Consider the following 55658-nt stretch of genomic DNA (forward strand, 5'->3'; position numbering starts at 1 on the left):
CTCTATTTTCAGCGCGGCTTCTTGGCTCTATCCTTTATGCAGCAAGCATTATAGGTACGTTGTCACCCGCTAAGGCTTTGAAGGCGAGTAACGAAAACAACTTAGTTTTGTTTGGTTTAGCCGTCGGCATTACTGCCCTGTTGGTGGGATTGGAGCGCTTTACTCTGTGGGTGTTAGCTCGCCATAGCACATCTTAGTATCGCTGTTGGTGCAAACCTGACCCATGATTTCCAAAATCTAAAGTTCCAAGTTTTAAGGAGGTTACGACGATGAATGACAAGCAGCAATCTGAATCTGACGACAAACATCTCAACGATCCTCAAAAGAATCCCGATAATCATCCGATCGCTACAGGATTGGGCGCAGTCGGCGGCGGTGTTGCCGGTGCCGCCATTGGTGGTTCTGTGGGCGGAAAGTTTGGTGCTGCAATTGGTAGCATCGCAGGGGCGATCGCGGGGGGGATTGCCGGCAATGCGGTGGCTGATGTTGCTTCAGAGGCGATCGCCGAAATTCAGCCTGCGATCGGGTTAGGTTTTGGCGCTAATGCTCAGCCAGTTGAATTGCCCAAACATTACACTTGGGAAGAATTACAAGCACTATCAAAACCGCAAGGGTAGGGTTTGGACAAAAAATAGAACTACCACAGATAAACCAGCGAGAACAAAACAATCCAAATCACATCAACAAAGTGCCAAAACAAAGAAGCTGCACTCACGCCGAAGTGACCGGCATTGTAATTGCCCGGAAGGAAAGAACGGACAAGCATAATTAGCTGCAAGATAATCCCGACAAAAACGTGCAAACCGTGAAACCCCGTCAGCAGATAAAATGTCGCGCCGAACAACCCTGTAGTCAGCCCAAAAGATAGGTGGTTCCACTCGATCGCCTGATTAACTAAAAAATAAGTTCCCATCAAGGATGCCGTCAGCCACAGCAAGCGAAATAAACCCAGTTTCCGGCGATCGAGGGCCCGTTCGGCAAAGTAAATGACAAAACTGCTAGAAACCAGTACCGCCGTGCTAATCGCAGGTTTAAGCACCTCTAATTTCGGGACCCCAGGAGGGAGCCAGTTAGGAGTTGTCTGCCGCAAGATGATGTAAGCGGCGAAAAAACTGAGGAAGACCATACTCTCGGAAAGCAAGAATGCGGTAAAGCCAAACATCCCCTTTTTGTGATCTTGAGAATTTTGGTTGCTTCCTTGGGGCGAAGAGTGGGGCGATCGCCCTGAATGCGTAGGATTTGCCATAAGTAAAGAAAGAATAAGTCATCAGTCATTGGTCATCAGTCATCAGCCAGAAAATACCTCTAGCATTCAATCGATGTCAATTCTTGAAATTATCTGCGTTAATCTGTGTTTATCTGCCTGACATCAGCGGTTGAAATTGCAGCTATTCTTGAGTAGAAGCCTGGGTAATCGGATCGGGAGAATCGACATAGTGGTATGGCGGCAAAGTCACAATCGGAATCTGGGCAAAATTCTCAACAGGCGGCGGCGAAGAAACAGTCCACTCCAACCCCGTAGCGTGCCAAGGATTGTCAGTTGCTTTCGGGCCCTGCAGCGCGGAAACCACCATATTGACGATAAAAGGCAGCGTCGATACCCCCAGCAGAAATCCCCCCAAACTGGCAATGACGTTCAACCCTTGGTATTGCGGATCGTAGGAAGCAACCCGGCGCACCATCCCTTGCAAGCCCAACGGGTGCATCGGAAAGAAAGTCAGATTAGCCCCGATAAAAGTCAGCCAGAAGTGGATTTTGCCCCAGCCCTCGGCGTACATCCGCCCAGTCATCTTGGGAAACCAGTAGTAAATTGCTCCAAAAATCGCAATTGTGATGGTGTTGAAAACAATGTAGTGGAAGTGGCCGACTATAAAATAAGTATTATTTACGTGCAGATTAAAAGGCACGGCCCCCAGCATAACGCCGGTGATGCCGCCGAACAGAAACATGACTACGCCACCCAAGGCAAACAGCATCGGCGTTTCCAGGTGCAGCTTTCCGCCCCAAACGGTAGCAGTCCAAGCGAATACCTTAACGCCAGTCGGCACGGCGACTAACATGGTGGAGAACATGAACAGCATTCGCATCCAGCCGGGAGTGCCGCTGGCGAACATATGGTGTACCCAAACGAAGATGCTGAGTAGAGAAATTGCAAAGGATGCAACCGCTACGGATTTATAGCCAAACAAAGGGTTGCGGGAAAAAGCCGGCAAAATCTCCGAGAAAATACCGAAGGCTGGCAGCGCCATTACGTAAACTGCGGGGTGCGAGTAAAACCAGAATAAGTGCTGGTAGAGAATCGGGCTGCCTTCGTTAAAAGGATCGAAAAAGGTTGTCCCCAGGGCTAAATCGAACAACATCAGCACCGCAGCCGCAGTCAGGGCTGGCAGGCAAAAAAGTTGCAGCAACTGGGCGCTCAAAACCGTCCACACAAAGATTGGCATTCGGAACCAAGTCATGCCGGGTGCTCGCATTCTGACGATCGTCGTTACGAAGTTAATTCCCCCCATAATCGACGAGATGCCTAGCAGCGCCACACTCACCAGCCAGATAAATTGGCCGTTGATTAAATCGCCCGACGGGTTCTGGATGCTAACCGGCGGATAAGACCACCAGCCGGCCTGGGCGGTGCCGCTGGGTAGCAAGAAGCTGGAAATCAGCAGGATGCCTGCGAAGGGAATTATCCAGAAGGAGATGGCATTGAGGAGGGGAAACGCCATGTCCCGCGCCCCGATCATCAGCGGTATCAGGTAGTTGCCTAGACCCACCATGCAGGGGAAAACCCACAGGAAGATCATTATTGTCCCGTGCATGGTGAATAAGCCATTGTACAGCGGGCGATCGACTAGATTTAATGCTGGAGAGATCAGTTCGGCGCGTATAATCATCGAGAATAAACCCGCGATCAGGAAGAAGGTAAAAGCAGTAATTAGGTATTGAATGCCGATAACTTTGTGATCTGTACTAAATCTGAGGTAGCGCCCCCAAGCAATCGGATTTTCAGTGCGATCCCTTTCAGAATTATTACCGTCGGCTATGTTTTCAATCGAGTTATTTGTCATTTTTCAGTTGCTTAGTTATTAATCAAGAGCAAATTCTTTTTTTTGCCGAATGCTTCGATCAGTTGGGATGATTCACCACAGGAGGCGGAGCCGGCTTCACAGTGGGCCAGAAGCTACCTCTGGTTTTCTGCACTTGCTTTGTGTGTTCGGAAACCGCCCGATTGCTTGCAGCAGTTGGCGATTGTGTCGCAGCTTTGGTCAGCCAGCGATCGTAAGCTTCGGGGGATTCAACGTACACATCCGCATCCATCAGGGCAAAGTAAGTGCCGCTGAATTGAGAATCTCTCAACCGATATTTGCCTTCTCGGATCGGCGCAAACACAAAATTAATACTGCGGTTGGGAATGATATCTTGCTTGATGCGGAATTCAGGAACGTAGAAACCGTGAATAACATCCAGTGATTGCAATGTCAGCCGCACGTTTTGATTAACTGGCAGGTGCAATTCTGTACTGGTAACATTCTGGCGCGGATAGCGGAAAGACCAAGACCACTGTTTAGCAATTACCTCAATTTCTTCATCAATAGGTTTGGAATTGTTGTTATTTTCCGTAGGTTTGTTGGCGGCATAAACAGGTTCTTCGAGAGGCAGGTGCAAGTGTGCGATCGGCGTCAAACCTTGGATGTTGATTTGCTGATAAATGATGTAGCTCTGAGTGGCGATCCAAGATACTAACATTACCGGAATAACTACCCAAAGAAGCTCGATTTTCCAATTTCCCCTCGCAGGATGACCGTGGCTGAAGTCTCCTTTCGGTGCCCGGGAAGTGAGGAGAGAATAGAGGATAATGGCAGCAATTCCCACAAAAATAAACGCTCCGATCGATACCAAGAAGCTAAACAGATTGTCAACTTGTTTGGCTTCTGCTGTTCCCTGACTGGGCATCCAAGAATAGGCCTGTTGTCCCACCCAGTGGCTGGCTATCATATCCACTGCGATCGCGATCGCCAATAGCAAGGCCTTAAAAACTTTCATCAGAAAAATGGGTAGAAACCCCGTCCTTTTAGGACGGCTTTACATTTGTCTTTTAGAGCTGTTGGGGTTAAGATGCGTAACTGCCACCGTCTTTTCGGTGAAAAGCCTTACAGTATTTGTGACGAATACCTTATTTATTTACCTATTTACTTGAGCGCAGAACTAGGATTCCCCCCCTGTCGGAGCAAACCCCCAGCGGTATTGTGAATCCCAAACTGAGCTCCCATGTGTGCTCCCAGCGTCCCGTGAACGAATAGTAAACCCAGCATGACAACGCCTGCTAGCAAATAGCTCCACTGTACTTGCCTGGTAGCTTCTTTGCGCCAGCGGTAACGCTGAAATCCCCTCCACACTGTCATGGCAACGATCGCCCCCAACAGCAAAACTCCGCCCAAACCGTGCAAGACCATCGTCGGCGCAGCACCCAATCCCCACGCACTCTTGACATTCGCAGGGGGATCGGCGAGCATAATCTCGAAAAATCCCGCTGCTACAGTAAAAAATGTGACGATCGCACTTGCCACCAAATTGTACCAGCCCACATCATAAAAGCTCGATCGGAGCGCAGGGACAGCCAAAAATTTCAAAATCGGTCTTTCTAAGGGAAAAAGGTTTCCTGCTATATCAAACAAGATGGCAATTATAAACAAACCAAGGGTAAAATGCACCAAATTCGGATGAATTGGCGCTTCGTAGGGCAACCTATTTGCACCTAGCTTGAACCCCAACTGATCGACAAGTTGCTGCACAAGTTGCGAGTTCATTGCAAAATCCCTCTTTTCGTCGCTTCAACGATCGGCTCTACGTGCAACCCGTAAACCCAAACCAGTCGAGTTCCCAGATATGTTTGAAATAAAACCAAGCAGCTCAAAAACGTTGCCGCACCCAGATAAGCAGGCGATACTTTCAAGGGATCGCGCCTGCGAATTACGAAGCGCCAACCCGCAATCGCGGCAAGGATTGCCGCCAGCGACCAGCCAGTAATTGTGTGCAAATTCAGTACCGGCTTAGCCACTTCATAAGGTTGCGCCAAACCAGCTTCAAACTGACCGAAAATGACGGCTAGAAAGATGGAAATTGCAGCGACAAACAAATTCCAAAAACTCACCTCAAACAAGCGGTGATTGCGGGTAAAATAGCCAGTAACGTCGCAGAAAAATGAGAAAAAAACCATCGCAATTACAAAGTGGACAAGAATCGGATGGATCGGATCGGGGTAAGGTAGATTTTCGCTATTGAGAGGTAGAGCCGGCATTGCTTTCTCCTTACGGCATCAAGGCGTTACGGTTACTTTATATAGCAACGGTCAAATTAAGTTGGTGTTGCTAATAACTATTTGCTTAAAATTGCCCAATTTATATCTATCTAAAGATTGATATAGTGGGTCTAAATCATTCATGCAATTGTAGTGGGAGCATTTTGTTCGCTAGCGAGCAAGATGCTCACACTACGATTCACACAACTCATTTAGAGGTGCTATATAAACAAAATTTTATCAGTTTCATGGCTTTTCACTAACTTGCTGAATCAGTTTCGCTACCAGTGCAGTCCATCCCGTCTGGTGCGACGCGCCCAATCCTGCACCGTTGTCGCCGTGAAAGTATTCGTGAAACAAAATCAGATCGTGCCAGTGAGGATCGTTTTGAAACTTTTCCAAACCGCCATAAACAGGTCTTTTACCATCTTTACCTCTGATAAAAATGCTATTTAGCCGCTGCTCTAATTGCAAGGCAACTTCCCATAAATTCAGCATAACTCCAGAGCTAGTAGGAAATTCTACTTTGAAGTCATCACCGAAATAATGGTAATATTTTTGCAACGATTCAATTAATAAGAAATTTAACGGAAACCAAATCGGGCCGCGCCAGTTTGAGTTGCCACCAAATTGCTCAGTCGTAGACTCAGCAGGCTCGTAGTCTACCTGATATTCCGTGCCATCCCACTCAAAAATAAATGGATGTTCTAAGTGATAGCGAGAGAGGGAACGGATGCCGTAGGGCGATAGAAATTCATTTTCATCAAGCAGCCTTTTGAGGACGCGCTGCAATCCTTCGGGGGTGGTAATTGAAAGCAGCCTGCGCTCACCGACTCCTTTAATTTCCATACTAGCAATATTCTTGGCCAGTTCCGGGCGATTCTTCAAAAACCAATCGATTTGCTCTTGGAATCCGGGGACAGTTTCTAATAAGTCAGCTTCCAGAGTATCGACAGCAAATAGCAGTGTCATCCCCACCATTGATCGGACTTTTAGCAAGGAACATTCACCGTTAGGCAGAGACAGAGCATCGTAGTAAAACCCATCTTCATCGTCCCACAAACCGATTTTTTGGGAACCGACATGGTTAACAGCATCAGCTATGTGAACGAAGTGTTCAAAAAATTTGAGCGCCATGTCCGAGTAAACTCGATCTTCGCGGGCAAGTTCTAAGGCAATGGCTAACATATTCAGCGCAAACATTCCCATCCAGGCAGTGCCGTCTGCTTGTTCCAAAGAACCACCAGTTGGCAAGGGTTTGCTGCGGTCAAATACCCCAATATTATCTAAGCCTAAAAAGCCGCCTTGAAACAAATTTGCACCTTGAGGATCTTTACGATTTACCCACCATATAAAATTGAGCAGCATTCTGTGAAACATCCGTTCGAGGAAGTCACGATCGCCTTTACCTACTCGCTTTTGTTCAATTTTATAAACTCGCCAGGCCGCCCAAGCTTGCACGGGTGGGTTGACATCTCCAAACGCCCACTCATAGGCTGGAATTTGACCGTTTGGGTGCATATACCACTCGCGAGTTAGCAGGAGCAATTGGCGCTTGGCAAAGTCAGCATCGATTAAGGCGATCGGTAGGCAGTGAAATGCCAAATCCCAGGCTGCAAACCAAGGATATTCCCATTTATCTGGCATGGAAATGACTTCTTCTGCATAGAAGTTTCGCCAGTCAGCATTGCGACCATTTAAACGCTCATCTGGTGGTATTGGTTCTCCTGGATCGCCTCGCAACCAAGTGTGAACATCGTAGCAATAAAACTGTTTAGTCCACAACAATCCCGCAAAGGCTTGACGCTGTACGTTGCGGACATCTTCATCAAGATTGGGAGTTAGCGATTCGTAAAATTCATCGGCTTCTTTTTGCCTTTGAATGAAGGTGTCTGCAAACTCTTGGCTAAAAGGAGTATCGGTGTAAGAATCAGTAAATCTGAGTTGAATAACTGCGGTTTCTCCTGCCTCAATTTCTAGGTGATAGCGGGCGGCAGCTTTAGTACCAAGTTGAGCGGGATTGACAGCTTCTTGGCGATTGTGAACGATAAATTCGTGGAAAGCATCTTTAACATAAAGCGAGGTATTCTCAACACCGTACAGGCGCTGTAGGTTGGTTTCATTTTCAGTAAATAACAGGGGAGGATTGTCTTGACAAAATAGCCAGCGATCGCCATATTTTTGATGGTGAGCTTTAATAATTCCATCGGCTGTTTGAGAAACCTGGGCTTGTTTTTCGCTACCAGTCCATGACCAAGTATTGCGAAACCATAAAGTCGGCAATAAGTCAAGGGTTGCTGTTTCCGAACCCCGGTTAGTGGCGCTGATGCGAATGCAAATATCTTCTGGGGATGCTTTGGCGTATTCAGCAACGATATCGAAGTAGCGATCGCCCTCAAAAATTCCTGTATCCATCAACTCAAATTCTGGTTGAAATTTGTCGCGCCTAGCATTTTCCTCAACCAACAAAGTATAGGGATATGCTTGCTGCGGATATTTGTACAGCCAGCGCATATAAGAATGAGTTGGCGTATTGTCTAAATAGAAGTAGTATTCTTTGACATCTTCTCCGTGATTTCCTTGACTGTTCGTAAGCCCAAAAAAACGCTCTTTCAAAATCGGATCTTTGCCGTTCCACAGTGCTAGGGCGAAACAAATTTGACCGTGCCGATCGCAAAATCCCCCTAACCCATCTTCACCCCAGCGGTAGGCGCGCGATCGGGCCGCATCGTGAGGGAAATACTCCCAAGCCGTACCGTTGGGCGAATAATCTTCGCGGACAGTTCCCCACTGGCGATCGCTTAAATAAGAGCCCCAGCGGTTCCAGTGGGCTTTCATTTCAGCATTTTCTTGAATTCGTTTCTGTTCAGCATCCATTTAACTGATCCCACAAAATTTCAGATTCCAGAATCTCGATTAGCCACCTGTGGCAAAGCCTGGATACAATGTCATCCCGCCATCCACAAACAACGTCGCACCGTTGACATAATCCGAGTCATCAGAAGCCAGCCAAACAGCAGTTTTAGCGATATCTTCCACTTCCCCAACTCGACCGTAAGGAATCAGTTTTAATAACTTTGCTTCGGCTTCTGATGTATCCCATGCTGATTTATTGATGGGGGTTTTGATTGCCCCTGGCGCAATACTATTAACTCGAATTCTGTGGGGTGCGAGTTCTTGGGCAATACTCCGCATCATCATATTAATACCGCCTTTACTAGCAGCATAATTGACGTGACCCGCCCAAGGAATTACCTCATGTACTGAGCTCATGCAAATAATTTTGCCAGCAGCCGATGAAATATGGGGTTGTACGCCCCGCCGCATAAATTCTTTGGCAGCTTCGCGAGCGCACAAAAACTGTCCGGTTAGGTTGATTCCAATGACCAGGTTCCAGTGGTCGAGTGTCATGTCTACCAAGGGCGAATCTTTTTGTAGACCTGCGTTATTAACCAGGATGTCGATCGTACCAAATTCCTCGATCGCCTGACCGAACATAGCCTTAACTTCGTCTTCTTTGCTGACATCGGCACCAAGAGCGATCGCTTCTGTACCCGCAGCTTTAATGTCAGCCACAATTTTCTGCGCTTCTTCAGCTTCCGAGTGGTAATTGACTGCAACAGATGCACCTGCTGAAGCTAGAGAACGGGCGATCGCTTCGCCGATACCAGAACTTGCGCCCGTTACGAGAGCTTTTTGGCCTTTCAGAAGGTGAGGGGAAAAGCTCATAATTTTTTCTCCGTCATTTTTTTTATTTATTGGACACTTATAGAGATTTTACTTGTCAAATTGATAACAATATTGTGTCAAAGTTGTGACAAGAAAGCTATTAAAGTAGCTTTCTTTAGTTCAAACTCTTACTGAGTATAGCGTCTAGTCATTTTGACGAAAAAGATATTTCTATCTTAAGAAAGAGATTTTTTAAAACATCTCTTTCTTAAGATAGATACTTTTGAATAATCATTACCTCTAACTTGAGGTTAGTTATTGTGGAATTGCATTTTTGTATAATTAAGGGGTAAATAATAATAGTCTTTGGGATAGGAAAGTACAAAGAAAACAAGTTTATTACGTCAATAGTTTTATCAAGCTTAACGAACAGTATTATGAACAACCCAATCTATCAAACTGTGATTGTAGGTGGCGGCTTTGCTGGGCTATTTACAGCTTTGCACTTGAGCCACCAACACTATCCCCGCTCTGTAATTTTGATAGAAAAAGAGGATCGCTTTTGCTTTAAGCCGTTACTTTATGAATATTTTAGCGGCGAGATGGGTGCAGAAGAAGTTTGGCCGCGCTATGATGAATTGCTAAAAGGTAGCGGTGTTATCTTTGTGAAAGATGCCGTTCAATCCATTGATTTGCACGAGCGGGAAGTGAAAGTAACATCGGGAGCTTGTTACAATTACAGCAATTTAGTTTTGGCTTTAGGCAGCGTTACAGGATATTTTGGTATAGAGGGAGCTCAAGAGAATGCTTTTCCTTTCCGTACCGGAGAAGATGCGATCGCCATAGACAAACACCTGCGCGATTGCTTCCAACAAGCTCTTCAGATTGAAGATGCAGAAAAGCGGCGCAAATTCCTGACTGTCACCGTAGTAGGTGCTGGAGCTTCGGGTGTGGAAATGGCAGGTACATTAGGCGATTTACTGCCTAATTGGTATGCTGCTATGGGTGGCAATGCAGAGGAAGTGCGGGTCGTTTTACTCAATCACGGCGAGCAAATTCTTGACAACGATATTAATAGTCACCTGCGCGAAATTGCGAAAAATGCTTTGCAAAAACGCACTGTACCCGTAGAATTTATTATGGAGGCAAAAGCTACTGCTATTCGCCCCAACGAAGTTGAATATCAGCGCCACGAAAAAACTGAAATCTTACCTACATCTACAGTTATTTGGACGACAGGAACTAACATTAACTCGCTGATTAAAGGTTTAGCAATTTCTGAGGAAAGCCGAGACAAACACGGCAACCCTTTAGTACACCCTACACTACAACTGCTGGAGTTTCCAGAAGTTTTTGCCGGGGGAGATTGTGCGACAGTGCAAGGCAATTCTTTACCTGCCACCGCTCAAGTTGCTTATCAGCAGGGAGCTGCAATTGCTCACAATTTGAATGCTCTGGCTTTAGGAAATGAGCTAAAACCTGCGGAAGTTAACCTGCGAGGAACGCTGTTAAAACTTGGGATAGAAGAAAGTGCTGCTAACATTTACGATACTTTTCAAGTTACCGGAGAGGTCGGTCATTTAATCCGCCAAGGTAGTTACTTAGAGTTATTGCCCACTCCTGTTCATAATTTTAAAGTAACGGCCGAATGGTTGAAAGATGAAATTTTTCAGCAACACTTGCACCCGATTAACACTGCGGAGGTGATTAAATGGGTCGGCGGTGCGGTAGTAGGCGTTGTTGTCGCTCGAAAATTGATGCAAATGTTAGGAGACAGAAAAGATGACGCGGATACTTAAAGGCTAAAATAACACAAGATTTTGAAATGGCTTAGTTTGTTAGCTCGCAATACTGTTCAGTTAAGCCATATCCCCCCTAACCCCCCTTAAAAAAGGGGGGGACAAGAGAGTTCTTAAAGTTCCCGCAACGATTCGGGGGATGCGAGGGGGATTTATGGGGTATAAACAGTGTGAACTGAACGGTATTGTGTTAGATCCTGTCGGCCGTCATGACTACAATTAATTAAATAGGTTCGTAGTGAGGACTTTAGTCCTCATAAACATCAAAGGACTAAAGTCCTCACTACAAACGTTATGGGGATGTCAGTAAGATTGCGTGTCCGTCAGGATCTTTGACGAGGCAACTTTGGCGGAAAAAACTGGAATTATCTGCAAATTGCACGAGCTGCGGCGAGATAAACTCAACTTTATTTTGCCGCAAGCTTTCCAATAGTGGATCGAGATCGTTAACAATTAGTTCGACTTGCATATGAGCAATATCGCAACTTTTCCAATCCCTCGGTATGGGGCGGCCTTTTGGAGTAACTAAATAGTCTAATAGCTCAATTCCTAAACCGCCTTGAATCGGCCGCAGTGCGGTGATTTTGACTTTAGCTTCTGGCAAATTATCGAGGCGAACTTGGGTTTCGCCTTGGTTGAGGCTGCCTCCATCAACTTGCATTCCCAGTAAGTCGCGGTAAAAGTGGAGACTTTGCTCGGTGTTGCTAAGAGCGATCGCGCTGTGATCGATTCCTAAAAACAAGCGATCACCCTTTTGATGCCACTTTTCTTGTCCTTTGTCGGGAGGAAACCAAATTAGCTCTAAATTGTGGCCGTCAATGTCTTTAAATTTAAAAGCTCGCACGCCAGCAGCTTCTTTATTTTCGGGCGGTATTGTCTGCGGTTCCGTGGAGATGGGGTCAATGGAAAAAGAGCACAGGTGTGCATAGGCGCGATCGATGTCACTCACCACAATTGCCAGATGTTGAAACCATAAATCATTACTTTGCGAATCTTTTGGGATGGGTTTTCCCTCAACGTTAAGATACTCCATCAGCTCAATCAGTTCATTTCCAAGCTGCAAAGTAACAATGCGGATTTTTGCCCCATCAACGCCTTCGAGATCGCTGTAATTTTGCCCTTCAACCGTAATATCCGAAACAGGTTCAAACGAGAGGGCTTTCGTATAGAAATCCTGGGAGCGATCGGCATCTGTCACAGTCAATCCAATGGCTCGGATTTTTTGCACTTGTATAGGAGGCTTATTCATAAACTTTGTAGTGCTTTATCTAAATTATAGGCAGCCCCGATCGCAGCCAGATGCGAAAAAACTTGGGGAAGATTTCCCAAATGCTCGCCGCTAGGCTGCGTTTGCTCGGCCTCAAGTCTAGATGTGCTGATGAATACAAAAGCACTTATCCTAGCCACGATGGATTCATGGCGGTACTATCAAATTGGTTAGTAGTTTTATACAGTTCGTATTGCCCTTTTGTCGCCGCCTCGCGAGTGCGAGTCAGCATCGCGGCAACTTGTGCTTGATCCATCGGCTTAAACGTGCGGGCTGCCTCAAACGCTTGATCGAGGAGTTGCATGGTATCAATGCCAGTAATCACAACTGAAGTAGGCAGATTCATCGCATAGTGGAGACATTCGATTGGGGTGACAGTGTTGCTTCTAAGAACGTAGGAATCGCCCATAGATTTCATCCCCAACACACCGATTTGGTTCTTCACCAACACGGGCAGAACTTGTTGTTCAAAACTTCTAAAATGGCCATCCATCACATTTAGTGGCATCTGTACGGCGTCGAAACGGAAATTGTTTTGAGCGGCAATTTCCAGCACTCGCAGGTGAACCAAAGGGTCTTTGTGTCCTGTAAACCCGATGTAGCGAATCTTGCCCGCTTTCTGCGCTTCCACCACAGCTTCCATTGCCCCACCGGGGGCAAAGATGCGATCGGGGTCTTCCATCCGAATAATTTCGTGATGCTGCATCAGGTCGATGCGATCGGTCTGCAACGCCTTCAGTGACTCATCAATCTGCATCATGGCAGCGCCCTTGGTGCGGCCGTCAATCTTGGTCATCAGAAACACCTTTTGCCGGTACCCATCCTTGAGCGCTGCACCCATCCAGCGGTGGCTGCGTCCGTTGTGATAGTCCCAGGAATTGTCCATGAAATTGATGCCACGGTCGATCGCACTGCGGATGAGCTTAATACTTTCTTGCTCCTCTCGAATGCGTCCGATATGGTGTCCCCCTAACCCGATCGCAGACACTCGCTCTCCCGTGCGTCCCAGCGTCCTGTAACTCATCTCGCCGCTTTGGGTTTGACCTTGGGCTACTGCACTTTCAGCGTATACTTGGGTCGGTTCATCTTGAGCTAACAAAGGTTTGAAAAACCCTTCGGAAGCAGCCAGCCCTGCTGCAACCAAACCCGAAGCAGAAGTTACTTTTAACAAATCGCGTCTGCTGATACCCATAAATGTCTCCTTTAAGAAATAACTAGGACTTACTCACAGTATTAGAGGAACAGATGCAAAAAACCTCTATCAAAGTAGGTCACAGAAATCATCCTAAATAGTTAGAAGCAATCTTTTCTCTAGCCTGGGTCTGAGGTGCTTGAGCTATGGAACTGTCTAAAGGAATAAGTCACTGCTAAGTCTCCTTGTGTGCGTGAATACAAAAGCTCTAATGCAAAGTGTTTTAAACACATACAAATATAGACTTTTGCAAAATGTCTAGTGTAACTTGTGGTTATATTCCGAGCGAGCAGTTTCTACTCAGCAAAGAAATTGGTGTTTGGAAGATTCGTACTGGCCGAAATGTCGGTTCGGATCATTTGCCGTTAATTACAGATTTGGTGATTTTAAGGGATGATTCGATATTTTCTAACAAATTATTGATTAACTGTATCTGGTATTCCTGAATATTGGTCTGTAGCGGCTCTTTGCTGTCTTGAAAACAGATAACTTTTCCGGCGATTTCCTTGTAGTGTTGCAGCATGGAAAAAGTATCGGTGCAGAAGCGAGCGAGATAGTGTTTAGCAGCCTCGCTGCAAATTTCGGTTACTTGATTTAGATAAGCTTCTGACGATTCAGGCAGCTTTTCATACCCAGTTCTTTTATTCAAAATATAGCTAGCACCGCCGACTACTGCGGCTCCCACAGGCCCGCCCAACAGCCAACCTAAGCCAGTTGCGATCGCCACTGGAGCCACTTCGCTGTCGATCGACTTTTGAGCTGGAGGTGGTGGCGGTTCCGGTAAGCTGACTTGTGGGGCTGGGGGAAACGAGATCAAAAGGGCGATCGGCTGTTCTTTCTCAAAGAATTCGCAAGCTTTATTTACCCATTCTGCGATCGTTTGCTGCTGATGTAAGGCCTCTCGCTGAAATTTTAGCTTCCACGCATCAAAACTCCCTTCCTGAAGCGACAGCGCCATTTCCGATTGATACCGCTGCAAAAGTGTGGGCTGGTAAAGCCAAATCTCGAATTCGGAAACGCTGGCGTGAAAGCCTTTTGATATCAATTTTTCGGCTTTTTGTTTAATTTCAATTCTGTGCTTGTGCTTTTGTTGAGCTGCGGCTATTTCTGTGGCGACATTTTCAGCTTTGGATCGGAGAGATTGGCAAATTTTAGTAGCTATAGCTTCAATTCTGGGCAACTTAACTGCTAGTTGTTCCTGTTGAGCTGCCACAATACTTTGCAAAGCCGATTCAAAAGAGGCAATTCCCGTAGTTTGGGCGGCCGCCACATCTCCTTTCAGCCTCGCCCTCAAAGCCGGCAAAGCATCGACGCGGTAGATATTGCTGATATTGTTCGGCAAGTTCGAGCGAAAACTTTCGGCAACAAACAACAACCGATTGTAAACTTGTTTTTGCTCGTCTGGTTCCAGTAGATTGAGAAAATTGGCAACAAAGACTACAGTGTTAATTTGGCGATCGCTCAACCAATCTCTCAAATTCTCCCGTTCCCCTAAAGTCATCAATTTGCGAGCATCTAAAACCTGCACAACTAAATCAGCCGTTAGCAATTTATCTCTTACTAAATTATCCTGTTCTTCCCGGTCATTTGTTCCCGGCAAATCCAGCAATTCCACACCCGTTTTTAGGAATGGATGGGGACAGTAAACATTAACGGCCGCCACATCATCCCGCATTTGTCTGGCGTCGTCAAGGATGGCGTAGCGTTTCAACACATCAGTCCCCGGTTCGCTAACTTCTGTGCCGTCTTTAAGGGTAATTTTTGCGTGCAATTCGTCGCCGTAGTTGACATAAATGGCGGCACCTGTAGTGGGCACGAGGTCGATCGGCAAAGCACGATTTCCAAGCAAAGCATTGAGCAAAGTTGACTTGCCGTAATTAAACGGGCCAAAGACAGCAATTTGAAAAGTTGGTTTGGCGAGATAGTCGCAGATTGAGGTTGTATCTCGATAAAGTTGGGAGTTTTTGTCGAGTTCGAGAATACCGAGTGCTGATTTGAGATAGTCTGTCAGGTTTTGATAAATTTCGGGTCGTTGCATATTGTTGTTTTATTTCATTTAGCAGATGCTAGGAAAGATTGATATAGCGATTCAATACTCTGCGACTCGGCAGAAACATCAGCCTCCAATTTTTTCAACCGCTGCGATTCAGCCTGACAATTAATCTCGCGAGATTCCTTTTGTTCGAGCAAATTATCTAACTCAGCTTTCCGAGAATTAATATCCGCATTCATGCGATCGCCCACTTCCCGCCCGTAAACATCAAAACACTCTTTCACAGCATCGTGAATCGGCTGCCACTGCTCTTGAGCCACCTGCGGCAGATATTTCACTAGCTCTTTTTTCGCAGCTTTCACCAACTGTTTATGAGCTCCGTCTGCTTGCAAAACCCCAACACCCATCCCCAACAACGCCAAGTACAGCGGCCCCAAAACAATCCCCGTCAAACTAGCAAGAATCGTACTGACGCTCAACACAGTAATTAAATTGAGCAGAATATTTTTCCAGTCAAAACCCGCTCCTGCCATTGCTACGCCCGCCAGATTTCCGGTCGTTAACGAAAACAATCCCATCGCCCATTTTGCCCAAGCTGGCGAGTTATCTTCGTTCGATGTGCTGACCGCTGCTGGTATTTTTTGCCCCGTCAGTTTTTCTGTGATTTTTTCAGTTACTTTCGTGTAAGATGCTCCGTAATTTGCCGCACTTTGTGAGAGTTGCGAAAATGCTGAATTCATCTCTTGTTCAGCAGTTAGAGTCCAAGCTGCTAGTTTGTCGTTGATGTACTGCTCGAATGCTCGTTTGAGCGATGCTTCAAAAGCTTCTCGCTTGCCTTGGCTGAAGAAATCCAGAAATCTTAGCTCTGGTTGATACCTTAAGAAATCTGTTTCAAAGGTGTTTTCTAAGTTAAGAACGTAGGCGCGGAAAGAATCTGCGATCGCCCGCGATTTACTATCTCTAACTCGGCTAATTTCTTGTTGAAATTCATCGCGAATCTGAGTCAGCTTTTTAAACTCTGGCTCAACTGAATTAATCTTTTCCCTCAACTCATTGACATCGCGATCTAGTAATGGTAGTCGGCGCCCAACAGCTTCCCGGACGCGAGCAGAAATTTGACGCGCCAAAGTCCTCGCCGGACGCAATTCTGAAATCGCCCTTTCCTGGGTTAAAAACGTATTCAGTGCCGCCATAAACTCGGGAAAACCAGTGCCTTCCAAATCCGAATCCGGGTTTTTCATCCGCAACCTGAGCGCCTTAAGTGAGGTAATTGGAAACACTCGCTCGTCGTAAATATCATGTCCTTCGGTTAAACAATATTCAGCCAAATTAACTTGGAAAACGCGCCGCAGTTTCCCTTCTGCTTCTGCCATTTCTTCCGGATCGTCCGGGTCAATCAAACTTTCCCGCACCTGATCCCAAGCATTGATCAGAAAGAAAATGCTCAAACCGCGACCTTTAATGTAATTTTCTAAATAACGTCTTTCCCCCATTGTGCAAGGCTGAGTTGCCCTGAGCACAAACAAAATAGCGTGGCAGTTGTTGATGTAACCCAGAGATAATTCATTGCGGGCTTCTGTATCGTTCAGTCCAGGACTGTCTACTATTTCTATGCCTTTTTCCAGCAAAGGTAAGGGATATTCTACTACGGCGCAGTCTATATCTGGAAATGCTGGTTTCTTTTCTTCTTCTAAGCGTTTGGCCTCAGCGGGGTCAATTGTGTAGTTCTGTTTGAAACTTTTAAAATCTAGCTGTTTGGGGCTTTTGCCGTCATTGAAATAAACGGTAACATTTTTTTCTGAACCATAGCGCAAAATCGTCAGCAAAGCTGTACAGGGATTTACATCGCTGGGCAGTAAGTTTTCCCCAATTAACGCATTGAGAAAAGTGCTTTTTCCGCGTTTCATGTCGCCTAGCACTAGCAGCCGAAAGACTCCTTGGCGCAAGTTTTTACTGGCGACATCGATGTCAGCGTTGTCTGTTTCTAAACCGAGTTTTCCCGATGCTTCTCCTCCTGCTAATTCTGATTGCTTGATGGCTGTCGCGATGTTGCTGAGGCGATCGGCAATTTCTCGGCGGACGGCGGCTACTCGCTCTAAATCGTTGAGAAAGTTGCTAGTTTCTACTTTAAGGTTCATGGGTATTTCCTGATAGTTTCCTGCTTGAGATTTTCAACTTCTGTCTTCTTCAATAAACATTTTGTAAGCGATAAAAGCAATGCCTCCGACTATCAGGGCGGCTGCCAGCCAAGATGCTATGCGAACTGCAACGATAACAGCAATGACAATGCCTGTAAATTGAGCGGCTGCTATAATTTTTCGGCGCCACTGTTTAAGTTTGCCGTTAACTTGGCTGTCTGGTTCTTGGTACTTGCTTGTTATATGTTCTGGCACTGAGCGTTCGATGTCTGCTTCTAGTTCGCGAAGCCGAATTTCTTGTTCACGCTTCCGCAGTTCTTGTTCTTTGTGCCGGAGTTCTCTTGCTTTTTTGTCGGGAGAATTCATAAATTTTACCCGGTTTGCTGGTTGCAAAGTGTGTTATTTATTGTCAATTTTGCTGATCGATAATTTTTTTACAACTGTAACTCACATTTTCCCCTGTGTCGATAGATGTTAAGAAATGTAAAAAAGGGCGATTCCCTACGGGATAGCTACGCTTCACGACTAATTAAGCCGATCTCCCTAGGTACTAGACTAGGCGCTGGGAATCATCAATATCCTTCGGGGCCGATGGTAGTGCGATCACACTCCGCTTCCGACAAATCAACCAAGCGCGATCGAAATAAGTTGCAGCCCGCTAATTGAGCTTTGGTTAACTTTGCTTTCTCCAAATTAGCTCGGCTCAAATCCGCATATCTCAAATCGGCATTCGTCAAATCTGCATTGTACAAATCCGCACCTTGCAAATTAACTTTCTGCAAATTGGCACCTTGCAAATTGGCGTGGCGCAAATTTGCTCTTGATAAATTTGCTCTTGATAAATTTGCTTCCGACAAGTTAGCTTGATAAAGTTGAATGTCGCCCAATTCAGCATCTTGCAAATCAGTTTTATAAAGATTGGCTTCAGTCAAATTTCCGTAGGGCAAATAAGCTCGCCTCAGAATGCTACCCGAAAGATTTATTTCCGCCAAATTTGCTTGAAACAAGTTATCTTCACTTAAGTCAACGGCGTTAAAGTTTCGCTTGCCCTCAGCATACTGAGCCAGCAATTCTTCAGCGCTTAGCTTTTGCATTTTCATCCCTTTATGACGACAGCTATTGCAGCTAATCCATAACAGTAATTAATGGGTATTAATCTGTGTATTTATACTTAGGCATTATTTTATGTTAAGCTTGTGTAACAACAATCTCATTTTTTCTAAGATTTTTTTTATATTTGTAAAATTCTGCCTAGCTCGACCAGTAAGCGGTCGGTAATGTCAAGATCGATCAAGAAACCAAAGTCAATCATCTCCACAAATATGCCAGAACTTCCTCCTTCCATTGCTCAGCACTACCACGAACGGACGAAATACGATCCTGAAACCATTGCTGCTAAAAGCAAACAGCTAGATTGGACAGAGCAACCTGTGCCGTTCAAAGAATATAAAATTGGAGCGTATTTTGATCTCAAGCCTTATTTAAAAGACCCCTCGGAAGATTCCGATGCCGATCCCGATGCCGGTTGGTGGCATCGGTTATCCAGTTTGTTGCTGTGCAGTTACGGGTTGACGGCGAAAGTGCAAACGGTAGACGACAGCTACCTGTATTTGCGATCGGCACCGTCGGCGGGCGGGCTCTACCCTGCTGAGGTTTATTTAATCTCCCGTGGCACTCCGCAGTTGCCGGCGGGACTTTACAACTATCAGTGCAGAACTCATTCACTTGTTCATTTTTGGGACAGTCAAGTTTGGCCATCATTGCAAGCAGCTTGTTTCCAGTCGCCAGCGCTAGAAAACACCCAATTGGCGATCGCCATTACCACTGTTTTTTTCCGTTCTTCTTGGCGTTACGAAGACCGAGCTTATCGGCGAATTTTCCTAGACACCGGTCATTTATTGAGCAATATCGAGTTAGCTTGCGCCGTCAACGATTACCGACCTCACCTGATTGGAGGATTCGCCGACGAAGCTGTCAATGAATTACTGTACATCGACTCGGAGCAAGAAGGAGCGATTTGTGTAGTTGCTTTAGCCGACTTGCTAGATATTGACCAAAACTTGCCTAAATTTAAAACCGCTTTGCCCGGAAACACCACCACAGATTACCCGAACATTTCCGAAGGTCAACTGTTAAAATACCTCCACAAAGCTACGCATTTAGACTCAGACCCTACCGGAGCGGATGGCTGGAAACTTGATGAAAGTGAAGGGGAATTAGAGGATAAATACAACTTTCCTTTTTGTACTAAAGTTTCGACGGTCACTCCTTCTATTCCTTGGGGAGTGAACCTGGAAACTTTAGAAAACACTATGCTCAAACGGCGTTCGACTCGTGCTTATACAGGTGCTTCTTTGAGCTTGGGCGAACTGCTAGCTATGCTCGATTTTACTTACCAGCCCCAGCACTATATCGACCAAGGATTAGACGGTTCTCCAGACTATTTCGATCTAAGTTTAATCGAAACTTTTATTGCTGTTTCGGGAGTGAATGGGTTAGAAGAAGGCTGTTACTATTACGCTCCGAAAGCTCAAGAATTGCGGCAAATTAGGTTTAAAAATTTCCGCCGAGAATTGCATTTTTTGTGTTTGGGGCAAGACTTGGGCAGAGATGCGGGGGCGCTGTTGTTTCACACGGCGGATTTGAACAGGGCTGTAGCAAAATATGGCGATCGAGTTTACCGCTATTTGCACATGGACGCGGGTCATTTGGGCCAGCGGTTAAATTTAGCAGCTATTCAACTGCGTTTGGGTGTCAGCGGTATCGCGGGCTTTTTTGACGATCGCGTCAATGACGTTCTCGGTATTCCTGCGGGTGAGGCGGTGCTTTATATTACAACTCTGGGAAGACCTCGATCGTAAGAATGAGTCAATCGATTTTAGATTTTAGATTTTTGATGGAAGAATTGGCCTTGCTGATTTACGGTATGAACGACTCAATCTGCAAAAAATGAAACAAGCGAGTCAGTCAATTTTCTGAAGTTTCAACTTATAGGGTAAGGTGCACATTGCCAACCTGCAATATAGAGGTTTTACGTAACTCCTGCCATTGCTATTTCCCAATGCAAAACCTGCTAAATATTCTGTCGAGCACTGATTCTGTCACTTCTTCGCCCGTAACTTCCCCCAATGCTTGAATTGCACCGCGCAAATCTATTGTCCAGAAATCTAAAGGCAATTTGTTGCTAATAGTATCCGTGCATTGTTCCAGAGAAATTTTTGCTTTGGTTAACGCCGCTGCTTGCCGCTGGTTGATTGCTAAGTCTGAGTTTGCTGCTTGCAAATCTCCCCCGCTGACGGCATCTAAAATTGCTGTTTCTAAGTCTTCTATGCCTCGATCGAGGGCGGCGGCTGCGGCAACTATTTGGTAAATCTCAGAGGAAAAAGGTAGTTCTGGGATTGTTTTTACTAGGTCGATTTTGTTGATAATTATAATTAGCTGGCGGTGCTTTACTTGTTCGTAAATTTCCGAATCTTCCTCCGTCCAACCAGATTCTGCGTCAATTGTCAACAACACTAAATCGGCTTGTTTTGCTGCGGCGCGCGATCGCTCAACGCCAATTTTTTCTACCTTGTCTTCGGTTTCTCGAATGCCCGCAGTATCGAGCACTTGCACCGGAATGCCGCCCACAACTAGCTGCGATTCTACCACATCCCGCGTCGTTCCGGGCAAATCTGTGACGATCGCCCGATCGCTCTTACTCCACGCATTCAACAAACTCGATTTTCCCACATTCGGCCGCCCAACAATCGCTACTTTCAAACCGCTTCTCAACAATTCTCCGCGATCAGCCGTTGCCAAAATTGTTGACAATTCCGCCAAAACCTGGTTTATTTCCAAACAAGTTTTAGCTTCATCTAAAGGCGGCAAATCTTCCTCAAAATCAATTCTCGCCTCAATTTCTGCCAGCACGTCCAAACAAGTTGTTCTAAGTTGACGAATTGGCTGCGCTAATTTTCCCTGCAAACCAGCCAAAGCACTTTGTGCAGCAGCAGGCGATTTTGCTCCCACCAAATCTGAGATACTTTCAGCTTGAGTTAAATCGAGCCTCCCGTTCAAAAAAGCCCGCAGCGAAAACTCTCCCGGTGCGGCCAATCTCGCCCCATTTTCCAAACACAACTGCAAGACTTGCTGCACGGCCATAATACCGCCGTGACATTGAAATTCCACCACATCTTCGCGAGTAAAAGAACGCGGTGCTTTCATGATTAACAATAAAGCTTCATCAACTAATTCTTGAGTTTTGGGGCGACGGATATGACCGTAAAGAATGCGGTGAGACTCCCAGATTTGCCGTCCTGGGGCGCGAAATAGAGTTTCGGCAATTTTTAAGGCTGCGGAACCGGAAACTCGCACAATGCCGACGCTGCCTTGTTGGGGAACTATGGCAGTGGCGATCGCTGCGATCGTTCCTCCTTTTGTTAGTGATTCAGACATTTTTATTGTTTACACATTCCAAAGCGATCTCAATCTCCTTATTTTGACTGTCAGGCAATGGGTTCTCCGTATTCGAGGGTATAAATCTCTGGTTCGTCATTCAAAAATTTAAAATAGCCGCCCTTTTGGGCAAGCTGTACGAGTTCCTGAGTCAAAGGGTAGGGGAGATTTTTTAATATTTTTCCTGCAAGCGCTAATTGCTAGTCGGCTGTGAGAGACAGAATAACTTGAATTCACGATTTAACCAGTTGTACATTCATTTGACTTACCTCCGACCAGATTGTTAAATTATACATATCTCATTGACAGGATAAACAATTTCAGCGATTTTTTTGCCAAGATATTAGAAGAGCGCGGCTGCTGCTGGGACTTGGATCGCCAATCCGATCGCCGGTTCGCCCAGTCACGGCTCTATCCAACTTAAATTACTCAGCCAAACGTTTTTGTTATCCTTATTTCATGCCATAATCGAACATTAACAGGGTAGAGGGCAAAGCATGATTGGTCAACTTCTCGACAGACGTTACCGCATCATTAAAGTCACAGACTCAAGTGAGGTGGGAAAAACTTATCTAGCAGCAGATACTCACCGTCCCGGGTATCCGCAATGCACGGTTAGAGAAATGCGACTCCCCGGCACAAGTTCGCAAACTCCCGAATTAGTCAAAGTTATATTTCAAAGAAACGCAGAAATAATTGAGAAATTGGGAAAACACGACAAAATCCCCGAATTATTGGCGTATTTTGAGGAAAATCAAAGTTTATACTTAATTGAAGAATTTATTGCCGGCTCACCTTTAAGTAAAGAACTAATCCCCGGTGAACCTTGGGATGAAGACAAAGTAATTGCTCTGCTATCAGAAATATTAGAAATTTTGGTGTTCATACACGGGAAAGGTTTCATTCACCGCAGAATTCAACCAGACAGAGCTATCCGGCGCGAGTCTGACGGCAAAGTTGTGTTGGTTGACTTTAGCTTAGACAAAGAAATTAACCCGGAACTGGCTAACTGTCATTTGTTGGCGCAAACCTCCCCTAACTCTGTTAAACGGCATGAGGCAAAAAAACAGGATTTGGCGACCCAGGAGTTATACGTGCCGATCGAGCAATCGATCGGCAGCCCCCATTATAATAGCGACATTTACGCTCTAGGTACGATCGCCCAGCTTGCCGTGACGGGACTCTCACCCAACGAACTGAGTGCCTTAAAAAACAACAAAGGCGAAATTCCGTGGAGAAATCGGGCAACTTGTTCACCTGCCCTAGCAGATATTATCGATCAAATGGTGCGCCCCGACTGCGAGGAACGCTATCAGGAGGCTGCCGAAGTTTTGGCAGACCTCAAACAAATCGCCGTAAAATGGGAGGTTGAGCCGCCGCCAGCCACAATCATCACGGACGCTATGAGTAAACCGCCGAGACAAAGCCAAACCAGACTGCTGCTATTGGCTGCAACAGCGGCAGCTTTAATCTTGACAGCAGTCATAATTTACTTTTGGCAGAGTCAAAGTCCGGCGAGGGCAAAAGAATTGTTAGCCCGCGGGGCTACCAAGGCGCAACAAGGGGACAAAACAGGCGCGATCGCCGATTATACCCAAGCGATTGCCATTAATACCAGCGATGCGGAAACTTACTACAAGCGGGCCAACGCTCGCTACGACATGGGCGCCACCGATCAAGCAATACAGGATTACACGCAAGCAATTAAAGTCAATCCCAGCCACACCAAAGCCATCTACAATCGAGGTCTGGCCCGCCTTGACACCGGGGACAAGCGGGGGGCCGTGGAAGATTTCACCCAAGTAGTGCGACTGAATCCCAACGACGGTGAGGCATACTCTCAGCGGGGCTTAGCCTACTACGATTTGGGCGACTACCGCACGGCAATTGAAGACTACACTCAGGCAATTCGGCTCAGTCCCAACGATGCTACAGCTTACAGCAATCGGGGTTTAGCTCGATCGGCCGCGGGCGACAAAACAGGAGCAATGGCAGATTTTACCCAAGCGATTCAAATTAGCCCCAAACAAGCTAGCGTTTACTACAGTCGCGGTCGCTCGCGGTTTAATCTGGCAGATTATCAAGGAGCGATGGAAGATTATAGTAAGGCGATCGAATTGCAACCAGAGCTAGCTGATGCTTATACCAATCGGTGCAGCGCTTACTTAAATTTGGCAACCTACGACAAAGCGATTGCAGATTGCACCCGAGCAATTAGCCTCGATCCCAAAGATGAAGCAGCTTACAACAACCGCTGCATTGCTTATCTGAATTTAAAACAATTTCAAAAGGCCAGCGAAGATTGCAGTTTGACGATCGGACTCAACAGCAACAATCCCAAAGCATACAGCAATCGAGGATTAGCTCGATCGGCTTCGGGAGACAAGCAGGGGGCTGTAGAAGATTTTACTCAAGCAATTCGGCTCAATCCCAGCGATGCAGTAGCTTACAGCAATCGCGGTACTATTTACTCAGAACTAAAAAATTATCCTTTAGCGGTTGAGGATTTCGCTCACTCGCTGCGGCTCAACCCCAACAATGCTAGCGCTTTTTACAGCCGAGGACTCGTCCGCCGCCAACTCAAAGACCGTGCTGGGGCGATCGACGATTTTCAGAAAGCTGCAACGCTTTTTCTAGAACAAGGAAGAGCCGATGGTTTCCAAAACGCACAAGCACAAATCAACGATCCTAAATAAGCTATTAGTCGTCAATCAGATGTTAAAAAAAGAACAAAAAAGGAAGAAGGAAGAAGGAAGAAGGAAGAAGGAAGACAGCCAAATTACCAATTCCCCGTTACCAACTCCCCGTTACCAACTCCCCGTTACCAACTCCCCATTACCACCTCCCCGTTACCAATTCCCAATTCCCGATATGAACATGGTTGGTCAACTTTTAGACAGGCGTTATCGCGTAGTGCAAATTCTCAGTTCAGGAGCTTTTGGACAAACTTATTTAGCTGTCGATACTCGCCGGCCGGGCCACCCTCAATGTGTAGTCAAACAACTTCGCCCCCCCAGCAACACTTCCGCAGTTCTCAAAACAGCTTACCGCTTATTTAAACAAGAAGCAGAAATATTAGAAAAATTGGGAAAACACGATCAAATCCCCTTTTTACTAGCTTATTTTGAAGAAGGAAATCAATTCTATCTCGTCGAAGAGTTTGTACCCGGACACGCCCTAAATAGGGAAATTGTGGCCGGTCAACCTTGGCGGGAAGAACGAGTGCTGGATCTGTTGGAAGAAGTGTTACAAGTTATCGCTTTCGTACACTCTCAAGGAGTGATTCATCGCGATGTTAATCCCTCCAACTTAATCCGCCGCAAACCAGACGGCAAATTAGTTTTAATTGACTTCGGTTCCGTTAAAGAAGTTGCGAGTCACGTCAGTGACTACGATACAGAATTTCCGCGCACCATTGCTACTGGAACTCCGGCTTATATGCCGATCGAACAATTTCAAGGCAACCCGCAATTTAGCAGTGACCTCTATGCAGTCGGGATGATGGCAGTCCAAGCTATCACTGGTTTACCCGGTACGGATTTGCCAAAATTGCAAGATCCGAGTCCTTCTCATACCGGGGAAATTGTTTGGCGCAACCGATCTCAATGTTCTGTGGGATTAGCCAATATAATTGACAAAATGGTCTGTCACCAATTTGCCAAACGCTATCAATCAGCAGAGGAAGTTTTGGTAGCTCTCAGCAAGTTGAGACACCGCCAAGAGCCTGTGAATACGGCTCACAAGAAAAGTAGTGCTCCCAGCTTAGTGTCTTCTGATCGTTTTTATTCACGTTTGGGAAGTCGATTTTGGTTGCTGATTTTGGCGGGAGTCGGGGCGGCAATAGTTCTGATATTTCTGTTTAGTTATTGGAGCCGCCCGAATCCGATTAAAGCTAAGGAATATTACGAACAGGGAGTAGAAAAGTCTCGCAATCAAGATGCGGAGGGAGCTTTGCAGGCTTTTAATCAGTCAATTCAATTGAATCCTAAAAATGCTGAGAGTTTTTACCAGCGCGGTAATGCTAATTATGATTTAAAACAGTATCAAGAAGCAATTGCGGATTATTCTCAGGCGATCGCTCTCAATCCTAAATATGTTCAGGCTTATTTTAACCGCGGGCTAGCCCGTCACGATTTTAACGACAAGCGCGGGGCGATTGAGGATTACACTCAAGCTTTGAATCTCCAGCCCAAGGATGCTGATACATATTATGAAAGAGGAGTTACTTATTTAGAACTGCAAGACTACAAGATGGCTATTCAGGATTTTACCGAAGTAATTCGGTTGCAGCCGAACCTTGTTAAAGCTTATCATTCGCGGGGGTTGGCTCGTGCTGGGAGCGGCGATTTGCAGGGGGGGATTGGAGATTATACTGAGGCAATTAAACTTGATCCTAAGAATGTTGATGCTTTTTACAGTCGGGGGAGAGCTCGCTTTCACCTAGGAGATTATCAGGGAGCTTTGGCGGATTATTCTCAGGTAATTGCGATCGAGCCCAAGAGTGCAGATGCTTACGCTAATCGTTGCAGCACGCAGTTGAATTTGGCAGCGCATCAAGCGGCAATTGACGATTGCACTAAGGCAATTTCGCTGAGCGATGAGAATGGGGTTCCTTACAACAATCGCTGCATTGCTTATTTAAATTTGAAGGATTATCCCAAAGCAATTGCCGATTGCACTCAAGCGCTGAAAGTGAATCCGAATGATTATAATGCTTATAACAATCGTGCTTTAGCTCGCAGCGCAGCAGGTGACGCGCAGGGGGCGATCGCAGATTTTACAGCAGCAATCGGGTTCAATCCCAACAATGCTGAAGCTTACGCCAATCGGGCTAAGATTTATCAGGAGTTAAAGAATTACAACAGTGCGATCGCCGATTATGTGCAAGCTATTCGGATCAGTCCGAATTATGCTGGTGCTTACTACGGTAGAGGTATGGTTCGCCGCTCCTTGGGAGACAAAGCAGGAGCGATTAGCGATTTAGAAAAAGCCGGCAAAATGTTTCTAGATCAAGGACTTACTGGCGGTTACAAAGATGCACAATTTGAGATTGAAAAGCTCAAGTAGTCATTAGTCATTAGTCATTAGTCATTAGTCATTATTTCTCGGTGTTATATTTCTTATGCGGCCGATTTTTATAATCTCAGATGGCTCCGGGGCTGGTTCACACTAATCTTTAATACCAACAGAAAATGCAGGTGAACCAGCCCCCGAGCGCTATTAAGACCAGCTATTATTAATCAATTTTCTGGGTCTTGAAGTCGTTTAACCAACTCATAAAACGGTTCCCAATTATCCTCAATAGCTATGGCTTCCCAAACAGCCTCAATCGTCGGTCTCAAGAGCGATTGTTCGGGATTGTGCCTGAGCAACCTGTCCGCCATTTTGTCCATATCATCCGCCGACAAACTTTGCAAAACGTGATAATAAAACTGTCGCCAAGGTGCTATCAACTCCGCCGGTTCCGCCTCAGCAAAAATTTGACTAGCATCCTCTCGCCAAGTGCGATCGAACTGTCTTCGCAGTTCAAAAAAGAAATCGTGATACTCAACTTGAGACTCCGCCAGCATTTTAATTGTCACCTTCAACAACTCATCTCCCTCCGCTTCTGGCAAATCCTCAAATCCCAATCTATTGAGCATCAACCGCCGATAAGCTGCATTATAATACTCGCCAAACTTTGCCAAAGCAGCATCCATATCAGCTTGAGGAATCGCCGCTGCTAGCGGTTCCTGGAGCTTCTCTAAATTCCCCTTACAAATAAACGGTTGATTGCCGTAACAATACAGACCGTAATGGTCGAAATAAGCTGCTGTAAATTCCGGCTTGTAAGTTGGGATAAAAGCGAAAGGCCCGTAATCGAAACTTTCTCCCGTAATCGACATATTATCAGTATTCAGCACAGCGTGGCAAAATCCTGCTGCCATCCACTGAGCGACTAATTCAGCTACTCGCTGGACTAAATCTGCATAAAATAGCGCATATTTTTCTGCAGGCGAAACACCGGCATTAGTTGTTTCTAAATGCAGTTCAGGATAGTAATATTCAATAACAAAATCTAAAAGTTTTTTAATTAAATCCGGGCGGCGGATATAGTGCAACCTTTCAAAAGTTCCAAACCGGATATGAGAATGACTGAAACGTATCATTACGGACGATCGCGTCGGAGATGGTTCGTCGCCTCGCCACAAAGCATCACCCGTTTCAACTAAACTAAAACACCGAGATGTCCGAACTCCCAATCGGTGCAAAGCTTCGGCTGCTAAAACTTCGCGAACTCCCCCTTTGAGAGTGAGTCTACCGTCACCGCCGCGCGAGTAGGGAGTGCGGCCGGAACCTTTAGTACCGAAGTCGTAAAGTCTGCCGTCAGTCCCGCGAACTTGGCCGTATAAGAAGCCTCTACCGTCGCCTAAATTGGGGTTATATGCGTTGAATTGATAGCCGTGATAGCGGAGTGCGAGAAAGGGGCGGACGCAGTGAAATTCGCCGAACGCTTCGATAAAATGTTGGTCGGTTACTTGTGCGGGGTCTAAACCCAATATCGGCAATAATTTGTCGTTGCGGAAGCGGAGAATGTGTTGCGGAAAATCGGCAGCAGGGACTTCATCAAAATAGTCGCCACCGAGGGATTCGATGGCGGGTTCGTAGTTGAGGGAAAGCAAGGGATTTGACATTTTTTTATTTTATCTTGAAATTGGCGATCGCTCCAAATTATATACGGGTAAGGTGGGGACTGCATGGGTGTCCACAATCACCTCAAATCTTTTTTCTCTCTTGTTTATAGCCGAGTTCGATCCCCTAGCTTCCGAGGGCTGTTTCATACTCAAACTTTAGCTATCCTAAAATTTGACCATGAAACATTAATGTCTTCCTCGCACAAGAAAAATTTTACGGTCAATTTTATTGATAGTTAAATTAACCGTTTTCTTTGTTAAAAATGGGGTTGAAGGCTTAAACTTTCAAATTTTAGGGGGATTCACCAGCTAATATACCAATTCCCTATTTAAAATTGGTCAACACCCCGTAAATTGCCCAAATCGCCATCGCCCGCAAATAGTGACTCGCCCGAAAAGTCCCCCCCGCCGTAATCGCTTCCGGCGTGCGAAACTGCAACCCATTTTCATAAATCTGCTTCACCACCGCATCCGTCAATTTAAACGCTTTATCCTCCATCCCCATCTGTACCAAAAAAGCCGCCAACCCAAAATTAATCCCCGTCCAAACTTCCAAAGGATGAGTCGCATTGGGATTTTCCGGCGAACCGTTCAGCATCACCCCATTCGCCGCACCGAACTCGCCCTCGTTGAACTTCAAAAAGCAAGATTCGTACACAGTCTCTAAAGCGCTGGCTGCACATTCTGGTGGCACAATATCCGGTAATCCTAACAGCTTCGCGTAAAATTGACCGCACAGTTGGTCAGCCATTACCACTTCCGAGTTACTCTCGCTATCCAAACGATAATATTGACCGTTCCACAGTTTTTCTTGATAGCTCGGTCTTGCTTGTAGCAGCCAACTGTGATATAATGCTATCTTTGCTTGAGGGTTAGGAATTATCTGCGGTGCTGCATCTTCCAAGATTTCGCCGATCGCGATCGCAGCCTCCAGCGCCGCCAACCACAAACCCCCGCAATACGCACTAATCCCCCGCATTTGCCAATCATCAAACGTCTGATCCGGTGCTCCCGAATTCTCAGGAATTCCGTCCCCATCCTCATCAAAAGTTTTCAGATAAGCCAAAGCCTCAACAATTGCGGGCCAACACTCTTGCAGAAACTCACAATCTGTGCCGCCAGTCAATAGGAAATCCCGATAAACCTGCAACACAAAATCGCAAGGCAAATCCTTCCACAAATTGCAATCTTGATAGCTAGTATAATTGGTTTTCTCCCAAGGATGTTCGTTAGGAGCACCCAAATCGTGCGGCGTCGCACCGACAGCTTTTCTAATAGCCGAAGCTTGATTCCAGCCAATAATTCTCGGCGTATCGTCTCCTGCAGAAATTGCCCTAGCGAACGCTAAAACCACCGACTTTTCCAAATCCGGCCACAGCATCAACAAAGCAAAAGAACCGTAAAGCCGCACGTCCAAACTTTCGTACCAGCGGTAATCAATGCACTCCAAAACCGCAAATTGGCCCTTGGGATCGCGTTCGTCAGCCGCACTCCAAATAGTACCGCCGTCTGTCAGGGCGTATAACTCGTTAAACAAAGCCATTTTAAAACTGTCTGACAAATCTTTCCGTTCTAAAATCGGTTTTTGCCAAGCTTCAATATTTTCGCGCCAAGTATCGGAATGCTTCATTGCAGTGCGAATAATCGGCCAAGCATTTTTGCCGTTACGGCCGAAAAAATCTGTATAGCGGCGGTAGTACCAAACTCCCGATGCAAACTCAGTAACGGGCAAATCCCAAGCTATAATAAAGGGAATTTTGCGAGTTTTTCCCGGTCGAATAGTAAAGCGAACTGCGATCGCACAAGCCAACTGTTCTCCTGCGGCTGCGGCTGTCTCGTCTTTGTCATCCAACAAGAAACCTTCAGCAGAAAAGTTGCGCCAAATATCCTCGCCATTCCCCGCCGGGTTCCAGCGAGTTTGATAGAATACTTCTACCGCCGGATTAGTAATAGTTGCGATCGCCCACTGTCCATCCCCCTCTTGCGGTTCGTCCTCAGCAGTCAACCGCGTCATCACGCAACCGATCCGGTGAAAATCTTCCACCAACAAATTCAAATTTCCCGCACTTTCTCCCCACCTGGGTTGATAGTCATAAAAGGGACTACCATCATCTCGCACCATCACTTTTGGCGACTTATTGGCATTAGTAAACCAACCGACAATATTCTCCCAACTCAGCATGATGCTGAGAGTAATCGGCGCATCTGTAGGATTGTGCGCCACCCATTCAAACATGGCAACTGGGTAACTGCTTTCCTGATAATTGTTCGGCAAAATCGGTGAAAATTGCTCGCAGCTTAATTGAGCCTCAAACACATTTTCGTAAACAAACCAACTGCGCGGATACAAAGCATGATAAGTCCCAGAATTAGACTCTTCTCTTCTTCCTGCTTCCTGCGTCCTTGTTCCTTCTTTTGTTGGATACCATTTCCAACTCGATAAACTGCCATCGGTAGGCGGTTCAGTGGACAGTGCAAAAGCTTGTTTCTTGCCTTGAGTTTCTTCAAAAACGCTGAACTGACAAGCGGGCAAACTGCGAAAAATGTGCTCGCCGCCGTCAATGTGCCAGAGGTTGAAGTCGCCGCGGGACGATCGCCCAATGCAGCCGGCACCGAACCCGCCCAAAGGCATTCCGTGCCAGGGCCCGTCGTCGAGATTGCTTGCGTAGCGGACTGTATAGGGATTCTCCCAACCGAGGCCGATGGGACGTTTCCAGGCCTGTGGGGGGATGTTTGGATTGGATGTGCGATCGTTCATGATTTATTTTTATAAGCAAAGGCGATCGGCGCAAGTGTGGCAGAGCCTTAATAGTATATAATCGAAATTAACAGTTTACCCTACTGCGGAACAAGTCAGATGAGTCGAGCCATTAATTTTCAAACTGTTTCTTGGTTTTGGGATCTCTACACAAGAAAGATCCTCGATCTTGAGCCACCTTATCAAAGACGCAGTGTTTGGAATCAAGAATATAAAGATTTTTTCATTGATACTGTACTTAATGGATATCCTGCCCCTGCTATCTTTTTGTATCAAGAAATTACCTCTGAAGGTATATCTAAGTATAGTGTTATTGACGGCAAACAAAGGTTATCCACTTTATTTGAGTTTGCTGATAATAAATTTCCTGTAAGTGAAACAGCAACTATTTCAAGACTTAGAGGTGTATTTTTCAAGGAATTAGAAATTGAAGTCAAGCAAAACTTTTGGAAATATCAGTTTGCTGTTGAATATGTCCCATCCGACGATGAAGGAATCATCAATAATATATTTAACCGCCTTAACCGTAATGTGATTAAATTAACACCTCAAGAATTGCGTCACGCAAGGTTCAATGGCGCATTTATAACTACTGTAGAAGATTTAACTGACTGGATGGCTTCAATTCTGCCACCCAATTTTCCCTCGATTCCTGCAAGAGACAGAAAACAAATGAAAGATGTAGAGTTTGTGACTCTACTTTTACTTTTTCTAGAAGAAGGAGTTAAATCATATCGTCCGCATGATTTGGATAAAGCTTTTAACGATCGAGATTTAGCTTGGGAGGAGCAAGATGAAATAGAATCTGAATTTAAACAAGTTATTCAATTAATAAAAGAGCTTTTAGATAGCTCGCCATCTCACATAAATTTATGTAAAACCCGACTTAAAAATCAAGCTGATTTTTATTCATTTTTTAGCGCAATTGCCGAACTAAATCGTGAAAACTTATTAAATATAACGGCCGATATCTGCCAGAGAATTTACGATTTTATGGAAACTGTAAAATCTCCTGAATCAGCGATAAATCATGAATCTCAAGCCTATTATGATGCCATTACAACTTCCTTGGGTTCATCAGGAATTGAAAAAACTAAAACTCGAATTAATATCTTAAAATCAGTAAGTTTAGGAAATACTAATTCGTAAGGAATCTGTAAGACATCGAATTTATGATTTATCCTTCTATTTTAGACCGTCAATATCAACAATATCTTCCCTTGGTAAATAAGGTTGCGGAGCTAGTCAGAGAAACAATGCTAAATTTTTGTGACACCAACGGATATGCCTTTACTAAGAGGATTAAAACTATTGAGTCTTTAGCCGAAAAAATTGAAACAGGTAGATTTAAAAAATGGTCTGAACTAGATGACTTATTTGGTTGTACAGTCATTATCCCAAATTTATCACAAGAACAACAGGTGATTAAATTTTGCAAAGATGCTTTTCAGGTTGTTAAAATAGTAAAAAGAGGACAGAATAAAAAATCTCCAGATACTTTTAAATTTGATTCAACTAGAATTTATGCTCGATTAAAAAGCGTAGAGGATACAAATATCGATAATTTATTAAGTATTTATACTGTAATTTTTGAAATTCAAATAAAAAGTGCTTTTGAACACGCCTGGGCAGTTTCAACGCACGATTTGGTATATAAAGGTTCGGAAATTGACTGGAAAAAACTCCGTTTAGCTGCACAAATAAAAGCGATTGTTGAACAGCTAGATACAATGATTCTGGCATTTGAACAAATATCTCCTGCTATACAAGAAAGCGACTATCCTGAAATCAAAAGAAAATGTCAAATAGCTGTTGCTACTCTAAAACTATTTGAGCGAAACAAAATTCCCGAAGAACTTAAGCCAAAAGATATGACCCGTTTTGGCGAAAATTTATATGGTATTCTTGCCAGGGGTGGGAAAGAGGACAAAGTTCAAGAAGTTATCAAATGTATTACAGAAAAAGTTAATTTAACTCCCCTCGATGAAATTCCCCGAAGTATCTCTTTATTACAGTATTTTTTGGCTATTTTAGTAGAAGCAGAAATTATTATCTTGCCTTTAGACAAGTATTCTTTTCACATAACATCAGAATTGCTTGTGCTTTATCCAATTTTTCAGGGCAGCGTGGGTTTGAGTTTTGAATACGAGCTTTAACTGTTGAATAAATCCTGCCTAAAAAACCTCATTCCTTCACCTCAGCAAATCCCAAATCAGAACCTTTCCCCGCGTGAACCAGAGCCAACTTTTCGTAACGCTTAGCGTGTTCCACCAACTCCGCAGATTCCTCCTGTGAGACATCCCGCAGGCGTTTGGCAGGCACTCCCGCAACTAGCGTGTGAGGGGGAACGTCTTTGGTGACAACAGCCCCTGCACCGACGATCGAGCCGGTTCCCACCCTCACTCCATCGAGGACGATCGCCCCAATCCCGATCAGGCAGCCCCGTTCAATGTAAGCTGAGTGAATCACGGCTCGGTGTCCGACTGTCACGAAATCTTCCAAAACAGTCGGTTTCCCGGGATCGCCGTGCAGAATTGCTCCATCTTGGATATTGGTACTTGAGCCGATCGCAATTCGCTCTATATCCGCCCGCACCACCGCCCCGTACCAGATACTAGCGCCCGCTGCCACCTCTACCCTGCCGATGACAACAGCGCCTTCAGCGACAAAAGCCGCTTGGGACAGATCTGGTCTGGGCCAAGAGGAAGGAAGTGCAGGCAGAGGTTCGTTGAGATTGCTCATTTGTTGGTCGATCGTTATACTTCTAGCAGATTAGCTGGTTCTTGATACGGGATATAATAAAAGTATTTGGCACTTTTGCAGAGAAAATATGCTGGGACGCAAATAAATGATTGAAGTTGCCTTGCAATACCCGATGTTTGGCCCGGAAATTCAGTGTCCCCACTGTCGCCAAACAATTCCGGCTTTAACGCTCACGGATACCTATTTGTGTCCGCGTCACGGGGCATTTGAGGCAGATCCAAAAACGGGGGAACTGGTTCACCTTCAGTCTGGGCGGCACTGGCGCCGCTGGGAGAATGAATGGTATCGCCAACACACGCACCCCGACGGGATTCGGTTTGAAATTCACGAAGCGCTCGATCGACTCTATACTCAAGGCTACCGAGCAACTCGCGTGATCGTTGCTCAACGCTATCGCGACTTAATCAGCGGTTATTTGGAACGCAGCACGCCTTGGCGCGGCCAGTCGGAATCGCCGCGGCCGAGGCTGTACGGTTTACCTGTGGATTTTAGCCCCGATCCTCAAGAGGACCCTTGCTGGGAAGTGATTAATTTTGATTTGGAAAAAGAGCCGGGAGTTCCGATTAGATATCCCTATTTTCGATTGTTTGAATAGTCATTAGTCAGTAGTCATTAGTCATTAGTCATTAGTTGATTAGTGGTAGCTAAGAACTGCCAACAGTCAACAGTCAACAGCCAACAGTCAACAGTCAACAGTCAACAGTCAACAGTCAACAGTCAACAGTCAACTGACAAAATCGAATGCACCACGCCTCGATTCGCACTGCTAACATTCACCGCGCGATCGCCTTTTATGAACAGTTGGGATTTACTGTGAGCGATCGCTTTACCACAGGTTACACCCTAGCCTGTTGGATGGAAGGTCTCAACGGACGCATCGAACTAATTCAAATCCCGGAACCAAAACCCGCACCGGATGCTTTCGGAGACGAGCATTATGTTGGATATTATCATTTATCTTTCGATTTAACTGAGGCGACAACTGACTTACCTAGCTGGTTGCAGTCTCTGAAAGAGCGGTTTGAGGAAGCTGCTAAAGACCAACCAAACCAGTTCCAAGCTTTGAAAGTTTTATTAGAACCGACTCAACAGGCGATCGGGCAAAATGTTTACGAAGTAGCTTTTATTGCCGATACTGATGGTTTGCCCTTAGAGTTTATCCGGCGGATTAATTAGTTAATCACTAACGACTATGGATAATCATTCTCTCTCTCCATCGGAAACTGAGAATAGTTATTACTCTTAATCCCTCGTAACGTTCCCTACCAACTTAACAATATTTTTATAAAATATAGTAGATTTTGAGTTAGAAATCTACTATATTTTATTTTTGCCTATACAATATGAATACCTGTTCATACAATCAAGTATAGGAATAAACCCAGGAAAAACTATGCAAAAAGCCAAATCGAGCGATTCCGGTTGCTGTAGTCACGACGCACACCACGAACACAGCCATGAGAATCATAACCATGACCACGGCCACGACCACGACCACGGCCACGACCACGGAGATTTTAACCTGAATCAAGAATTGGTTCCTGTTATAGCTGTTGTTGTACTGTTTATCGGCGGTTTAATTTTTGAAGAAAAGTTGCACAACACGCCCTATTCTATAGGTGAATATCTGGTTTTCATCCCAGCCTATCTTTTGAGTGGATGGAATGTTTTAACCAGTGCCGGTCGCAATATTCTGCGAGGTCGATTTTTTGATGAAAATTTCTTAATGAGTATAGCAACACTCGGCGCTGTAGCTATTCACAAACTCCCTGAAGCAGTCGGGGTGATGTTGTTTTTCAAAATCGGAGAACTTTTTCAAGAATTTGCCGTTGGGCGATCGCGTCAATCGATCCGATCGCTTTTAGAAATTCGCCCAGATAGCGCCAACCTCAAAGCAAATGGCGACATCAAAAAAGTTTCGCCAGAAACCGTAGCTGTCGGCGATATCATCCTTGTCAAACCAGGAGAAAAAATTCCCTTAGACGGTGAAATTATCGACGGCAATTCTCAGATTGACACGTCTGCACTAACTGGAGAATCAGTACCTCGAACAGTGAAAGCTGGAGAAACTGTTTTAGCAGGAACAATTAACCAGACAGGAGTTCTCACCGTCAAAGTTACCAAACTCTTCGGTGAATCTTCAATATCCCGAATTCTGGAATTAGTAGAAAATGCCAGAAGCAAAAAAGCTGAAACTGAGAAATTTATCACCAAATTTGCCAGTTACTACACGCCCTTTGTAGTATTTGCATCGCTGGCAGTGGCTCTAATTCCCCCTTTGTTTATTTCAGAAGCAACTAATGCAGATAGATTTTTATGGGTTTACCGCGCCCTAGTCTTGTTAGTTATTTCCTGCCCTTGCGGATTGGTGATTAGCATTCCTCTCGGATACTTTGGGGGAATTGGCGGTGCAGCCAAGCGCGGTATTTTGGTTAAAGGCTCGACTTTTTTAGATACCCTGACAGCAGTCAAGACAGTTGTTTTGGACAAAACAGGAACTTTGACAAAGGGAGTTTTTAAAGTAGCACAAATTGTGCCTCATAATGGTTTTTCCCAAACAAATTTAATGGCAATAGCGGCTAAAGTTGAATCTCAATCTAATCACCCAGTCGCGAAATCTATTCTGGAAGCTTACGGCGGAAAAATAGATTCATCGGATGTGGAAGATTATAAAGAAATAGCGGGACACGGTATTCGAGCAAAAGTAAATAATCAAATTGTGCTGGCTGGAAATGACCGTTTGCTGCACCGAGACAATATTGCTCACGATGTCTGCAATGCTGAAGGTACGATCGTGCATTTAGCGGTAGACAACCGCTACGCTGGGTATATTTTGATTGCTGACGAGCTTAAGGAAGACGCAGTACAGGCTATCCGCGACCTCAAGAAACTGGGTGTTGAGCGAATCGTGATGCTCACAGGAGATAATCAAGCTGTAGCTGATAGTGTTGCGAAAAAGCTCGGTTTAGATTCCTACTTAGCCGAGTTATTACCCGAAGGAAAAGTCGAGGCGATCGAAAAACTGATCGGCGAATCTAGAAAAGGCGATAAAATTGTTTTTGTCGGGGATGGAATTAATGATGCACCAGTGCTTGCTAGAGCTGATGTTGGCATAGCGATGGGGGGTTTGGGCTCCGATGCGGCGATCGAAACTGCTGATGTTGTGATTATGGCCGATGCACCGTCAAAGGTGGCTGAAGCCATCAAAATTGCCCGCAAAACTCACAATATTGTCTGGCAAAATATCATTTTTGCCCTGTCAGTCAAAGCGATATTTATTGGTTTGGGTACTTTTGGTTTAGCGACAATGTGGGAAGCAGTTTTTGCCGATGTTGGGGTGGCTTTAGCAGCTATTTTCAATGCGACTAGAGTTTTGAAATAGAGTATTCGCACATAAGAGTGCTTTTTGTCGATCGACCTCATCATAGTCGATCGCGCGCACCTCGGTTCAACCTCAAAAATATACACACATTAAAATATACGGTGACAAGCGAATTTCAAAGGTGGTACCCGCCACGTGATTTATCCGTGGAATCAATCCCAAATCGAAAATCGAAAATCCTCAAGCCCCCGCATTTATCCGTGGGGTCAATCTCAAATCTCAAATCTCAAATCTAAAATCGATTGACTCCGCCGGATTTTGATCCATACGAATGATGAAATTCCGCTAAACTTGTCATATTATGAAAAGAATATGAAAAGTGTTGAACGGTAAAACCAATGACTGACTCGGAAAATAGGCCCAGCTTGCCGGAAGTCCACCGCAGCATCCCCGTTCCCAACAGCAAAGGTTTCTGGCGTAAAATGCTGGCCTACGCAGGGCCTGGATATTTGGTTTCAGTGGGTTACATGGACCCCGGAAACTGGGCGACTGACTTAGCGGGGGGAGCAAAGTTTGGCTATGCGCTATTAAGTGTGATTTTGCTATCTAATTTGATGGCAATTTTGCTGCAATCACTCTGCGTGCGTTTAGGAGTAGCAACGGGACGAGATTTGGCACAAGCTTGTCGAGATTATTTCAGTCCGCGAGTCAGTTTTTTGCTGTGGATACTTTGTGAAATTGCTATTTCTGCTTGCGATTTAGCGGAACTTGTTGGTAGTGCGATCGGACTGCAATTGCTATTTGGCATTCCCTTAGTTTGGGGAGTGTGCATCACTGCGCTAGATGTGATAATGGTGTTATTTTTACAAGGTAAAGGCTTTCGTTATATAGAAGCTTTGGTGATTACGATTATTGCAATTATTGGCGGTTGCTTTATCGCAGAAATAATTTTTGCCAAACCAGATGCCGGAGGACTTTTACTCGGTTATGTTCCGAAGCTAGAGATTTTGCAAAATCAGGCAATGCTTTATATTGCGGTTGGTATTTTGGGGGCAACTGTGATGCCGCACAATCTCTACTTGCATTCATCGATCGTGCAAACTCGCGCTTGGGAAGAAGCTTCTGAGAAAAAATGGGAAGCAATTAAATTTAGCACAATTGATTCTACCGTAGCGCTGTCAATCGCTTTGTTTATTAATTCAGCAATTCTGATATTGTCTGCTGCAACCTTTCACTTTTCCGGCTATCAAGAAGTAGCAGAAATTCAAGATGCTTACAAACTGCTTTCTCCGGTGCTGGGCGTGGGTTCTGCTAGTGCAATTTTTGCCTTTGCTTTATTGGCTTCGGGGCAGAACTCAACCTTGACTGCAACTCTAGCAGGACAGATTGTGATGGAAGGGTTTTTGAATTTTAGGCTGCAGCCTTGGCTGCGGCGCTTGCTGACTCGACTGGTGGCCATTGTGCCAGCTTTAATTTCAATTATCCTGTTCGGTGAAGGCAGTACAACTAATTTGCTGGTTTTCAGTCAAGTGATTCTCAGTTTGCAATTACCTTTTGCAGTAATTCCTTTGGTAATGTTTACCTCAAACCGCGGCTTGATGGGAGAGTTTGTCAATCCATTTTGGCTGAAAGCGGTAGCTTGGTTAGTGGCTAGTATTATAGTCGGATTAAATAGTTGGCTGTTATTACAAACCATTTTCTAGCAATCTGAAGCTAAATAAAACTACAAAAACAAAACCCGCCGGCGCGGGTTTTATCTTAAAGCTAATGGTTAAGGACTGACGGTTTCAACTACTTCTGAGGAACAATAACCTCATTAGCGACCACGGGACGGGCCGAGGAAGCGGTAGTTTTCAAAAGTGCGATCGCCTGCGCGTAAACAGGATCGTCTTTAGTAGCAACCAACTTCGGTTTGTTGGCTAATTTCAGCTTTTGTTCGTCCGTTACTACGACTTTGACATCGGGAGTAACCCCCTTGTGGCTGATATCCGTACCGTTGGGAGTATAGTAGTGAGCGATCGTCACCGCCAATCCCGAACCGTCAGCCAAAGAATGCACCGACTGCACCAAAGCTTTGCCAAAAGTTTGGCCGCCCATCACAGTTGCGCGCTTGTTATCCTTCAGAGCACCGGCCAAAATCTCGCTGGCACTGGCTGAGTTGTCGTCCACCAGCACCACCAAAGGCTTGTTAGTGATTGCAGTGCGGTTGGCGCGCATTTCCTGAGAATCGCCCGCGCGATCGACTGTGCGGACGATCGCCCCTGTATCCATCCACATCCGAGCGATATCAATGCTCACTCGCAGCAACCCGCCGGGATTGCCCCGCAAATCCAACACAAAAGCGTCAGCTTTCTGATCCGAGAGCTTTTTAATCGCTGCCTGCATTTGTTCGGCCGCGTGGGAGCTAAACTCTTGCAAACGGATGTAACCGACATTCTGACCGCCTTCTTTCTTCAGGCTGTAGCGAACCGCTGCTACCTCAATTCTCGCCCTAGTCAGAGTGATATCAAACTCGCTTTTGCCCTCGCGAGCAATCCGCAGCGTGACTTTAGTGCCTTCAGCACCCCGAATTACCTGAGCAGCATCCGAGACAGTCATGCCTTTGGTAGCTTTGCCGTCAATCACCAAAATCGTATCACCCGCTTGAATCCCTGCCTTCAGGGCCGGGGAATTTTCCATCGGCTCGACTACGGTAATCGCTTTCGTTTTCTCGTCTTCTTCCAGTCTCATCCCCACCCCTGTCAGTTCCCCAGAGGTTTGATTCGTCAGCGCTTCGTACTGCTTCGGGTCCATGAAGCGCGTGTAGGGGTCGTTTAATTTCTCTAGGGCTTTGCGGAGGGCGGTGTAGGCAGCTTCGCGAGAGGTATAATTTTTGCTCAGCAGTTCTTGACGGGTCACTTGCCAGTCAGTCTTGTTAAAGCTGCCATCAACATAGTCTCGGTTGACAATTTGCCAAGCTTCGTCTAAGACAGCTTTGGGGCTATCTTGAAGCTCAGCGCGGACTGATTGGCTCAGGCCGGGAACGAGTAAAGATATCGAAGCGGTTGTTGCCATCGCCCCACTGAACAGGGCTGCCTGTAATTTAGAAAAGCGTTTGCGGGCTTGATTCATTGAATTTGGCTCAATTCGATTTTAGATTTTTGATTTGAGATTTTATATTGCTAAAAAATCTCACACTACTACTTAAACTATTGTGTGGAGGCTCCACCATCCCTTTGGACAGTTTAACGAGATTCATAGTCGATCGCCAACCAATTATTACTCTCTTTCAATAAACTTAATTTAAAACTTGGATTTGAAAGTGCCGTGGAAGCTAAAATCGAACAATTTTCGCGTAAGTGGTTGAGCCTGCTCGTTAATGGAGCGATCGGTCTAGCAGCGCTGGCGGGGGTCGTCGCCATGCAGTCTAGCGGGCAGTTGGGCGGAATGTCCCCAGTTCGTGTTCAGGGGCAAAAGCCAATCTCTGCCATGTCTGCTGCCAGTTTCAAGCAAGCCGCACAGCAAGAAGCGCAGCAAGAAGCCCTGCGGCTGAAAATGCTCAAAACTATCCCTAGTTTTGGATTTGACAATTTAATTGCAGATTGGACATTTCTCAAATTTTTGCAGTATTTTGGCGACGACGAAGCGCGAGAGGTGACGGGCTACAATCTGAGCCAAGATTATTTTGACATAGTTACGCAGCGCGACCCGCGATGGGCTGACATCTACCTGTTTCTTTCCACAGCTATTTCTTTTTATCAAGGAAAGCCTGAAACTGCTGTTAATTTGATAGAGCGGGGTACTAGCGCCCTTTCCCTTTCGCCGCAAATTCATCCCCAATCGTGGATAGTGTGGCGAACTAAAGGTCTTGATGAGTTGCTGCTGTTGGGGGATATTCCCGAGTCAATTCGCTCTCACGAAATGGCCGCTGATTGGGTGCAAGGAAGCCCGGAAGGGCCCAAATTGGCACCGCTGTTTCGAGCAACTGCTGAGTATTTGCGCCGAGATCCCGATAGTGTGCCGGTGCGATTTACTGCTTGGAGCACGGTTTATGCTCAAACAACTGATAAGTTGGTGCGTCAAAGGGCAAAACAAGCTCTTGTCAAGTTGGGAGCTCAGGTGCAAAAAGATAAGGATGGAAAGGAGAGTTTTATTTTGCCGCCTCGAAAGTAGTTGATTATTAATTGTTGACTGTTGACGGTTGACTGTTGACTGTTATTCTCCAATCCAAAATCTCAAATCTCAAATCTCAAATCGGCTTGAGTTAGTTCGCGCCATTCACCCGGCTTGAGACCTTCGAGACGCAAATGCCCGATCGCACATCTGACTAGCCGCAGCGTCGGAAACCCTACTGCTGCGGTCATCCGGCGCACTTGGCGGTTCCGGCCTTCTGTGAGAGTGATTTCCAGCCATGCTGTCGGAATGTTTTTGCGAAATCGAATCGGGGGTTCGCGGGGCGGCAAAGTTGGTTCTTCTAACAATAATTGCACTTTTGCCGATCGAGTCCGATAATCTTGAATTGTGACACCTGTCTGCAAAGCGGAGATCGCACTTGCATCGGGAATCCGTTCAACTTGCACCCAGTAAGTGCGGGGATGAGCAAAGGTCGGGTCACTGAGGCGGTGCTGAAGCGGCCCATCGTCAGTTAGCAGCAACAAACCTTCACTATCGCGATCGAGCCTTCCTACCGCATAAACATCAGGAATCGGAATATAGTCTTTGAGAGTGCTGCGTTTAGTTTCGCTGGAATTGTCAGTGAATTGAGTTAAAACGTCGTAGGGTTTGTAAAATAGAATGTAACGATAGGGCATGAGCAATTAATAATTAAAAATGTACCAACAGTGCGATCTAAAACGATATAACTCAAAAAAAAACACCTTCTATCTCTCTTCTCTCCCTCCTCTGCGCCCTCTGCGGTTCATAAAAAAATAAATCTTGTTAACCAACGATTCAAACCTGCTATAAAATCTTCAGCCTTTAAGACCGTCGCAAATCTCAACTACCCAATTTTACCATGCCCGAAGCTACACACCGCGTTTGCATCGTCTTAGGAACACGCCCAGAAGCGATTAAACTAGCCCCCGTAATTCAACTGTTCAAAAGTTCTTCAACCTTTGACACCCAAGTAATTTTAACCGGTCAGCACCGAGAAATGGTCGAACAAGTAATGCGAATGTTCGATCTAAAAGCCGATCGGGATTTAGCAATTATGCAGCACCAGCAAACCTTGACGGATATTACATCCCGGAGTTTGCAGGGTTTGGAAGCATTGTTTAAAGAATTGCAGCCCCAAATCGTGTTAGTTCAGGGCGATACAACGACAGCGTTTGCCGCTACGTTGGCTGCATTTTACCAGAAAATACCCGTAGGTCACGTAGAAGCCGGATTGCGGACAGACGACGTGTTCAATCCTTACCCCGAAGAGGCTAACCGACGGTTGATATCTCAGCTCACACGGCTGCATTTTGCCCCGACAGAGCTGGCTGCGGAGAATTTAGGGCGATCGGGCGTTTTGGGAGAAATTCACCGTACAGGCAACACAGTAATCGATGCTTTGCTTTCTGTCGCCAAACGCGAACCAGAATGCAACGTTCCTAACTTAGATTGGAGCAAATATCGCACAATCTTAGCAACAGTTCACCGTCGGGAAAATTGGGGCGAACCCTTACAAGGAATTGCTCAGGCATTTATCCAAATCTTAGATAAATTTCCCGATACAGCCTTGCTCTTACCTCTACATCGAAATCCCACAGTCAGAGAACCTTTGCAAGCTCTTTTGGGCGACCATCCGAGAGTCTTTTTAACAGAACCATTGGATTACGCAGAATTAGTAGGAGCGATTCAGAGATGTCATTTAATCCTCACAGATTCCGGCGGCTTGCAAGAGGAAGCACCTAGTTTGGGCAAGCCAGTTTTAGTATTACGAGACACCACAGAAAGACCAGAAGCAATTTCCGCAGGAACCGCTAAACTTGTAGGTACGAATTCTGATACAATTTTCACCGCAGCGGCAGAATTGCTCAGCAATTCCGAAGCTTACAACGCAATGGCAATGGCAATTAATCCCTTTGGGGACGGTTTAGCCGCCTCGCGGATTTTGAAAATTGTTGAAGACTATTTTAGTTAGCTACCCCGTCGCGACTCAGGGCGGTTTCCTTTTCTTGTAGGGGCAAACCCCCCGTGGTTGCCCCGATGCCTGAAATGCCCATAAAATCGTCTGTGGTTGGGGGCGGGCATTCTTGGCACCACAAGAGTCAAAATCGCGGTTTTCCTGAGAATGAAACAGCCCTGCCTCGCGAGTGGGGCGGTGGAAACCGTAACTACACAAACGAAGTCCCCGCAGAGGGGGACTAATTCCTGTTAAAAAAAACTCGGTTTATGCCTCCATTCTCAAATTACCAATCCCCACCGCCACCCCCACTACTAGAGTCGCTGCTGCTGTAGTCGCTGCTACTGCTGCTGCTGTAATCGCTGCTACTGCTGCTGCTGCTGTAGTCGCTGCTACTGCTGCTGTAATCGCTGCTACTGCTGCTGTAATCGCTGCTGCTACTGCCACCGCTGGAGTTGTCACCGCCAAAGCTACCCCCGCAGTCGCTGTTGCTAATACTGTAGTCGCCACCCGCACCGCCACCACTGGAGTCGCCACCGCCAAAGCTACCCCCGCAGTCGCTGTTGCTAATACTGTAGTCGCTGCTATTAGTGCTGTAGTAGCCACCGCAATCATCGCTGCTACTGTTAATGCTGTAGTCGCTACTGGTACTGTAATCGATGCTGTAAATGCTGTAGTCGTCAGCCCCATCGCAATAGTTGTGGCTGTTACTGCTGTAATTGCGATTGTTACTGCTGTAATTGCGCGGATAACGACGGTGGGAAGGGGAAGCATATCTCCGAGAAAATAAGCGGCGAAATATCCTGAAAATAATGAAGCAAGGTATAAATGCTATGAATGCTATGAATAACAACCCAAGTAAGCCATAGATTAAATCCGATGAATCTTCACCTGTGGACTTACTATTGCTAATAACTGGCGATTGACTAGGTATTGGTGACTGTTTTACCCCTTGAGATGGTACGATGGGAGCCAAAGGCAGCGGGGTTTGAGATTGAGCATTTACCGTCGGAGTTTGTAAAACATTTACTAACGCCTTTGTCCCGGCTAATGTACCCCCGTTAAAGTCCTGCTGTTTAAATCGGGGCGTAATTTCGGTTTTAATAATTCCTACTACCTGTGCATCGGGTAAAATGCTTTGAATGCCAGAACCTGTTTCAATTTGAACGCGGCGTTCACCAGACGAAATCAACAATAAAACTCCGTTATTTTTACCTTTTTTGCCAATCCCCCAAAAGTTAAATAATTCTGTAGCAAACGCTTTGGGTGTCGCCGATGGCTTAGTATCGGGCACTGTCACAACAGCGATTTCTGAGCCGTTTTTCGCCTCTAAATCCGAAATCATTTGATTTAGCTGAGTTTCAGTGCTGTCGCTGAGAATGTTTGCCTTGTCCGTTACCCAAGTTTTATTTACTTGGCGGGGATTCGGTACTTCTTGTACTGTTATAGCTTGGCTCGTTACGGGAAATGCAATTGCCGAAAAGCACAGCAAACTCGTCCAGATTATTTGTTTGTTGCTAAATTGTAACTGCATCGCTTCAGTCTCCTGAATAACTGCTAATCTGAAATTGACATATATCTGTCCGCCTAATTACGATTAAATAACTAGGTCACTCTCATGTCAATTCATATTCTTCAGAAGTTGCATTCATAAAAATCATAATTTTAGGTGCGCCGCTAGCACCCTACATTTATACTCATGGACGCACGGGTGGCGAGAAACCGGGTTTTTAACCAAAATAATTGCTGGAAACAGTCAATCTAGGTTCAAAAACCCGGTTTCTTAGTGGGCGAGTGCGAACTAATTGAGATATTTCTAAGGAGAGGGAAGTTGTGTCCCAAAATTGCTGCTTCCTTTATAACCGGATAAAATAGCAAGTTTTTCCAAAGATTGCCTACCCGTGTAATATTTACCCCGAATTTCCCAAGTGGGATAAGCTTGAATCTTGGCAGCTTTGCACAAATCTGGTTGAGCATCTTTGCCTCTGGGATCGCACTCAATGTAAGTAATGGCGGTAAATGCTTCTTTGCCGAAAAGTTCTTGTTGGGTGTGACAGTGAGGACACCAGTAAGCACCGTACATTCTAGCTTTGATGGTCTGCAAATGGGTTGCTAAAGCTATTTGATCCGGCACGGATTCGCTAAGAATCGGGGGCGCTTCTGGTTCGGTAACAGGCTGTGTGGCAGGAGGTGGAGGGAGAGTTTGTGCTAAAGTTTGAGTGGATTGGTTGCTGAAACTTAACCGTGCAATTCCTCCGTCTGCTTTGGTACTGCCGAAAATGCCCAAAGTTAGGAAAATTGCGATCGCACAAAAGTTGAATTTGCTTAGTTTCATCTTGGATTTCATCTTGAATTTACTAGGATTTCGCGAACTTGATTCATAGCCTCAACAGCATTGTTTACCACAAAGATGTTAAATTGTGCTAAATCTTTAAAAAAAAGTTGGCTTTCGGCGCTGTGATTTAACAATATAACTTGTTTGTTAGCTTTGAGGGCGAGGGCAATTTCCGAAGCAGTGCCCGTGCCCATACCGCAGGCAATTATGACATCTGAAGAAAGAATGTTAATGTTATTTCTGGCGTTTCCCATAGCGGTGACAATGGCAATATCTACAGATTCAGAAATGCCGCGAGTGTCATTTCCCGGAAGGATGCCGACTGTTAAACCGTTAGCTGATTTGGCTCCTTTGTTGGCAGCATCCATTACGCCGACATTTCTGCCACCAGTTAGCAATATCCATCCTGCTTCGGCGATGAGTTGTCCGAGTAGATAGGCGTTTTCTAAGTCGGTTGATGTGGCACTTTCGCCGGGGCCCATGATGCCAATGATGATTTTTTTCATAGTTTGGGGTAATATGGTGTTATTGATATAGGGATCTCGCTCTTTTTTAACCGCAGATGAACGCAGATTAACGCGGATGCAAGAAGGGATCTCGCTCTTTTGATTGTAAAACTGGCGATCGCACCCTATTTTTTTTTGGGGAAATTCTACCCGTTCAGATTCTTTAAGACGTTGCGATAATAGGCAATCTTCAAAGCTGAAAGCTTCTGAGTCTAGAAAACTAGCGATCGCCATTTCGATCGCTAGTTTTCTAGAGAGCATTCTAGCTGCGTAGCTTTTTCCATCAGAGCCACTTTCACATAGTCAGGCAAATGGGTCATCAGTGAATGAATAGCTTCTGGTGGCAAGTGTTGGATGTTGAGGGTATGATTCATTGTTCTCTGGGATAGTTGAATCTGAATCTGGGAGAGAAAAGGCTCTCGCTCTTTTGATTCAGAAATGTTAAAAAACAGGAATTAATTTTTCACTTCCTGAAATATCTTATAATATTCGCAAATTATTTCAATAAAAATATCCCCTTCTAACCTAAAATGACTCAAAGAAGCCAAATCTAAATTAGGAGGAAAATTGAAGGGATATGACAAAGAAGACAAGAAAGTTTCAGCATTTTCTTCAAGCTTTCTGAGTTCGACTTCTCCTACCCAAAAACAGTAATTTTCATCATCCGAATTGATGGGGCGAGAAATCACTAGGTGAAGAATGCGATCGAACTCGATCGCCACATCTCCCATTTCTGGGCCAAAGGTGAAGTCTAAACGCAAGCCCAGATTTTGAGGGCGGAGTGAAACCCCTACTAAATCGGCACTTTTTAAGTCTTCTAAAAAGGTTTTGAGGTTGAGTGCGATCGCGGTTGTCATAGAATCACTTTTTCTCCGGTACTATGTGTGTTAGCCCCTGGTTCAAATTTTATTTGATTTCCGTCTAGATTGTATCTGCGACGGTAAGTTTTGCCATCCGTCCCGCGTATCTTTGGCCCTGTACGGACTATTTCACCATTTGGTCTAATATGAATGATGCTGCCATCTGGATCTTCAAAGGTTTGATAGCCACCTTTTGTGCTGGTTTGAAATTGGAAGCCGTAACTCTCCAGTATGGCGATCGCTTCTGATAAGATTTGCCCTGTTAAATCGGGAAGTTGTTGTGCGGCTGGATTCATTGGTTGTGAATGGGAAAGACTTTGAGCGATCGCCATGATTGAGCATAAAACCGGCGATCGCCCTTCTGAATCTAGCTGATTAAGGGCGATCGCTCTTTTTTTACCGCAGATGGACGCTGATTAACGCGGATGCAAGAAGGGCGATCGCCATGATTGATGAATTATGGGCGAGATCGTTTCTGAGTCTGGGTAAAAAAGGGATCTCGCTCTTCCCAATTTCTTATTAAAAAATTACTGGTTGTGAGACTTGACAAAAGATGGCAAAATCTGCCATATTAAAAATAACGAGTTAAATGAGGTAAGTAATACCCGTGACAAGCATGAATATTTCTCTACCTGACTCAATGCGAACTTATATAGAAGCACAGGTAGCTCAAGGTGGTTACAGTACAGCTAGCGAGTATTTTCGTGAGTTAATTCGCCAAGACCAAAAACGTAAAGCTTCAGAACGTTTGGAAGCGAGGTTATTAGAGGGTTTGGAATTTGGAAATCCTACAGCGATGACTGAGGAAAATTGGATGGAGATTCGTCAAGCTGTGCGCTCGCGAATTTCCCAGAATCAGGGGTTGCAGGGAGAAAAATGACCTCGCTCCAAAAACGTCCGCAAGTTATCCGTGATTGGATTGAATTAGCAACTTACATTGCGGAAGATAATATGGATGCTTCCGAGCGCTTTCTTGTCGCGGCGGAAGAAACCTTTAAACAATTAGCCCAAACGCCAAAAATGGGAAAACTCTGTCAATTTTCTCATACTAATTTAATCGATGTACGACAACAAGCTATTAAAGGTTTTAAAGGTGTCAAACTCGCTGAACTTCCGCCGCTACTTATCTATCTGGAGTGCGTCGGAGTTTTTATGCGAAATTTCTGTTTTTGTAATATAACTTTACATAGAAGGTGCGATCGTCCGTAGTCGATCGCACTGTTAGACATCAGACTTACCCTAGACAACCGGCTGCTGATTTTTTGCATCCCAGTAGAACAAAAACAAAACTATGACGGGCAATGCAGAAAGAATACTCGCAATACACTGGTAGATTAATTCGATTCCAAAGTTATCTTTTTGTCCTATTAATGATAGCGGTAGATACAAAATAAAAGACACAATCATCGAAGCAATAAACAATCCAAGATAGGTCAGAATCATCGTCCCCAATATCTTCCATCTTTTCCCTTGAGTCAAATTCGCACTAACTTTTTGAGCCTTCGATCCTTCTACACCTTCCAAGATCACAGCGGCATCAATTAGTGCATAGCGCAATGCAAAAATGACACCTGGAACGATGAAAAGAATTAAACCACCTATCACAATAAATCCAGTTACAAAACGAGTTCCGAACAGCTTAAAACATTTTCGTCCTGCGTAGGTCATGGACTCACGATAAGTTGGATGAAGTCCCCGCTTCAACTGAGCAAGTGCATGAAGTAATGCACCCACGTAGATCGTACCAAACGAACCTTCAATGAATTGCGACACTCGCAATTCTTGCATGGTCATACGCAACTCGTCTCCACCAGTCATCCCTGGAAAAACGTACAGGCGCAAATATATCAACAGAATTGATCCCGGCAACCATACTGTTAGCACTATCAAACTAAACAGCATAAAGTTTGAGGCAAACAATCCAATAGCTTCACGGATTTTTTGAATCATAAAGTATAGGCTCTACATTGTGAATAAATTGTTATATTACTATTTAAATGTAGAGGTTGTTTCATACTAGCTTGCAAGTGTTATTTTGTCAATTAAATAAACTAAATTGGTGGCGGTCGTGGCTCGCTTTAATCTTCACTGCTACTCTTTCTTTGCTTTCACTTGAGTATTTCTGGAGCAAGCTTTTTATTTCTCGGCTTCACGATTCAGATCAAGTGTAAGTTTTGTTTCGCGAGCGTTAAACCTAACCTACACTTGATATTGGCGAACCGATCACAAAATATCCCCAACAATCATCCCCGCCAATATGACAAACCCCACCCAAACATTTTGGCGAAATATTTGACCGTAAACAAGCTTAGGAATATCCGCCTTCCGCAGTTGACTATATTGCAAATACCACAAAATCGCCGCCGCACTAATTGCCATCCAAAAACCAATGTGCAAGTGCAGATTAATACCCATTGCTGCTAACAAACCGACAGTACCAACAAAGAACAAACCCACAGCATTAGCTGCATTATTCCCGAAAAATATCGCGCTGGAATTCACCCCCAAACGCAAATCGTCTTCCCGATCACTCATCGCATAAACTGTATCAAATCCCATCGTCCAAAACACCACTGCACCCCACAGCAGCCAAGTCGCTACTTCTAATTCGTCAACGGCGGCGCTCCAACTAATTAAAACTGCAAAACCCCAGGCAATTGATAGCACTAATTGCGGCACTGGAAAGAATCGTTTTGCTAGCGGATAGCAGATAATTACTGGTACGGCGGCGACACACAGCCAGAAGCTTAAAGGATTGAGATAAAAAGCGAGAATCGCCGCGCAAGCAAAGGAAATTAAGGCAACTCCTATTCCAGTTTGCACGGTGAGGGCGCGGGATGCTAGGGGGCGCGATCGCGTTCTTTCTACTTCGGGATCGATATCGCGATCCCACAAGTCGTTGATGACGCATCCAGCCGCACTCGTGGCTAAGGTACCCAACACAATCACACCCACCAATGCTGCGGGCGGCCTCCCGTCTGCTGCTAAAAAGACGGCCCATAGGGCTGGAATCATTAAAATTAGCCGCCCTGCTGGTTTGTCCCACCTCAAAAGCTTTACGATGGTTAGTAATGTGGATTCGGTTGGGCGATCGGGCTCTGTAAGCATTTGATTGTAGATTGGAGATTTTTAACTCTAAATCTTATCAAATTTTAGGCACAATCACTTACTATCTCTGCTGGCGATCGCACTTATGCCGAAATTTAAAACAGGTGAAAGTCTTGGCCAGTAAGCAGTTCTAGATTTTTGCTGATTTAATAGAATGCCTCACTGAATTCGTGAAATAATCATAAATATCTGTCAACCCCGATACACTCCAATGGTTAATTCACTTGCTTCTGCGGAGTCAAATCGCATTATTGCTGCTATTGATATGGGTACTAACTCGTTTCACATGGTGGTGGCGCGGATCGATCCGAAATTGCCCGCGTTTACGATTATTGCTAGAGAAAAAGATACGGTTCGGTTGGGCGATTGTGAGGTTAAGACGGGGTGCTTGAAGTCCGAGGTTATGGAAAGGGCGATCGCCACTCTGCGCCGCTTTCAAGATATTGCTAAAACTTTCAATGCTGAACAAATTATCGCTGTGGCTACGAGTGCAGTTCGGGAAGCCCCTAACGGGCGAGAGTTTCTAAAACAAGTTGCTGACGAATTAGACCTGAATGTTAGTTTAATCTCTGGTCAGGAAGAAGCGCGGAGGATTTATCTCGGCGTTCTTTCAGGTATGGAGTTTAACAATGAGTCACAGGTGATTATTGATATTGGAGGCGGTTCTACTGAGTTGATTTTAGGAGACAGTTCTGAACCTCGATGCCTTACCAGTACAAAAATTGGCGCTGTTCGCTTAACAGGACAATTTGTCAAAACTGACCCGATTAGCAAGGAGGAGTTTGCTTATTTGCAAGCTTATATTCGGATTTCGCTGGAAAGACCGATCGACGAATTGCGATCCCAATTCCAGGCTGGCAAACCTCTGCGCTTGATCGGCACTGCTGGAACGATCGAAACTCTGGCTGCAATTAACGCTCGCGAAAAGTTGGGAACAGTTCCGAGTCCCCTAGCCGGATATCAGTTAAGTTTAAAAGATTTGCGCGATTTAGTCAATCGCTTTCGCAAACTTTCTTACTCGGAAAGGCTGGCGATTCCGGGAATGTCGGACAAGCGGGCGGAAATTATTCTGGTCGGCGCTTTGATTTTGCAGGAAGCAATGACACTATTAGGAATTGAATCGCTGACTGTGTGCGATCGCTCTCTGAGAGAAGGCGTAATTGTTGACTGGATGCTGGCGCACGGTTTAATTGAAAACCGCTTGCGCTATCAAGGTTCAATCCGCCAGCGCAGCACTCTGCACATGGCTAATAAATATCAAGTCGATTTAGAACACAGCGAAAGAATCGCAGCATTTGCGCTAAATTTGTTCAACAAAACTCAAGGAATCCTGCACAATTGGGGAACCGAAGAACGGGATTTGCTGTGGGCTGCAGCGATTCTGCACAACTGCGGTTTGTACGTCAGTCATTCGGCGCACCACAAGCATTCTTACTATTTAATTCGCAATGGTGATTTATTGGGATACACTGAAACAGAGATTGAAGTAATTGCCAATTTGGCTCGCTATCACCGAAAAAATCCTCCTAAAAAAAAGCACGAAAATTTTGCAATTCTCCCGAAAAAATACCGGGAAGTCGTCAGTAAATTGCATCCTTTTCTGCGGTTGGCTGTGGCTTTGGACAGGCGGCAGATTGGCGCAATTTCTGATTTTAAGTGCGAACACCGCCCGGAAGTTCGAGAGTTTCACTTGCGGCTGCAACCGCTCAATCCCGAAGACGATTGCGCTCTGGAACTCTGGAGTTTGGATTATAAAAAGCCGTCTTTTGAAGATGAGTACAGTCTCAAATTAGTGGCAACTTTGGAACCGACTTTGGTTCCAGTTTAAATAGGACGCAGAGCCTGGAAACGAGAAACTTTAGGGTGCGTAGTACCAGAGAGAGTCAAGGGGGTGAAGAATACCCTCAAACGTTTTAAATCTCGAAGGCTGCGATGCTTAAATCTTTTTCTTTTAACAGGCGATCGGCAGTAAACTAGGTTTATTGCCGATCGCCAGCCGGTAGGAGCAGGTAAAGTCGATTGATCGCACCAATACGCTGCTTGAGGGCAGGGCACACCTACAAACTAAAAGATTGCAAGCGTTTGATCTACTTCTATACCAGGCTCGGCATTCACGCCAGACAGGGCTAATGATGTAATGCTTACCCGAAGATCGTAAAATCATTCAGATTGATCGCACTAGCTTGCACTCCGTTCAAAGCAGCCAACAGTTGACCGTTCTGACCAATCCTGATGAAAGCTGCATTAGCGTTTTGGGTAATACTAAGTTGAGCAAAAGTTAGACCGCCTGCTAACACCAGCAAATCTTCACCTTTGGTGAAATCAGTAATTACATCGCTGCCTTCACCTGCTGTTAAAACAAAGCGATCGCGCCCCATGCCGCCGCTGAGAATATCATTACCCAAACCCCCAATCAGACAATCGTCGCCTTTCCCCCCGTAGAGAGTATCGTTGCCCTCCTCGCCGCATAGCTTGTCACTACCGCCGTTGCCAAACATCAAATCATTGCCAGCACCACCGCACAGGGAATCTGGATTGCCGTTAAAGTCGATCGCACTGTCTCCTAAAATAGTATCGTCCCCATCGCCGCCACAAATGCTATCACTGCCGCGATCGCCCAACAGTAAATCGTTGCCAGTACCCCCCACCACAACGTCATTGCCCTTGCCGCCGTAAAACGTATCATTGCCCTCGCCGCCGCTTAGAGTATCTGCGGCATCTCCCCCGTTCAAGAAGTCGTTGCCAGCCCCGCCAAACAGCAAATCGCGTCCATTCGAGTCAGGGCTAGAGGGGTCAAAACTGCCTCCAAACAAGCAGTCGTTACCCTCAGCCCCTACCAGAGTATCGTTGCCTTTGTCGCCCCAAATCAAGTCATCGTCTTTGCCGCCGATCGCCACATCATTGCCTTTACCCCCGAAAATGCGATCGTCGCCGGCGTCGCCGTTGAGGTAATCATTGCCACCGCCACCAAACAGCAAGTCTCTGTCTGCATTCGGGCCAAGGGGGATATTGCTGGGCCGTCCTCCGTAAATATTGTCGTTGCCTTGTTCGCCCAGCAGAATGTCGTCGCCGTTGAAACCGCTGATAACGTCGTTGAGATTGCTGCCGATGAGGAAATCGCTGCCGTCAGTGCCGTTGAAAGTGCGATCAACTAAATTCGGGCCGGGAATCGAACTGATCGCGGGTAGGGTAATCTGTTCGCAAATGCAATCGGCATTGCCGCCACCAACGCTGTCAGAGTCAACAGGAGTGGGAGTCGGTGTCGGAGTTCCCGTGGGAGTCGGAGTCGGATTTCCCGTGGGAGTCGGAGTATCCGTGGGAGTCGGAGTCGGAGTATCAGTGGGAGTCGGAGTTCCCGTCGGAGTAGGAGTCGGAGTTCCCGTGGGAGTCGGAGTATCCGTGGGAGTATCCGTGGGAGTCGGAGTCGGAGTCGGAGTCCGAGTCGGAGTATCCGTGGGAGTAGGAGTCGGAGTTCCCGTGGGAATCGGAGTTCCCGTGGGAGTCGGAGTATCCGTGGGAGTCGGAGTCGGAGTTCCCGTGGGAGTCGGAGTTCCCGTGGGAATCGGAGTTCCCGTGGGAGTAGGAGTTCCCGTGGGAGTAGGAGTCGGGGTTCCCGTGGGAGTAGGAGTCGGAGTTCCCGTGGGAGTCGGCGTCGGAGTATCCGTGGGAGTAGGAGTCGGGGTTCCCGTGGGAGTAGGAGTCGGGGTTCCCGTGGGAGTAGGAGTCGGAGTATCCGTCGGCGTCGGAGTCGGAGTATCCGTGGAAGTAGGAGTCGGAGTCGGAGTTCCCGTCGGAGTCGGAGTTCCCGTCGGAGTCGGAGTTCCCGTGGGAGTCGGCGTCGGAGTATCCGTCGGCGTCGGAGTATCCGTGGGAGTCGGAGTATCCGTGGGAGTCGGAGTTCCCGTCGGAGTCGGAGTCAGAGTTCCCGTGGGAGTCGGAGTCGGAGTTCCCGTCGGAGTCGGAGTTCCCGTCGGAGTCGGAGTTCCCGTCGGAGTCGGAGTTCCCGTCGGAGTCGGAGTTCCCATCGGAGTCGGAGTATCCGTGGGAGTCGGAGTATCCGTGGGAGTGGGCGTCGGAGTTCCCGTCGGCGTCGGAGTTCCCGTCGGCGTCGGAGTTCCTGTCGGCGTCGGAGTCGGAGTATCCGTCGGCGTCGGAGTCGGAGTATCCGTCGGAGTTGGAGTCGGAGTATCCGTGGGAGTCGGAGTCGGAGTCGGAGTATCCGTCGGCGTCGGAGTCGGAGTATCCGTCGGAGTTGGAGTCGGAGTCGGAGTATCCGTCGGCGTCGGAGTCGGAGTTGGAGTCGGAGTCGGAGTCGGAGTCGGAGTTGGAGTCGGAGTCGGAGTTGGAGTCGGAGTCGGAGTCGGAGGGTTATTGACAACAATGCTTGCCGTGACGATCGCAGAATCAGCTTTCCCGTCATTAGCTTTGTAGGTAAAAGAGTCGATCCCTGCAAAACCAGCATTCGGAGTGTAACTGAAGGAACCGTCTTGGTTAAGGGCGATCGACCCTGTAGCCGGATTTGTCACCAGAATCGCCGTCAGCGGGTCGTTTTCCGGGTCTGTATCGTTGATTAAGACTCCCAAACCAGTCACGTTGAGGGGAGTATCAAAAGCCGTAGTATAGCTGTCCGAATTCGCTAGAGGCGGGTTATTTTTGACGTTTACAGTCACGGTAGCCGGTTCAGAGCTAACTATCCCGTCGCTGACTGTGTAGGTAAATGTGTCTGTTCCAGAAAAGCCAGGGTTAGGAAAATAAGTGAAAGAACCGTCTTTGTTGAGGGCGATCGACCCTTTCGTCGGATTTGCGGCGACCGCAGCAGTCAGCGTGTCTAAATCTGCATCGGTGTCGTTGATTAAAACTCCCGGCGCTGTTAAGCTGAGGACTTTTCCGGCACTGATGCTGTAGGTGTCGGGTTGTGCCTTGGGCGGATTGTTGGTAACGCCGATATTCACCGTACCGGGGACAGTCGCAGCGCCGTCGCTCACGCTATAGGTGAAGGTATCTAGACCTGCAAAGCCTGCTTTGGGAGTATAAACGAAGTCGCCGAAGGGATTGAAGGAGATCGTACCGTTGAGCGGGCCTGTAACTAAAGTTGCACTCAGTGTGTCTAAGTCCGCGTCGGTGGCCTTGCTTAAAACTCCTGGAAATCCGCTGAGCACTTTGTCGTGCAGGACACTGTAGTTGTCGGGATTTGGTAGAGGCAAATTGTTAGTAACGTTAATATTCACCGTAGCCGGGAGAGTCGCAGCGCCGTCGCTAACGTTGTAGGTGAAAGTATCTAGACCTACAAAACCAGCTTTCGGGGTATAAACGAAGTCGCCGAGGGGATTGAAGAAGATCGTACCGTTGCTCGGGCCTGTAACTAAGGTGGCACTCAGCGTGTCTAAGTCCGCGTCGGTGGCCTTGCTTAAAACTCCTGGAAATCCGCTGAGCACTTTGTCGTGCAGGACACTGTA

46 protein-coding genes are annotated in these 55658 nt (G+C 46.0%); 17 read left to right on the top strand and 29 right to left on the bottom strand.

The features are described from left to right. Both QUA40_RS08695 and QUA40_RS08700 read left to right on the top strand, forming a co-directional pair. On the top strand, positions 1-197 hold a 197-nt coding region (locus QUA40_RS08695), incomplete at its 5' end, for a hypothetical protein (protein ID WP_333124048.1). A gap of 72 nt (positions 198-269) precedes the next feature. After that, positions 270-617: a hypothetical protein gene (locus QUA40_RS08700; RefSeq protein WP_333124050.1), complete on the top strand. Its 348-nt coding sequence runs from the start codon at positions 270-272 to the stop codon at positions 615-617. Positions 618-637: 20 nt separating this feature from the next. Here the strand turns inward: QUA40_RS08700 and QUA40_RS08705 are convergent, their stop codons facing one another. From QUA40_RS08705 to QUA40_RS08735, 7 genes are all read right to left on the bottom strand, one after another. Beyond that, positions 638-1246: a heme-copper oxidase subunit III gene (locus tag QUA40_RS08705; RefSeq protein ID WP_333124052.1), complete on the bottom strand. Its 609-nt coding sequence runs from the start codon at positions 1244-1246 to the stop codon at positions 638-640. Between the two features lie 142 nt (positions 1247-1388). Next, the gene (gene ctaD, locus QUA40_RS08710) at positions 1389-3062 is read right to left on the bottom strand and encodes a cytochrome c oxidase subunit I (RefSeq protein ID WP_333124055.1); all 1674 of its coding nucleotides are present in this window, start codon (positions 3060-3062) and stop codon (positions 1389-1391) included. A gap of 58 nt (positions 3063-3120) precedes the next feature. Next, positions 3121-4038, bottom strand: coding sequence for a cytochrome c oxidase subunit II (locus tag QUA40_RS08715; RefSeq protein WP_333124059.1), 918 nt, complete (start codon positions 4036-4038; stop codon positions 3121-3123). Positions 4039-4184: 146 nt separating this feature from the next. Continuing rightward, the gene (locus tag QUA40_RS08720; RefSeq protein ID WP_333124062.1) at positions 4185-4802 is read right to left on the bottom strand and encodes a DUF2231 domain-containing protein; all 618 of its coding nucleotides are present in this window, start codon (positions 4800-4802) and stop codon (positions 4185-4187) included. Continuing rightward, positions 4799-5293 carry a DUF2231 domain-containing protein gene (locus tag QUA40_RS08725; protein WP_333124065.1) on the bottom strand — a complete coding sequence of 165 codons (495 nt, stop codon included), beginning with the start codon at positions 5291-5293 and terminating at the stop codon, positions 4799-4801. The genes QUA40_RS08720 and QUA40_RS08725 overlap by 4 nt, the downstream gene beginning before the upstream one ends. A 246-nt stretch (positions 5294-5539) precedes the next feature. Next, the gene (locus QUA40_RS08730) at positions 5540-8170 is read right to left on the bottom strand and encodes an MGH1-like glycoside hydrolase domain-containing protein (protein ID WP_333124068.1); all 2631 of its coding nucleotides are present in this window, start codon (positions 8168-8170) and stop codon (positions 5540-5542) included. Positions 8171-8209: 39 nt separating this feature from the next. Continuing rightward, positions 8210-9022, bottom strand: a complete 813-nt coding sequence (locus QUA40_RS08735) for an SDR family oxidoreductase (protein WP_333124070.1) — start codon at positions 9020-9022, stop codon at positions 8210-8212. Between the two features lie 377 nt (positions 9023-9399). On the opposite strand from QUA40_RS08735, the gene QUA40_RS08740 reads away from it, so the two are divergent. Beyond that, a complete protein-coding gene (locus QUA40_RS08740; RefSeq protein ID WP_333124073.1) occupies positions 9400-10761 on the top strand; it encodes an NAD(P)/FAD-dependent oxidoreductase in 1362 nt (453 codons plus the stop codon). A 292-nt stretch (positions 10762-11053) separates the two neighbouring features. Here the strand turns inward: QUA40_RS08740 and QUA40_RS08745 are convergent, their stop codons facing one another. The 6 genes from QUA40_RS08745 to QUA40_RS08770 form a co-directional block, all read right to left on the bottom strand. Further along, positions 11054-12010 (bottom strand): VOC family protein, encoded by a 957-nt coding sequence (locus QUA40_RS08745; protein ID WP_333124075.1) that lies wholly within the window; start codon positions 12008-12010, stop codon positions 11054-11056. 145 nt (positions 12011-12155) lie between these two features. Continuing rightward, positions 12156-13220, bottom strand: coding sequence for an aldo/keto reductase (locus QUA40_RS08750; RefSeq protein WP_333124078.1), 1065 nt, complete (start codon positions 13218-13220; stop codon positions 12156-12158). A gap of 355 nt (positions 13221-13575) precedes the next feature. Next, positions 13576-15258 carry a dynamin family protein gene (locus tag QUA40_RS08755; protein WP_333124081.1) on the bottom strand — a complete coding sequence of 561 codons (1683 nt, stop codon included), beginning with the start codon at positions 15256-15258 and terminating at the stop codon, positions 13576-13578. Between the two features lie 14 nt (positions 15259-15272). After that, positions 15273-17351, bottom strand: a complete 2079-nt coding sequence (locus tag QUA40_RS08760) for a dynamin family protein (RefSeq protein ID WP_333124084.1) — start codon at positions 17349-17351, stop codon at positions 15273-15275. A gap of 33 nt (positions 17352-17384) precedes the next feature. After that, on the bottom strand, positions 17385-17717 hold the full coding sequence (locus tag QUA40_RS08765) for a hypothetical protein (RefSeq protein ID WP_333124086.1): 333 nt from the start codon (positions 17715-17717) through the stop codon (positions 17385-17387). Positions 17718-17923: 206 nt separating this feature from the next. Then, positions 17924-18445, bottom strand: coding sequence for a pentapeptide repeat-containing protein (locus QUA40_RS08770; RefSeq protein WP_333124089.1), 522 nt, complete (start codon positions 18443-18445; stop codon positions 17924-17926). Between the two features lie 228 nt (positions 18446-18673). Here QUA40_RS08770 and QUA40_RS08775 point away from each other — a divergent pair, with 228 nt between their 5' ends. Continuing rightward, entirely contained in the window at positions 18674-20212 is a 1539-nt protein-coding gene (locus QUA40_RS08775; protein ID WP_333124091.1) for a SagB/ThcOx family dehydrogenase, read from the top strand. 190 nt (positions 20213-20402) lie between these two features. On the opposite strand, the gene mnmE is transcribed toward QUA40_RS08775, so the two are convergent. Beyond that, complete coding sequence (gene mnmE / locus QUA40_RS08780) at positions 20403-21788, bottom strand: tRNA uridine-5-carboxymethylaminomethyl(34) synthesis GTPase MnmE (RefSeq protein ID WP_333124094.1); 1386 nt, start codon at positions 21786-21788, stop codon at positions 20403-20405. A 497-nt stretch (positions 21789-22285) separates the two neighbouring features. Here mnmE and QUA40_RS08785 point away from each other — a divergent pair, with 497 nt between their 5' ends. Together QUA40_RS08785 and QUA40_RS08790 are read left to right on the top strand one after the other, a co-directional pair. Beyond that, positions 22286-24484 carry a tetratricopeptide repeat protein gene (locus QUA40_RS08785; RefSeq protein WP_333124096.1) on the top strand — a complete coding sequence of 733 codons (2199 nt, stop codon included), beginning with the start codon at positions 22286-22288 and terminating at the stop codon, positions 24482-24484. Beyond that, entirely contained in the window at positions 24441-26855 is a 2415-nt protein-coding gene (locus tag QUA40_RS08790) for a tetratricopeptide repeat protein (RefSeq protein WP_333124100.1), read from the top strand. Before QUA40_RS08785 ends, QUA40_RS08790 begins: the two co-directional genes overlap by 44 nt. Positions 26856-27028: 173 nt before the next feature. Here QUA40_RS08790 and QUA40_RS08795 read toward each other — a convergent pair whose 3' ends face one another. Together QUA40_RS08795 and QUA40_RS08800 are read right to left on the bottom strand one after the other, a co-directional pair. Beyond that, positions 27029-28462, bottom strand: a complete 1434-nt coding sequence (locus tag QUA40_RS08795; protein ID WP_333124103.1) for a protein adenylyltransferase SelO family protein — start codon at positions 28460-28462, stop codon at positions 27029-27031. A 325-nt stretch (positions 28463-28787) separates the two neighbouring features. Next, entirely contained in the window at positions 28788-31220 is a 2433-nt protein-coding gene (locus QUA40_RS08800) for a GH116 family glycosyl hydrolase (RefSeq protein ID WP_333124105.1), read from the bottom strand. Between the two features lie 99 nt (positions 31221-31319). On the opposite strand from QUA40_RS08800, the gene QUA40_RS08805 reads away from it, so the two are divergent. Both QUA40_RS08805 and QUA40_RS08810 read left to right on the top strand, forming a co-directional pair. Then, positions 31320-32369: a DUF262 domain-containing protein gene (locus QUA40_RS08805; protein ID WP_333124108.1), complete on the top strand. Its 1050-nt coding sequence runs from the start codon at positions 31320-31322 to the stop codon at positions 32367-32369. A gap of 23 nt (positions 32370-32392) precedes the next feature. Continuing rightward, positions 32393-33376: a hypothetical protein gene (locus tag QUA40_RS08810; RefSeq protein ID WP_333124111.1), complete on the top strand. Its 984-nt coding sequence runs from the start codon at positions 32393-32395 to the stop codon at positions 33374-33376. A 28-nt stretch (positions 33377-33404) separates the two neighbouring features. Here QUA40_RS08810 and QUA40_RS08815 read toward each other — a convergent pair whose 3' ends face one another. Beyond that, positions 33405-33962, bottom strand: coding sequence for a gamma carbonic anhydrase family protein (locus QUA40_RS08815; RefSeq protein WP_333124114.1), 558 nt, complete (start codon positions 33960-33962; stop codon positions 33405-33407). Between the two features lie 106 nt (positions 33963-34068). On the opposite strand from QUA40_RS08815, the gene QUA40_RS08820 reads away from it, so the two are divergent. The 4 genes from QUA40_RS08820 to QUA40_RS08835 all read left to right on the top strand — a co-directional run bounded on the left by QUA40_RS08820 (position 34069) and on the right by QUA40_RS08835 (position 39008). Continuing rightward, a complete protein-coding gene (locus QUA40_RS08820; protein ID WP_333124116.1) occupies positions 34069-34578 on the top strand; it encodes a TIGR02652 family protein in 510 nt (169 codons plus the stop codon). 146 nt (positions 34579-34724) lie between these two features. Next, positions 34725-35159 (top strand): VOC family protein, encoded by a 435-nt coding sequence (locus QUA40_RS08825; RefSeq protein WP_333124119.1) that lies wholly within the window; start codon positions 34725-34727, stop codon positions 35157-35159. A 217-nt stretch (positions 35160-35376) separates the two neighbouring features. After that, the gene (locus QUA40_RS08830) at positions 35377-37365 is read left to right on the top strand and encodes a heavy metal translocating P-type ATPase (RefSeq protein WP_333124121.1); all 1989 of its coding nucleotides are present in this window, start codon (positions 35377-35379) and stop codon (positions 37363-37365) included. Positions 37366-37703: 338 nt separating this feature from the next. Further along, complete coding sequence (locus tag QUA40_RS08835) at positions 37704-39008, top strand: Nramp family divalent metal transporter (RefSeq protein WP_333124123.1); 1305 nt, start codon at positions 37704-37706, stop codon at positions 39006-39008. Positions 39009-39096: 88 nt separating this feature from the next. On the opposite strand, the gene ctpB is transcribed toward QUA40_RS08835, so the two are convergent. Beyond that, complete coding sequence (gene ctpB, locus QUA40_RS08840; RefSeq protein WP_333124125.1) at positions 39097-40416, bottom strand: carboxyl-terminal processing protease CtpB; 1320 nt, start codon at positions 40414-40416, stop codon at positions 39097-39099. Positions 40417-40611: 195 nt separating this feature from the next. On the opposite strand from ctpB, the gene QUA40_RS08845 reads away from it, so the two are divergent. After that, positions 40612-41457 (top strand): hypothetical protein, encoded by an 846-nt coding sequence (locus QUA40_RS08845; protein ID WP_333124128.1) that lies wholly within the window; start codon positions 40612-40614, stop codon positions 41455-41457. A 62-nt stretch (positions 41458-41519) separates the two neighbouring features. On the opposite strand, the gene QUA40_RS08850 is transcribed toward QUA40_RS08845, so the two are convergent. Beyond that, the gene (locus QUA40_RS08850; RefSeq protein WP_333124131.1) at positions 41520-42095 is read right to left on the bottom strand and encodes an rRNA large subunit pseudouridine synthase E; all 576 of its coding nucleotides are present in this window, start codon (positions 42093-42095) and stop codon (positions 41520-41522) included. A gap of 203 nt (positions 42096-42298) precedes the next feature. On the opposite strand from QUA40_RS08850, the gene wecB reads away from it, so the two are divergent. Further along, entirely contained in the window at positions 42299-43411 is a 1113-nt protein-coding gene (gene wecB / locus QUA40_RS08855; RefSeq protein WP_333124133.1) for a non-hydrolyzing UDP-N-acetylglucosamine 2-epimerase, read from the top strand. Here the strand turns inward: wecB and QUA40_RS08860 are convergent. The 7 genes from QUA40_RS08860 to QUA40_RS08890 all read right to left on the bottom strand — a co-directional run bounded on the left by QUA40_RS08860 (position 43404) and on the right by QUA40_RS08890 (position 47390). Beyond that, positions 43404-43535, bottom strand: a complete 132-nt coding sequence (locus tag QUA40_RS08860) for a hypothetical protein (RefSeq protein WP_333124135.1) — start codon at positions 43533-43535, stop codon at positions 43404-43406. The two genes, wecB and QUA40_RS08860, sit on opposite strands and share 8 nt — an antisense overlap. 144 nt (positions 43536-43679) lie before the next feature. Beyond that, positions 43680-44927, bottom strand: coding sequence for a TPM domain-containing protein (locus QUA40_RS08865; protein WP_333124138.1), 1248 nt, complete (start codon positions 44925-44927; stop codon positions 43680-43682). Positions 44928-45209: 282 nt separating this feature from the next. Next, positions 45210-45728 carry a hypothetical protein gene (locus QUA40_RS08870; RefSeq protein WP_333124140.1) on the bottom strand — a complete coding sequence of 173 codons (519 nt, stop codon included), beginning with the start codon at positions 45726-45728 and terminating at the stop codon, positions 45210-45212. An 8-nt stretch (positions 45729-45736) separates the two neighbouring features. Beyond that, positions 45737-46234: a TIGR00725 family protein gene (locus tag QUA40_RS08875; RefSeq protein ID WP_333124170.1), complete on the bottom strand. Its 498-nt coding sequence runs from the start codon at positions 46232-46234 to the stop codon at positions 45737-45739. A gap of 242 nt (positions 46235-46476) precedes the next feature. Continuing rightward, positions 46477-46608 (bottom strand): hypothetical protein, encoded by a 132-nt coding sequence (locus QUA40_RS08880; RefSeq protein ID WP_333124143.1) that lies wholly within the window; start codon positions 46606-46608, stop codon positions 46477-46479. Positions 46609-46689: 81 nt separating this feature from the next. Continuing rightward, on the bottom strand, positions 46690-47091 hold the full coding sequence (locus QUA40_RS08885) for a hypothetical protein (protein WP_333124145.1): 402 nt from the start codon (positions 47089-47091) through the stop codon (positions 46690-46692). After that, positions 47088-47390 carry a PASTA domain-containing protein gene (locus QUA40_RS08890; protein WP_333124148.1) on the bottom strand — a complete coding sequence of 101 codons (303 nt, stop codon included), beginning with the start codon at positions 47388-47390 and terminating at the stop codon, positions 47088-47090. The genes QUA40_RS08885 and QUA40_RS08890 overlap by 4 nt, the downstream gene beginning before the upstream one ends. Positions 47391-47710: 320 nt before the next feature. Here QUA40_RS08890 and QUA40_RS08895 point away from each other — a divergent pair, with 320 nt between their 5' ends. Further along, positions 47711-47974, top strand: a complete 264-nt coding sequence (locus QUA40_RS08895) for a type II toxin-antitoxin system ParD family antitoxin (RefSeq protein ID WP_333124151.1) — start codon at positions 47711-47713, stop codon at positions 47972-47974. Beyond that, entirely contained in the window at positions 47971-48303 is a 333-nt protein-coding gene (locus QUA40_RS08900; protein WP_333124154.1) for a type II toxin-antitoxin system RelE/ParE family toxin, read from the top strand. Before QUA40_RS08895 ends, QUA40_RS08900 begins: the two co-directional genes overlap by 4 nt. 30 nt (positions 48304-48333) lie before the next feature. Here QUA40_RS08900 and QUA40_RS08905 read toward each other — a convergent pair whose 3' ends face one another. Continuing rightward, positions 48334-49044, bottom strand: a complete 711-nt coding sequence (locus QUA40_RS08905; RefSeq protein WP_333124156.1) for a hypothetical protein — start codon at positions 49042-49044, stop codon at positions 48334-48336. A gap of 273 nt (positions 49045-49317) precedes the next feature. Continuing rightward, a complete protein-coding gene (locus QUA40_RS08910) occupies positions 49318-50202 on the bottom strand; it encodes a 4-hydroxybenzoate solanesyltransferase (protein ID WP_333124159.1) in 885 nt (294 codons plus the stop codon). Positions 50203-50413: 211 nt separating this feature from the next. On the opposite strand from QUA40_RS08910, the gene QUA40_RS08915 reads away from it, so the two are divergent. After that, positions 50414-52030, top strand: a complete 1617-nt coding sequence (locus tag QUA40_RS08915) for a Ppx/GppA phosphatase family protein (RefSeq protein WP_333124162.1) — start codon at positions 50414-50416, stop codon at positions 52028-52030. A gap of 313 nt (positions 52031-52343) precedes the next feature. Here QUA40_RS08915 and QUA40_RS08920 read toward each other — a convergent pair. Continuing rightward, on the bottom strand, positions 52344-55658 hold a 3315-nt coding region (locus QUA40_RS08920; protein WP_333124165.1), incomplete at its 5' end, for a tandem-95 repeat protein.

It is taken from the genome of Microcoleus sp. Pol11C3, assembly GCF_036701485.1.
In the GTDB taxonomy this organism is placed as follows: Bacteria; Cyanobacteriota; Cyanobacteriia; order Cyanobacteriales; family Microcoleaceae; genus Microcoleus.

Coding starts and splice junctions, on each gene's coding strand:
- QUA40_RS08700 (WP_333124050.1), top strand. CDS start 270: ATGAATGACAAGCAGCAATCTGAATCTGACGACAAACATCTCAACGAT.
- QUA40_RS08705 (WP_333124052.1), bottom strand. CDS start 1,246: ATGGCAAATCCTACGCATTCAGGGCGATCGCCCCACTCTTCGCCCCAA.
- ctaD (WP_333124055.1), bottom strand. CDS start 3,062: ATGACAAATAACTCGATTGAAAACATAGCCGACGGTAATAATTCTGAA.
- QUA40_RS08715 (WP_333124059.1), bottom strand. CDS start 4,038: ATGAAAGTTTTTAAGGCCTTGCTATTGGCGATCGCGATCGCAGTGGAT.
- QUA40_RS08720 (WP_333124062.1), bottom strand. CDS start 4,802: ATGAACTCGCAACTTGTGCAGCAACTTGTCGATCAGTTGGGGTTCAAG.
- QUA40_RS08725 (WP_333124065.1), bottom strand. CDS start 5,293: ATGCCGGCTCTACCTCTCAATAGCGAAAATCTACCTTACCCCGATCCG.
- QUA40_RS08730 (WP_333124068.1), bottom strand. CDS start 8,170: ATGGATGCTGAACAGAAACGAATTCAAGAAAATGCTGAAATGAAAGCC.
- QUA40_RS08735 (WP_333124070.1), bottom strand. CDS start 9,022: ATGAGCTTTTCCCCTCACCTTCTGAAAGGCCAAAAAGCTCTCGTAACG.
- QUA40_RS08740 (WP_333124073.1), top strand. CDS start 9,400: ATGAACAACCCAATCTATCAAACTGTGATTGTAGGTGGCGGCTTTGCT.
- QUA40_RS08745 (WP_333124075.1), bottom strand. CDS start 12,010: ATGAATAAGCCTCCTATACAAGTGCAAAAAATCCGAGCCATTGGATTG.
- QUA40_RS08750 (WP_333124078.1), bottom strand. CDS start 13,220: ATGGGTATCAGCAGACGCGATTTGTTAAAAGTAACTTCTGCTTCGGGT.
- QUA40_RS08755 (WP_333124081.1), bottom strand. CDS start 15,258: ATGCAACGACCCGAAATTTATCAAAACCTGACAGACTATCTCAAATCA.
- QUA40_RS08760 (WP_333124084.1), bottom strand. CDS start 17,351: ATGAACCTTAAAGTAGAAACTAGCAACTTTCTCAACGATTTAGAGCGA.
- QUA40_RS08765 (WP_333124086.1), bottom strand. CDS start 17,717: ATGAATTCTCCCGACAAAAAAGCAAGAGAACTCCGGCACAAAGAACAA.
- QUA40_RS08770 (WP_333124089.1), bottom strand. CDS start 18,445: ATGCAAAAGCTAAGCGCTGAAGAATTGCTGGCTCAGTATGCTGAGGGC.
- QUA40_RS08775 (WP_333124091.1), top strand. CDS start 18,674: ATGCCAGAACTTCCTCCTTCCATTGCTCAGCACTACCACGAACGGACG.
- mnmE (WP_333124094.1), bottom strand. CDS start 21,788: ATGTCTGAATCACTAACAAAAGGAGGAACGATCGCAGCGATCGCCACT.
- QUA40_RS08785 (WP_333124096.1), top strand. CDS start 22,286: ATGATTGGTCAACTTCTCGACAGACGTTACCGCATCATTAAAGTCACA.
- QUA40_RS08790 (WP_333124100.1), top strand. CDS start 24,441: ATGGTTTCCAAAACGCACAAGCACAAATCAACGATCCTAAATAAGCTA.
- QUA40_RS08795 (WP_333124103.1), bottom strand. CDS start 28,462: ATGTCAAATCCCTTGCTTTCCCTCAACTACGAACCCGCCATCGAATCC.
- QUA40_RS08800 (WP_333124105.1), bottom strand. CDS start 31,220: ATGAACGATCGCACATCCAATCCAAACATCCCCCCACAGGCCTGGAAA.
- QUA40_RS08805 (WP_333124108.1), top strand. CDS start 31,320: ATGAGTCGAGCCATTAATTTTCAAACTGTTTCTTGGTTTTGGGATCTC.
- QUA40_RS08810 (WP_333124111.1), top strand. CDS start 32,393: ATGATTTATCCTTCTATTTTAGACCGTCAATATCAACAATATCTTCCC.
- QUA40_RS08815 (WP_333124114.1), bottom strand. CDS start 33,962: ATGAGCAATCTCAACGAACCTCTGCCTGCACTTCCTTCCTCTTGGCCC.
- QUA40_RS08820 (WP_333124116.1), top strand. CDS start 34,069: ATGATTGAAGTTGCCTTGCAATACCCGATGTTTGGCCCGGAAATTCAG.
- QUA40_RS08825 (WP_333124119.1), top strand. CDS start 34,725: ATGCACCACGCCTCGATTCGCACTGCTAACATTCACCGCGCGATCGCC.
- QUA40_RS08830 (WP_333124121.1), top strand. CDS start 35,377: ATGCAAAAAGCCAAATCGAGCGATTCCGGTTGCTGTAGTCACGACGCA.
- QUA40_RS08835 (WP_333124123.1), top strand. CDS start 37,704: ATGACTGACTCGGAAAATAGGCCCAGCTTGCCGGAAGTCCACCGCAGC.
- ctpB (WP_333124125.1), bottom strand. CDS start 40,416: ATGAATCAAGCCCGCAAACGCTTTTCTAAATTACAGGCAGCCCTGTTC.
- QUA40_RS08850 (WP_333124131.1), bottom strand. CDS start 42,095: ATGCCCTATCGTTACATTCTATTTTACAAACCCTACGACGTTTTAACT.
- wecB (WP_333124133.1), top strand. CDS start 42,299: ATGCCCGAAGCTACACACCGCGTTTGCATCGTCTTAGGAACACGCCCA.
- QUA40_RS08865 (WP_333124138.1), bottom strand. CDS start 44,927: ATGCAGTTACAATTTAGCAACAAACAAATAATCTGGACGAGTTTGCTG.
- QUA40_RS08870 (WP_333124140.1), bottom strand. CDS start 45,728: ATGAAACTAAGCAAATTCAACTTTTGTGCGATCGCAATTTTCCTAACT.
- QUA40_RS08875 (WP_333124170.1), bottom strand. CDS start 46,234: ATGAAAAAAATCATCATTGGCATCATGGGCCCCGGCGAAAGTGCCACA.
- QUA40_RS08880 (WP_333124143.1), bottom strand. CDS start 46,608: ATGAATCATACCCTCAACATCCAACACTTGCCACCAGAAGCTATTCAT.
- QUA40_RS08885 (WP_333124145.1), bottom strand. CDS start 47,091: ATGACAACCGCGATCGCACTCAACCTCAAAACCTTTTTAGAAGACTTA.
- QUA40_RS08890 (WP_333124148.1), bottom strand. CDS start 47,390: ATGAATCCAGCCGCACAACAACTTCCCGATTTAACAGGGCAAATCTTA.
- QUA40_RS08895 (WP_333124151.1), top strand. CDS start 47,711: ATGAATATTTCTCTACCTGACTCAATGCGAACTTATATAGAAGCACAG.
- QUA40_RS08900 (WP_333124154.1), top strand. CDS start 47,971: ATGACCTCGCTCCAAAAACGTCCGCAAGTTATCCGTGATTGGATTGAA.
- QUA40_RS08905 (WP_333124156.1), bottom strand. CDS start 49,044: ATGATTCAAAAAATCCGTGAAGCTATTGGATTGTTTGCCTCAAACTTT.
- QUA40_RS08910 (WP_333124159.1), bottom strand. CDS start 50,202: ATGCTTACAGAGCCCGATCGCCCAACCGAATCCACATTACTAACCATC.
- QUA40_RS08915 (WP_333124162.1), top strand. CDS start 50,414: ATGGTTAATTCACTTGCTTCTGCGGAGTCAAATCGCATTATTGCTGCT.